Below are 43,746 nucleotides of genomic sequence, written 5' to 3'. Positions count from 1 at the left end.
TGGTCAAATTAGCCACTATAAGATTATTATTGAGGAAAATTTAAACAGGCTCTAATTATGGACAAAAAAACAGTGACGGCTCGAATACCAAGGTGTTGAAAGTGAACGGCATTGGAAACGGATACACGAATGTCTTCTATTTCCGAAGACAGAAAGGGGTGTGGGAACTGTATAAGTATGAAGATACCAGCATTTGATATTGAATAAAGGTGGATTTTGACTGATGAATAGAATTCCATGTTTTTTCTGAACTTTATTAACTCATAAATTGTAGCTTATGAAAATCCCCAATACATTTGGACTTGATGTTGAAGCAGCTGTATTTCTGGAGTATGATTCTGTAGAAGAATTGGAGAGGTTGATTGCCGCTGGGTATATTACTTCTCCTTATTTGCATATAGGTGGAGGTAGCAACCTGTTGTTTACTGATGATTATAAAGGTGTGATATTGCATTCACGTATCGGGGGCATAGAGGTGCTGACGGAAGATGACGAGAACGTAACGGTACGTGTGGGGGCTGGAGTTGTTTGGGATGATTTCGTTGCATATTGCGTAGAGCATAAATGGTATGGTGCCGAAAATCTGTCGCTTATTCCCGGAGAGGTAGGAGCGAGTGCCGTGCAAAATATCGGTGCTTACGGTGTGGAAGTGAAAGACCTGATCTCCTCGGTAGAAACTGTGAATAGTCAGGGTGTGAGACATGTTTATTCGGTGGATGAATGCGGATATGCGTATCGGGACAGCATTTTCAAGCGTCCGGAAATGAAGCAGGTTTTTGTAACACATGTTTGTTTTCGGTTGAGTAAGCAGAAACGTTATACGCTTGATTATGGTGCGATCCGCCAAGAACTGGAAAAATATCCGGTTGTCGAATTGGGGATCTTGCGCCAGGTTATCATCCGCATCCGCGAAAGCAAACTGCCGGACCCGAAAGTGCTGGGTAATGCTGGTAGCTTTTTTATGAATCCTGTTGTGTCGCGTGAAGTTTTTGAGGATTTGCAAGGGCAGTATCCGCAGATGCCATTTTATGAGTTGGATACTGATAAGATAAAGATTCCGGCCGGATGGTTGATAGAACAGTGTGGATGGAAAGGTAAATCGATGGGGGCAGCTGCCGTGCATGACAAGCAAGCATTGGTACTGGTAAATCGGGGAGGAGCGACAGGAGCTGATATTGTGGCTCTTTCAGATGCGATAAGGGCATCGGTTCTTGAGAAATTTGGGATTGAGATACATCCTGAAGTGAACTTTATATAGAAAGTGTTTGGATGTTCCGGAAGGCATCAGGGGGATGAACTGGAGAGGAACTTCAAACAAACTCTTGTTCGGAAGATAAAAAATAGAGGGAATGAAACTAAGGATATTGGGAAGCGGAACATCGACAGGAGTACCTGAAATCGGTTGCAAGTGTGAGGTCTGTACTTCGGCTGATCCACGTGATAATCGGTTGCGCGCATCGTCTTTATTGTACACGGATGATGCGGTGATATTGATCGATTGCGGGCCGGATTTCCGGGAACAGATGTTGCGTGCATCTTCTTTTGAGCGCATAGATGGGGTATTGGTCACTCATGAACATTATGATCATGTTGGCGGACTGGATGATTTACGGCCTTTTTGCCGGTTCGGTGAGATTCCTATTTATTCTGACGAATATACTGCAAATCATCTTCGGGCGAGAATGCCTTATTGTTTTCTGGAGCATAAGTATCCGGGCATCCCTAAGATATTCCTGCAGGAGGTGGAACCAAGAAAGCCATTCTTCATCAATAATACAGAGATTGTTCCCATTCAGGTGATTCATGGGCGCTTACCCATCTTGGGCTATCGTGTCGGCAAACGTTTTGCATACATCACAGATATGCTGACTATGCCGGAAGAATCTTATGAACAATTGCACGACTTGGATGTTCTTGTAGTAAATGCTTTGCGTGTAGAACCCCATTTCACGCATCAAAGTATTTCAGAAGCATTGGAAACGGCGAAGCGGATAGGAGCTCGGAATACGTATTTCATTCACATGAGTCATCATGCAGGCCTGCATGCAGAACTTGAAAAACAACTTCCGCCTTCTGTGTATTTGGCTTACGATGGACTGGAAATAGAGTTTTGAAACGCAGCATATCAAATACTTTAAAAAAAGAATCTGCTAAGAGCCTGTTTAAATTTTCTTCAAAAAGTTTTTTATTCAGCTTCTTTAGAGTTTCTTTTCGGTCTGTTTTCCTCTTTTTATTCGTCACATAGCCCGCTATGCTCCTCATAAAAACAGAAAAACATCCTCAAAAAGAACTCTCAAAAGAAGGCTGAACAAAATTTAAACAGGCTCTAAAGTTTTTGAAATGTTTGTTTTGTGTTTTTGGAGAAAATAATTATTTTTGCCAAAACTGATACCCGAAAAACCATGAAGCTACGTCTTGTCATAAGAACTGCCGTTATTGTGTCCATCGCTCTACTGTGTGTGGGGGGTGGGGTGTACTCATTCTTTAGGCTGAATTCTGTGGAAAGCCGGAAAGACTTCGATCTCTATACATTGGTTCCTCAGAGTGCGATAGCTGTGTTGGAAACAGACCGGATGGCAGAGTTGGTGGATGACATCAACGAAATGAGTTGCAGTAAAGACAATCATTTCCTTTATGTGTCCGAACTGTTCGTTTATCTGAAGAATTACCTGCATACTTTGCTTGAAGAGACTCCGCATGGATTTAGCAAGCAGATGAATAAGATGCTTGTCAGCTTCCACGAGCCGGACAATCCGATGAATCAAGTGCTGTATTGCAGTTTGGGTGCAGGTGATTATGAACTGGTTGAGTCGTTTGTCCGGAAATACTGTTCCAGTTCTTTTCCTTCAAAGTTCTTCGATTACAAAGGAGAGGAAATCAGAATTTACCCTATGCCCGACGGGCGCTTCCTGGCGGCTTATCTGACCTCGGATTTCTTGGCAGTCAGTTTCCAAAAGAGGCTGATAGAACAAGTGATAGATGCGCGGATCTCGAAAAACTCATTGCTCGAAGTTCCTTCATTCAAGTTGATGTATGCCGGGAAGAATGCCAATGTGCAAGCTACGATATATGCCCGTTTCAAGTCGGTGGAGATGGGGAAAGATACGGATGGTATTCGTTCGCGGACTTATTTGGGAAGCTGGGTAGAGTTTGACCTGAAGTTGGATGAAGATGCCATTTATTGTTCAGGTATCAGTCACGGATCGGATACGATCCATACTTTCATAAATGCATTGCGTCACCAGCAACCGATAGAGGGATTTCCGGGAGAACGTTTGCCTGTCTCTACATTCTTCTATAACTGTTGTGCTGTTTCGGATATAGAGGTGATGTGTTCTTTCATGGCGGAGCAAGAATATGCAAAAGCGACATATTCTGATTATATAAAGGAGAGGGATGGAGAGTGGCTCGACTTTCTGAAGACATTCGCCGATGGACAAGTGACATCCTGTCTTTTCCGATCAAAAGATACTACGTTGAACTCATATCCATGTGCCGTAATGAGTATGCCGGTCAAGAACCAGCTGCAAGCAGAACGCCGCTTGCAATCGTTGCTTCATACCACTCCGAAAGAGGTGGACGCACCGCCTTTGCCACGAGATTTCCCTCAATACCATCTCTATCCCAAATCAAGGGGATATCGTTTTTTCATATTGCCTCGAAACACGCTGCTGACCCAACTGACTGGGATCACAGAATCCTCTCTTTATACTTATGTGTGCTTTTACCGGGGTCACCTGCTGATGGCTCCGGATGCTGTCAGTCTTATCGCCTATATCGATGCGCTGGAAAATGGTGAGGTGTTGAGCGATGTTCCGATGTATGAGGAAAGCATGGTCAGTCTTTCATCGGTTTATAATTTTGTGATGATGGCGGATATGGAAGAGATGTTGCATCAACCGGAAGCGTATGTGCGGCTGATGCCCAATTTCTTCTTTCGTCAAGCTAATTTCTTTCGGAATTTTATGCTCGCTTTCCAGTTTACTTGCGTAGAAGATACAGTCTATCCGAATTTTGTCTTTCTATATAAAGGAAGTAAAGACAAAGGTGTGGTGGAGGGGCAATGAATATGTCCGGTCCGAAGGACCTGGTGCTGAAAATAAAAGTAGGAGGAAAAAGAAAAACATTCCCTTTTCCTCCTACTTTTATTTTCGACTGTCGCCTTGCTCTTGATGAAGGCAATGTCTCAATTTAGAACGGCAGGTCGTCTTTGGCGTCACCTGAAAGGAAATCAGGGGTGGCGGCAGGTGCCGGCGGGGGAACAGGTGCTCCAGGTGCGCTGGCAGGTGCATTTGCATTGACACGTTCCACTTTCCATGCACGGATACTATTGAACCAGCGATCTTGCCACTGGCGGGCATCCACATCAAATGATACGGTCAGTTCTTCACCCATTTGGATATTGAATTGTTCTATCTTATCTGCTCCGAAAACGTCAAAGCACATTTTACGTGGGTATTGACCGTGGTCTTCGATTACGTATTCCTGCGCCTTCCACTCATTGCCTGATTTTGATACTCCGCCTCTTGGCTGGAGTATAGCGATAATTTTTCCTGTAAATTCCATTATGTTCTTTATTTAATGATGCGGCGAAGTTACAATTTTTTAGGGAAAACAGGACTACTTCCGGATGTTTTTCTTAATTTTCTTTGTTGTGGGAAAATCTTTTTTCGTAACTTTGTCCGATGCTACAAAGCTATAGTATAAATAAGATATAATATAAAACTTAAATACAAGAATATATGAAATTTATCGTTTCGAGTACTGCACTTTCCAGCCATTTACAGGCTATTAGCCGTGTGATTAATTCGAAGAATACATTGCCTATATTGGATTGTTTCCTTTTTGAGTTGAAAGACGGAACTTTGTCTGTCACAGCTTCGGACAGCGAGACAACTATGGTCACTTCTGTCGAAGTGAATGAGAGTGATGCTGACGGACGCTTTGCCGTAGTTGCCAAAACTATTTTGGATGCTTTGAAAGAGGTTCCTGAACAACCTTTGTCGTTTGAAGTGAATATTGACTCATTGGAAATTACAGTACAGTATCAGAACGGTAAGTACAGTCTGATGGGACAGAACGCAGATGAATTTCCCCAGTCGGCTATGCTGGGTGAAAGCGCTGTACGTGTAGAAATGGAAGCTTCCGTGTTGCTGGGAGGGATTAACCGTGCTGTATTTGCTACGGCAGATGACGAACTTCGCCCTGTGATGAATGGTATCTATTTCGATATTACAACAGAAGACATTACAATGGTTGCGTCAGATGGCCATAAGCTGGTACGCTGCAAGACATTGGCTGCTAAAGGTAACGAACGTGCGGCCTTCATCCTGCCTAAAAAACCGGCGTCATTGATCAAGAACTTACTGCCCAAGGAACAAGGAGAGGTAGTCATCGAGTTTGATGAACGCAATGCTGTGTTTACCTTGGAAAAATATCGGATGGTATGCCGTCTGATAGAAGGACGTTATCCCAATTATAATTCGGTGATACCACAGAACAATCCTTATAAGATGACGATCGACCGTATGCAGCTGATTGGTGCGTTGCGTCGTGTGTCTATATTCTCTTCGCAAGCAAGCAGTTTGATCAAGTTGCGTATGCAGGCCAATCAGCTTGTGGTTTCCGCTCAAGATATTGACTTTTCTACTTCGGCTGAAGAAATCTTGGTATGCCAGTACGATGGCAATCCGATGAGCATTGGATTCAGGTCGACTTTCCTTATTGACATCCTGAACAATATTTTGGCAGATGAAGTAGTTATAGAATTGGCTGATCCGTCACGCGCAGGGGTTATTATTCCTGTCGAGCAAGAAGAGAATGAGAACTTGCTGATGTTGCTTATGCCGATGATGCTGAATGACTAATATTTATATTACATTTTACGAGCTACAAGCCGCGAGTAGTTGCGAGTGCATGATGCCGCCCGATACTTGTAGCTTGTAGCTCGTAGCTTATAGCTCGTAACTTGCAGCTCGTAACTTGTAAACTACCTACGTAAATAGAAAAAATAATGAAACTGAATCTCAAAAATCCGATTGTTTTTTTTGATTTGGAAACAACCGGAACCAGTGTCAATGCAGACCGTATTGTAGAAATCTGTTATCTCAAAGTATATCCTAATGGTAATGAAGAGTCGAAAACACTCCGTATCAATCCGGAAATGCATATTCCGGAGGGAGCATCTGCCATTCATGGCATTTATGATGCAGATGTGGCGGATTGTCCGACCTTTAAGGAGGTGGCACGAAATATTGCCAATGATATAGAAGGATGCGATTTGGCAGGATTCAACTCCAACCGTTTCGACATTCCTGTATTGGCGGAAGAATTTCTTCGTGCGGGCGTTGACATCGATTTGAGCCGTCGTAAGTTTGTGGATGTACAGGTCATTTTCCATAAAATGGAGCAACGCACTCTTTCGGCTGCCTACAAGTTTTATTGTGGAAAGAACTTGGAAGATGCGCATACAGCAGCTGCTGATACAAAGGCAACCTATGAAGTACTGATGGCCCAGCTTGACCGTTATCCGGAACTTCAGAACAGTATAGATTTCCTCTCCGACTATTCCAGTTTCAACAAGAATGTGGATTTTGCCGGACGCATGGTCTATGATGATAATGGGGTAGAGGTGTTCAATTTTGGAAAATACAAGGGAATGTCGGTATCCGATGTGTTGAAACGTGATCCCGGTTATTATAGTTGGATACTGAACAGTGATTTTACGCTGAACACCAAAGCTATGCTAACTAAAATACGTTTACGCGAACTGACCAACAGATAACTTATGGCGAATACACTGAGAGGTAAAAAAATCGTTTTAGGCATTACCGGAAGTATTGCCGCTTATAAAGCGTGTTACATCATACGCGGATTGATAAAACAAGGTGCGGAGGTTCAGGTGGTCATTACGCCTGCGGGAAAAGAGTTCATTACTCCCATTACACTTTCTGCATTGACGGGAAAACCGGTTATCAGTGATTTTTTTGCCCAGCGCGACGGCACGTGGAACAGTCATGTGGATCTCGGCCTGTGGGCAGACGCTATGCTTATTGCTCCTGCTACAGCTTCCACCATTGGCAAAATGGCAAACGGAGTGGCAGACAATATGCTGATAACAACTTATTTGTCGGCAAAAGCTCCCGTATTTGTGGCGCCTGCAATGGACTTGGATATGTATGCACATCCTTCCACTCAAAAGAATCTGGATACACTTCGTGCCTACGGAAATCACATCATAGAACCGGGCACGGGAGAGCTGGCCAGTCATTTGGTGGGCAAAGGACGTATGGAAGAACCGGAAGTCATCATACAGCGCTTGGCTGATTACTTTGCTGAAACAGAGGGAGACTTGCGGGACAAAACCATCCTGATTACCACCGGACCGACTTATGAGAAAATCGATCCGGTACGTTTTATCGGCAATTATTCTTCCGGAAAGATGGGATTTGCGATTGCCGATGAGTGCGCGGCCCGCGGGGCAAAGGTAATCATGATCACGGGACCTGTACAACAGAAGATGCGTTACCCTGCTTTCCAGTATTATTCTGTGGAGACAGCGCGGCAGATGTATGATGTAGCTTGTAGCCTGTTTGCGCAGGCAGATGCTGCCATTCTTTCGGCTGCGGTTGCCGATTTTACACCGGAACAAGTGGCAGATGCTAAGATAAAACGGGAGAAGGAAGGCAAGATGGTGTTGCGTTTGGAACCGACGGACGATATAGCCGCCAGCTTGGGAAAGATGAAGAGAGGCGAACAAGTGCTGGTTGGTTTTGCTTTGGAAACGAATGACGAGCAGCACAATGCAGAAGACAAGTTGAGACGGAAGAATCTGGATTTTATCGTGCTGAACTCTTTGAATGACAAAGGAGCCGGCTTCCGATACGATACGAACAAGATCAGTATTATCGATCAGAAGAACAAGATTGACTTCCCGTTGAAATCAAAAGCGGAAGTAGCAGTGGATATTGTAGACCATTTGGCTGAAACATTGAAAAGCAAGTAAAGTAAATAGGGCTGGCTGTGAAGAATAAGGCACTTTATATATTTCTGTTTGTGTCTGCGGTGGCCGTAAAGACGGTGGCTCAGGAGTTGAACTGTAAATTGACTGTGAATTATTCTCAGATACAGGGTACGAACACACAGGTTTTCACTACGTTGGAAAATGCATTGATGGAATTCATCAATACGCACCGGTGGACACAGGCACAGTATGAAGTGAACGAGCGTATCCGTTGCTCTATGACTTTGACGGTGAAGGAGTACAATGAGACAGACGGGCGTTGGAAGTGTGAACTTATCGTACAGTCCGTCCGTCCCGTCTGGCAGTCCGGCTATCAGACGGTTGTTTTCAGTTTCAAGGATGCGGATGTATCTTTCAATTATCGGGAGTTCGATCCTTTGGAGTTGAGAGACAATGTGGTTGACAATAACCTGACGGCAGTTATGGCTTATTATGCTTATCTGATCATCGGGTTGGATATGGATACGATGGCGTTGCAAGGTGGCACTGAATTGTTTCGGGCGGCCGAGAACATTGTGACTGCCGCACAAAACATAGGTGAGACCGGTTGGAAGGCATTCGAGAGCAGCCGTAACCGCTATACATTGGTTTCCGACTACTTAGAAGACGGAATGTCGCCTTTGCGTCGGTTGATGTATGAGTATCACCGGACTGGGATGGATGAACTCTCGGTCAATGCAGTCCGCGCCCGTGCTGCGATGACGGCTGCATTGGACGGGCTGAAACAGGCACAGCAGAACAAGCCGATGTCGGCATTGCCGGGTTTGTTTACAGAGATAAAGAAAGATGAATTGGTGAATCTTTATTCCCAGGCTGCGACAAAGGAAAAAGAGATGGTCTTCGAGTTACTTTCTTCCGTCAACCCTTCGTTGAGTGCCGAGTGGGAGAAGATAAAACAATAATATGGTAGAATCTTAAATTGCAAAGTAGTTATGTTACGTTCGCTTTACATACAGAATTATGCTTTAATAGAGAAACTTGATATCAGTTTCGATACCGGTTTTTCTGTCATTACGGGAGAAACGGGTGCCGGAAAGTCTATCATATTGGGTGCCATCGGTCTGATGCTCGGACAGCGTGCTGATGTGAGGGCTATCCGGAAGGGGGCTTCGAAGTGTGTGATAGAGGCCCATTTTGACATATCGGCTTATGGCATGCAAGGCTTCTTTGAAGAAAATGAACTGGAGTATGAAGACGAATGTATCTTGCGCCGCGAGGTCTATGCTTCGGGCAAGAGCCGTGCGTTCATCAACGATACTCCGGCTTCTCTTGCACAGATGAAAGAGCTTGGCGAACAGCTTATTGATGTGCATTCTCAGCACCAGAACCTGCTGCTGAACAAGGAGGGATTCCAGCTTAATGTACTCGATTTGCTATCGCACAATGAAGAACAGCTTTCCGCTTATCAGGCCCTGTATAAAGAGTGGAGAAAGGCACAGCAGGATCTGGAGGAACTGATAAACCGTGCAGAACAGAATAAGGCTGATGAAGACTATATCCGTTTTCAGTTGGAGCAGTTGGAAGAGGCGAACCTGTCGGCCGGCGAACAGGAAGAACTGGAGCACGAAGCAGATACATTGAGCCATGCCGAAGAGATAAAGGCAGGGCTGTTTTATGTCGAGCAGTTGTTGACCTCCGATGAAAGGGGGCTGCTCGCTTCCTTAAAAGAGGGGCTGAACACGATGCGCGGGTTGCAGAAAGTTTATTCTTCTGCCACGGAACTTGCCGAGCGTTTGGACAGCGCATATATCGAACTGAAAGATGTCTCTCAGGAGATCTCTTCGCAAGGAGAGGAGGTCGAGTTTAATCCCGGCCGGCTGGAGGAGGTGAACGACCGCTTGAATCTGATTTATACTTTGCAGCAAAAGCACAGAGTCTCTACGTTAGAGGAGTTGTTGGCACTCGCAGAAGAGTATTCGGAAAGGCTGGTTGCCATAGTCTCTTATGATGAACGCATCGCCGAGCAGACAGCGCTTTGCGATACCTTATATAATAAGGTGAAAAAGCAGGCTGCCGTCCTGACCCAAGCCCGTACCCAAGCAGCGCTTGAGGTGGAGAGACAGATGGCATCCCGTTTGATTCCGTTGGGTATGCCCAATGTCCGTTTTCAAGTGGAGATGGGGATGCGGAAAGAGCCGGGCGCGCATGGCGAAGACACGGTCAATTTCCTTTTCTCTGCCAACAAGAACGGCACATTGCAGAACATTTCGTCAGTAGCTTCCGGAGGTGAGATTGCCCGTGTCATGCTGTCTGTCAAGGCAATGATTGCAGGGGCGGTGAAGCTGCCCACTATTGTGTTCGACGAGATTGACACCGGTGTATCCGGTGAGATTGCCGACCGTATGGCAGATATCATGCAGGAGATGGGAGAACAAAACCGTCAGGTCATCAGCATCACCCATTTACCGCAGATTGCCGCCCGTGGACGCGCTCACTACAAGGTATACAAGCAAGACAATGAGACTGAAACCAACAGCCATATCCGTCGCTTGGCAGATGTGGAGAGAACAGAAGAAATAGCCCACATGCTGAGTGGTGCCACTTTGACGGAAGCCGCCTTGAACAATGCAAGGGTGCTGCTCGGTCTTAACAAATAGTATTTATTCGATAACACTTATAATTTCTAAAAAAGATGATTGATAAGAGTGAAATGATTTTCGGTGTCCGTGCTGTAATAGAAGCGATACAGTCAGGAAAAGATATAGATAAGGTTCTGGTGAAAAGGGATATTCAGAGCGATTTGTCCAAGGAACTTTTCGCAGCATTGAAGGGGACTATGATTCCGGTTCAGCGGGTTCCGGTGGAGCGTATCAACCGCATAACCCGGAAGAACCATCAGGGGGTGGTTGCCTTTATCTCTTCCGTCACCTATCAGAAGGTGGAAGACTTGGTTCCTTTTCTGTTCGAAGAAGGAAAGAATCCGTTCTTTGTCATGCTCGACGGAGTGACGGATGTCCGTAATTTCGGAGCCATTGCCCGTACTTGCGAGTGCGCGGGAGTAGATGCCGTTATTATCCCTGCCAAAGGAAGCGTGACGGTGAATGCAGATGCCATGAAAACCTCGGCAGGAGCACTGAACATACTTCCGGTGTGCCGTGAGCAAAGTTTGAAGAATACGTTGCAGTACCTGAAAGAGAGTGGCTTCCGGATTGTGGCTGCTACGGAGAAAGGAGACTATGACTATACGAAAGCAGATTACGTGGGACCGACGTGCATCATAATGGGAGCTGAGGATAAGGGCGTATCTTACGACAATCTGGCTCTTTGCGATGAATGGGTGAAAATCCCTATGCTGGGTACTATTGAGTCGCTCAATGTTTCTGTTGCGGCCGGTATCCTGATTTATGAGGCTGTGAAACAAAGAATCAAATAGGAGATATGAAAAAGAAATTATTGTCGACGCTCTTCCTCTGTTTGCTGGCTCAGTGGAGTGTAGCTCAGGCACCCAAATGGGTGGAAAAAGCCAAACGTGCCGTCTTCTCGGTGGTGACGTATGATGAGAATGATAAGATATTGAATACGGGAAACGGTTTTTTTGTGACGGAAGACGGAGTGGCATTGTCCGACTATGGGCTGTTTAAGGGTGCACAACGTGCGGTAGCTATCAGTTCAGGAGGGACTCAGATGCCGGTAGAGATGATTCTTGGCGCTAACGATATGTATGATATTGTCAAATTCCGTGTGACCATTTCCGGTAAGAAAGTCCCCGCGTTGGGCGTATCTGCCGTAGCGCCGGCTGTGGGCGGGACTGTTTACTTGTTACCCTATTCCACGCAGAAGGACCGTTCTTATACTGCCGGACAGGTAAAAGAGGCTTCCAAGATAGAAGGGAACTCCCATTACTATACGCTTGATATGCATCTGAAAGACAAGATGGTGAGTTGTCCTGTCGTGACAGCCGACGGGCAAGTGTTCGGTCTGGCACAGAAATCGATAGGAAAAGACACGGCCACCATCTGCTATGCAATCGGCGTCGATTATGCGATGGAGCAGAACATCAGCCCGCTGTCTTTCAGCGATCCTGCTTTATCCGCGATTGGCATCAAGAAAGGTTTGCCTGACACAGAGGAAGAGGCTTTGGTCTTCCTTTATATGGCTTCTTCGCAACTGACTCCGGAGAAGTATGCCAGCGTGTTGGATGATTTTATAACCCAATATCCTCAGAGTGCGGATGGATATTTCCGCCGTGCGAGCAACCAGATGTTCTTGTCGAAAGAAGCTGCTTCTATGGATAAAACCGCTGCTGACATGGATAAGGCACTCGAGGTGGCACAAAAGAAAGACGATGCCTATTTCAATAGAGCGAAACTGATTTATAGCTATATGCTGACCGAGCCGGAACAAAACTATAAGGATTGGACCTACGACAAGGCTCTGGAAGAAGTCCGTAAGGCAATGGCAATTGAAGAGTTGCCGGTGTATGTCCAACTGGAGGGTGACATACAGTTTGCCAAGAAGGACTATGCAGCGGCTTTGGCAAGCTATGAGAAAGTGAATGCGACTAACCTTGTTTCGCCTGCCACCTATTTTAATGCAGCTAAGACGAAGCAACTGATGGAAGCGCCTGCGGAAGAAGTGCTGGTACTGATGGATAGTTGCGTAGCCCGTTGCGTACAGCCTTTCACGGCAGAAAGTGCCCCTTACTTGCTGGAACGTGCGCAGATGCGTATGAATGCGGGGCAGGCACGTGGTGCGGTGCTCGATTATGACGAGTATTACAAAGCCGTGCGTGGCAATGTAAATGATGTGTTCTACTACTATCGCGAACAAGCGGCCCTTCAGGCAAAACAATTCCAGCGTGCATTGGATGACTTGGCGAAAGCAATCGAACTCAACCCGAAAGAACTGACATATAGCTCGGAACTGGCAGTGGTCAATATCCGCGTGGGCAGATACGACGAAGCGGTCAAAGTGCTGAAAGCTGCCTTGGAGATAGATCCCGGATATGCGGAGGCTTATCGATTGATGGGCATTGCCCAGTTGCAATTGAAGCAGAATAAAGAAGCCTGTGCCAACTTTGCAAAAGCGAAGGAGTTGGGCGACCCGAATGTGGACGTCCTGATCGAAAGGCACTGCAAATAAGCGGATATCCGGCAACACAGACCCGCTCCGAAGTATCGGGTAGGGTAGTCGGAAGCCGGTAATGAAGCCGTTTATTTTCGTCTCACGGGACGGATGATTTCGTCTCGTGAGCTGAAAAAAATCGTCTCATGAACTGAAAAAATCCGTCTCGTGAGCTGGGAAAATCCGTTTCGTGAGCTGAAAAGATTCGTTTCGTGGGATGAATTTATGGGTCTCGTGGAAAGAATTTATTCATCGCGGTAAGGCGATTTTAAATATACTTCTTCGGAACGGAAGATAAAAAAGGCTCGACTCAAAGAGCCGAGCCTTTTTAGGGCATTTCCCAAGTAAGGGAAATTTTTAGTTAAGTCCAGGTTTAAAAAAAACAGGTATAAGTGAAATTGCTTAAAAAGCATCATCTATAAAGTAAATGCACGCATGCTGAGAATACTGCATGCGATACCGATTTTTTTTGAATTTAATTATAATTCATTGAACATTAAAACTATATCAGAATGAAAAAAGTAATTTGCAGTCAGAAGGCACCGGGTGCCATTGGCCCTTACAGTCAAGCCATCGAAGCGAACGGAATGATCTTTGCATCAGGTCAGCTGCCTATCGACGCGGCCACAGGAGAAATGGCGGAAGGCATTGAAGCGCAAGCCCGCCAATCGTTGGAGAACATCAAACATATCCTCGAAGAAGCAGGGTTGACGATGGCAAATATCGTCAAGACCACTGTCTTCCTGGCGGATATGTCGCTGTTTGCCGATATGAACAAAGTATATGCTACTTATTTTGAAGGCGATTTCCCCGCCCGTTCGGCTGTAGCCGTCAAGGCGTTGCCAAAGAACGCCTTAGTGGAGATTGAGTGTATCGCGGTTCGCTAACAAGTCGGCTACTATAAAGTTACTGCCTCCCACGAAGATAAAGTCTTCCGGGAGGCTTTTTTCTTGAGCGGCGCGCACGGCGCTCGGGACGTCGGGATAGCAGTTCCCGTGTAGTCCGGTTTCCGTGGCAAGCAAGGCAAGCTCTTCTTCGGGCATCGCTCTTTTCACACTTGCTTTCGTAAAATAGTATTCCGCGTCTTGAGGCAGCAGTGCCAGTACGCTGCGAATGTCTTTGTCGTTGACCATACCTATGACTATATGTAGCTTCCGGTACGGTTGCTGTTTCAATTGTTCCACAACATACGTGATGCCTCCCACGTTATGCCCGGTGTCGCATATCAGGGTAGGGGCGTCTTGCAGTTTCTGCCAGCGGCCTTTCAGTCCGGTCAGTTCGCAGACGTGTGCGAAGCCGCTTCGTACAGCCTGTTCGTCCAGTCTGTATCCGGCTTCCTGCAATTGCCGGATGGCAGATAGCAGGGTACGTGTGTTCTTTGTCTGGTACGCCCCTTTCAGTTCACATTCCAGTCCGGGATAATAATCCTCTTGGTCTTCTTCTGCAAAGAAGAGGGGAGCACCGGCTTCGTTGGCTTTCCGGATGAATACCGGTTTGGTCTCAGGTGTCGTCTCTCCGATGATTGCAGGAATCCCGCTTTTTATGATACCTGCCTTTTCCGCAGCTATCTTCTCCAACGTGTCTCCTAAGAACTGCGTATGGTCGAAACTGATATTCGTGATGATGCACAAATCCGGTCGGATAATGTTGGTGCAGTCCAGCCTTCCGCCCAGTCCCACCTCGACAATCGCCACGTCCACTCTCTCGTCAGCAAAATAGCGGAATGCCATAGCAGTGGTCAGTTCGAAGAAAGAAGGATGTAACGGCTCGAAGAAACTCCGTTCGTTTTCTACGAAACGGACGACATAACTCTCTGGGATGACTTGCCCGTTCACGCGGATCCGTTCGCGGAAGTCTACGAGATGCGGAGAAGTATATAGTCCCACCTTGTATCCGGCTTCCTGCAAGATTGCCGCAAGGGTATGGGAGCACGATCCCTTCCCGTTTGTCCCTCCTACGTGGATGCAGCGGAAGCTACGGTGCGGATGTCCGAAGTGTTCGTCCAGAATATGCGTATTCTCCAATCCCTCTTTATATGCCGAACCTCCCACGTGCTGGAACATGGGAATGCAGTTATATAAGTATGATAATGTGTCCTGATAGTCCATGTTTTAACATATTTAACGGGCAATAGCCCTGTTATTTCTTTTTAATTCTTATCTTAGAGGCAGCTTACATGACAGCTCGTGCCGATTTTTGTTTGATGTCTTTTGAACATTTCCGGTCCGCCTCCTGTTTTCAGAGTTGCATGGTAGTTCATGCAATGCACAAAAGCAGATGGAATCTTTAAAGGAAAGCTCATGAAGAACTTGGGCAAAAATCTAAAGAAGCTACTTAAAAGGTTGCAAATATATCAACAATTTAAATCTAATTGAGTATGGGAGCAAAGAAAAATTTTGTGATTGATACGAATGTTATCCTTCACGACTATAATTGTCTTAAGAACTTTCAGGAGAATGACGTCTATCTTCCTATCGTAGTCCTTGAAGAACTGGACAAGTTCAAGAAAGGAAACGAGCAGATCAATTTCAATGCCCGTGAGTTTCTCCGCGAACTTGACCTGATCACCGACGAAAACCTCTTCAGCAAGGGTGCCTCTTTGGGTGAAGGCATGGGACGCCTGTTTGTGGTGACAGGCAAGGTAAGCGCTCCGGATGTGTACAACTCTTTCCCGGAACATATCCCGGACCACTTGATCCTCGCCGTTGCCGACTGGCTGACGCATGAGAAAAAATCAATGAAAACCATTTTGGTGACGAAAGATGTCAATCTTCGGATGAAAGCACGTTCCATCGGTCTGCTTTGCGAAGATTACATCAACGACAAAGTGGCCAATGCCGATATCTTTGAAAAGTCGAACGAGACATTCGAAGGGGTTGAGCCTTCGCTGATAGACAATATTTATTCTTCCAGAGAGGGAATCGATATTGATGAACTTGACTTCAAGGACATCCTTCACCCGAATGAATGCTTTGTCCTGAAGAGTGACCGCAACAGCGTGCTGGCGCGTTACAATCCTTTCACCCGTACGGTTTGCCGGGTGAACAAGACGAAAAACTACGGCATCGAACCGAGGAATGCCGAACAGAGTTTTGCCTTCGAAGTTCTGAACGACCCCAATATAAAACTGGTGGCACTGACGGGCAAGGCAGGCACGGGAAAGACCTTGCTGGCTTTGGCGGCTGCGCTTAGGCAGATGAATGATTATAAACAGATCCTGTTGGCTCGTCCCATTGTTGCTTTGTCCAATAAGGACATCGGTTTCTTGCCGGGCGATGCAAAAGAGAAAGTGGCTCCCTACATGCAGCCATTATTCGACAATCTGAACGTAATCAAACATCAGTTTGCCGCAAGTTCCACAGAAGTGAAACGGCTGGACGATATGCAGAAGAGCGACCAACTGGTGATCGAAGCCTTAGCTTTCATTCGCGGACGTAGTCTGAGCGAGACCTACTGTATCATTGATGAGGCACAAAACCTGACGCCTCATGAAATCAAGACAATCATCACCCGGGCAGGAGAAGGAACCAAAATGGTGTTCACCGGAGATATCCAGCAGATCGACCAACCCTATCTGGACAGCCAGTCCAATGGTTTGGTTTACATGATCGACCGAATGAAAGATCAGAAACTTTTTGCACACATCAACTTGCTGAAAGGCGAACGCAGCCAATTGAGCGAACTGGCAAGTAACTTGATGTAATAGAGCCTGATAGACAGTAGTTTTGGTGGTAAAGTTACAGCTGTAGCTTTACCACTTTTTAATTTTATCACACATTTCTACCTTTTTCTTGTTTCAATTGATAAAAATAATGTATCTTTGCCTCACCTAAGAACAAAACTGTCAAACGAAATGGAACATAAAATTTTTCATCGGTACCTTTCATCAAAGGTATTGCCGATTTGGACTATTCTGTTGATTGATGTACTGATCATTGTATTTTCCAGCCTTCTGGCTTACGTGCTTCGGTATGACTTTCGGAGTATCTTTTTGGAATCTTCCACCATTGACAAGACGATTGTGTGGACACTTATTGTCAATCTGGTCTTTTTCCGTGTTTTCCGCACCTATTCCAGTGTGTTGCGCTTCTCTTCATTCATAGATATCATGCGTATCTTTGTTTCGTTGACTGTGTCCTATGCACTGTTGATGGTCTCAAGTGTGTTTTTATCTGGGTATGTGCATACTAATCTGGCACCTGTGAGTGTGTTGTTTATGGCTTACATCATTAGTTTTGCCATGATGGCATGTTCACGTGTTGCGGTAAAGACGTTCTATGAGTTGCTGAACTTCGACGGGAGCCGCAGTGCCAATGTCTTTATTTACGGTGCTAAGGAGGCAGGTGTAAATATAGCCAAGGCGTTGCGTGTGAATCTGCGCAATCACTATCGCCTGCGTGGATTCATTGCAGACGAACCGGAATTGATTAATAAGGTAATGATGGGCGTGAAGGTATTTCCTAACGATGAATCATTGATTGAGGTACTGAACGAACGCGACGTGCACACCATTATCATCTCTCCGGCAAAGATGGAGGAACTCAAGAAGTCGGATATGGCAGACCGTCTTTTGGCTAACAACATCAAGATGATGACCGCTCCTCCTTTGAGCGAATGGAACGGACAGACGTTGAACCGCACTCAACTGAAAGAAATCCAGATTGAAGACTTGCTGCAACGTAATCCTATCGAGATCGATATCCATAAAGTCGCTTCACACCTGGAAGGGAAACGGGTGATGATTACCGGTGCTGCCGGTTCGATAGGTAGCGAGATCATGCGTCAGGTGGCTTCCTTCAATCCGTATAAGCTGATACTGATAGACCAGGCAGAGACTCCTTTGCACGATATCCGTCTGGAGTTGCAGGACCGTTGGCGCGATATCGATTCGGAAACAATCATCGCTGACATCTCTAATGCTACGCGCATGGAGAATATTTTCAGAGAATATAAGCCGCAGTACATTTTCCATGCCGCCGCCTACAAGCATGTGCCGATGATGGAAGACAACGTTTCGGAATCCATTCAGATAAATGTGTTCGGAACGCGGACGTTGGCAGATTTGGCTGTGAAATACGGTGCCGAGAAGTTTGTGATGATTTCTACGGATAAAGCTGTGAATCCGACAAACGTGATGGGATGCTCCAAACGTATCTGCGAGATCTATGTACAGTCTTTGGCTAAGAAATTGCAGAAGGATGGCGGACACGTGACGCAGTTCATCACGACGCGTTTTGGAAATGTGTTGGGATCTAACGGTTCGGTGATTCCTCGTTTCCGCGACCAGATACAGCGGGGAGGTCCTGTGACGGTGACCCATCCGGAGATCATCCGTTATTTCATGACCATTCCTGAGGCATGCCGCCTGGTGCTTGAGGCAGGAAGTATGGGCAACGGCGGTGAGATTTATATCTTCGACATGGGCAAGCCCGTGAAGATTGTAGACCTTGCCAAACGAATGATCAGCCTTTCCGGACGCACGGATGTGAAGATCGAGTTTACGGGGCTGCGCCACGGCGAGAAGTTGTATGAGGAATTGCTCAATGTGAAAGAGCTGACCAAGCCCACCTATCATGAGAAGATCATGATTGCCAATGTGCGTGAGTATGATTACGACGAAGTGAAGGAGCGCATCCAAAGTCTGATAGACGTAAGCTATACGTATGACCAGATGAAGATCGTAGCCGCCATGAAGGATATTGTCCCCGAATTTATCAGCAAGAATTCATGCTTTGAAGCATTGGACAAGAAGGCAGAATAATGGCAGAATAATGCCGGAATAATACTTGAAACAGAATCCCCCGCAACATCAGATGTTTGGACTTCTATGTTGCGGGGGATTTCTTTATTTGTAGAAAAACGGAATGGCGTGTTTCCTCCTTATTTCCTGTTGGAGAAGTACTTCATGAATTGTGTACGTTCGAAGGTATTTGTATCCACGTTGCTTCCGTTGAGCATGCCTTTGAATTGGGCGATTGTCTTCATCCCTTTGCTGTCCATCCACTTATTGATGAAGTTTGTATATTCTTCTACAATGGCAGGGCTATTCTGATAGAACGCGCTGCAAATCTCTACGGCTGAAGCTCCGGCAAGGATTGCCTTCACAATACTTTCGGGAGAATGAACGCCACCGGAAGCCGCAAAGTCCAGTTGCTTTATCGCTGCCGAGGCAATACCCGTCCAGCGTAAGGTCTTCGGCAGGTCCGCCTCTGTACTGAATACGTTGCCTGGTGTCTGCTTCATCTTCTCGATGTCAATGTCGGGCTGATAGAAACGGTTGAACAACACAACGGCGGCGGCACCATTGGCATACAGCTGGTTGATCAAAGCTATCGGATTGGTCAGGTTGTCGCCCAACTTCATGATGACAGGGATGTCTACCGTTTTCCTGATGTGACTGAGAATGTCGATATGACGTTGTTCGAATGAACCGTAGTTATATTGAAGGTCAGTTTGCAGAGCCAAGATATTGATTTCGATGGCATCCGCTCCGGCATCCTTTATTTGTCTGGCAAATTCTACCCATTCAGCGTCTTGATAGCAGTTGATACTGGCAATTACAGGAATCGGACATACTTTCTTGGTCTGCTTTATCAGGTCGATATATTCGGACAACTTGTGTTGTCGAACATATTCTACTAGATAATCGCTGCCTTCGGGATACATATTGGGATTTCCCAACCAGTCGGCCTCCAGCATGATTTGCTCTTCGAAAAGAGACTTGAGCACAATGGCGCCGACACCAGCTTCGTATAATTTCTGATTCTTTTCAGCACTGTCAGTTAAGCCGGAACTGCTGACGATAATCGGGTTTCTTAACTCTAATCCGGCAAAAGTCGTTTTTAATGTTGCCATGATAATGATCTTTCATTGAATAATAATTAATAAATTCTATCTCCAAAAATCTTGCTTCCTACGCGTATCAGGGTGCTTCCGGCAGTAATGGCTTGGTGATAGTCATGAGACATTCCCATGGACAACTCCCGGAAACTCTCCGCTTCGGCAAACCATGTGCCTTTCACTTCTTTGAAGAAACTACTTAATGAACAGAATTCCTTTTCAATTTGTTCACGGTCGTCTGTGTTTGTCGCCATTCCCATCAAGCCGCATAACTGTATGTTACTGAGTTTTCGCCACTCTCCGGAGGCTAACATTTCGCGACATTCGTCGAAACTGAAACCGAATTTGCTCTCTTCTTCAGCGATGTGCAGTTGTAGCAGGCAGTTGACCACCTTCCCGATTTTGGCAGCTTGCTTGTTTACTTCGACCAAGAGTTTGTAGGAGTCAATCCCATGAATGAGAGCCACGTAGGGGATAATGAATTTAATCTTATTAGTCTGCAGATGTCCGATAAAGTGCCATTCGATGTCCTTGGGAAGGCTTTCGTATTTGGCAGTCATTTCCTGTACCCTGCTTTCTCCGAACACCCGTTGTCCGGCGCGGTAGGCTTCTTCTATGGCCTCGTTGGGGTGGAACTTGGAAATGGCTACCAATCGTACTCCCGCGGGCAGTTCGCCGAGCACTTGTTGAAGATTCTCTGCAATATTCATGACCGGATCAATTAAGTACGATTAAACTTCGGGTTTGTCATCGGGTTCCGCACTGTATGGATATACGTCCATCAGGGCTGTCTCTGCAACGGAGGCTATTTGATAGTCGGCCATTGTGCCTTTCATGCCTTCGTCCAGTTTTTTAACTGCATCGCGCAGGTCGGCAGCCTGTACCAGAACTTGGGTTGACGATTTCTTCTCAGCCCCGCTCTTTTCGTCCAGGGTGATAAAAATAAGTTTGCATTTGAACCAACGGTCGGCAGCTTCTTCGTCGCTGGGGAATAGTTCGCTATAATTGGCACGTTTAATGTCAGATACGGTAAATTCTCCGGAGATGAACGGAGTCATTTCTTCGATGATACGTGCTTCTGCTTCTGTAAAACTAAGTGCATCAACCAAATAAGGTTCAGTAACTTTCTTGTTCATGCCGTTTTCCATTACTTTTTCGTAACGGATCTTGCACTCGAACCATGTGTGCATTGCCATAATCTTTTGCTTTTTTATTAATGAATATAATTATAATTGTTGTAAATTGACTACAAAGATAATGCAAACGAGGAGTAGAACGAAATGAATTTATTCATTTTTTTATGTTGAAGTGTGCCTCTTTTGTTCTTCTTATTGGTTATTAACCGAATAAGGAAATGGATAGAGTCGTGCAGGAAAGAGGAATTTCTCGTTAAGAAAAGTAGGATAAGTCTTGGAGAAAAGTTCATCTCACGGCGCGAGATGTATATCTCAGCACGTGGGATTTGTATCTCAGTACGCGAGATATACATCTCGGCACGTGAGATGAACTTTTCAGCTGGAGTGAATGCCTTTCTGTTAGGGAGAGAAACTCTTTTTCAGCTGAGGGTGTCGTGTTTTGTCGTTGAATATTTGCTGAGGCATAGCGCATTATGGCTGTTCGGCTGTCTACATGGAAAAAGGTGCGATACGGTTATTCTCATTGCTAAATTGCTGTTCTTTGGTGCCGTTAAACTTATTAAAAAATCAAATTATGGTAGTAGCTTATTTAAGAGTAAGTACAGAAAAGCAATTTCTGGCAAATCAACGTGAGGAAATTCTGCGTTTTGCAGAGAAAAATGAGTTGATGATCGACAAATGGTACACTGAAACGGTGAGTGGGAAGGTGAGTAGCAAAGAGCGGAAACTGGCTGGTGTGTTGAAACGGATGCGGAAGGGCGACACGCTGATTGTGACGGAAATATCCAGACTGAGCCGTACGATGTTAGAAATCATGACAATTCTGAATTCGTGCATCAAGAAGAACATCATCCTCTATAGTACTAAGGAGGGGTATATCTTTCAGAATGACATTAATAGCAAGGTGTTGGGATTTGCATTCGGATTGATGGCGGAGATAGAGCGCAATCTCATTTCCATGCGGACCAAAGAGGCATTGGCAAGAAGAAAGAAAGAAGGGGTCGTGTTGGGACGCCGGAAAGGAAACTGTCCGGCAATGCGGAGGCTCCGTGAACACAAAAGGCGGTTGCAGCGGGAGGCGCAGCGTGGTGTCTCCTGTTCGGAACTGGCCCGTCAGATGGGTGTTTCGCGTACGACGATGTTCCGATTTCTGAGGTCAATCGGATAATTGACGGTAAAAAGAGTTCCCAAGTGAACCTTTCTGTTATCGTTTTTGTTGTACGAGTATATAAGAGCCTGTTTAAATTTTCTTCAAAAAAATTTTTTATTCAGCTTCTTTAGAGTTTCTTTTCGGTCTGTTTTCCTCTTTTTATTCGTCACATAGCCCGCTATGCTCCTCATAAAAACAGAAAAACATCCTCAAAAAGAACTCTCAAAAGAAGGCTGAACAAAATTTAAACAGACTCTAAAATGTTGAAACTTTATGCAAAAGTTTAACGATTGAACAATATATACAATAAGAAAAAAACTATGGCTACAACAAAATTTAAAGGACATCCGGTTAAGATTACCGGTGAATTTATAAAGGCAGGGACGATCGCTCCTGATTTTGAGTTAATAAAGACGGACCTTTCTTCCTTCTTTCTGAAGGATATGAAGGGAAAGAATGTGATATTGAATATCTTTCCCAGTCTGGACACCAGCGTTTGTGCAACTTCTGTGCGCAAATTCAATAAACTGGCAGCAAGTCTGCCGGATACCGTGGTACTGGCAATTTCAAAAGACTTGCCCTTTGCACATGCACGTTTCTGTACGACGGAAGGCATTGAAAATGTAATTCCGCTGTCCGATTTCCGTTTCTCGGATTTTGACGAAAGTTACGGAGTACGCATGGCGGACGGACCGTTGCGGGGCTTATTGGCACGTGCGATAGTGGTTGTCGGCAAAGATGGGAAAGTGGTGTACACCGAACTGGTGCCTGAAATCACTCAAGAACCCGATTATGATAAAGCGATACAAGTTGTGAAACAATAAGAGCCTGTTTAAGTTTTGTTCAGTCTTCTTTTGAGAGTTCTTTTCGAGGCTGTTTTCTGTTTTTATGAGAATCATAGTGGGCTATGTAACGAATAAAAAGAGGAAAAACAGACCGGAAAGAGCTCTCGAAAGAAGCTGAATAAAAGACTCTTTGAAGAATATTTAAACGGGCTCTAATAATCTCAGATTCTTAGATAGTTGGAAATGTTGGTGTGCAAGGGTCGTGAGACTATTGTACACTATTTGTTTTTTTATGTGATGGAGAGGCTTATCTGATATTCTCTGTTTTTTGTTGGTTTATAGTGGGGAACTGACTTTTTTTGTTTTACTTTGTGCTGTGAAAATCAAATATGATAACAGATAAAGAAAAAATGAAACGGACTTTGAAAGACTATGCTTTACTCACATTGAAAGGTGTGGGGATGGGAGCAGCAGATGTGGTTCCCGGTGTATCGGGAGGAACAATTGCTTTTATTGTAGGTATTTATGACGAATTGATAGATTCGATAAAGAGCATTAACGGGAATAGCCTGAAACTGTTCTTCACAGGTAAATGGGGAGAGTTTTGGAAAGCAGTAAATGGTAGTTTTCTGATTTCTATTCTGTTGGGAATAGCTATCAGCGTCTTTTCGTTGGCCAAGATTATCACATGGTTGCTTACAGACTATCCGGTGATGGTTTGGGCGTTTTTCTTCGGATTGGTGCTGGCTTCTACATGGTTTGTGGGAAAAGGCATCAAAGAATGGAACTGGAAAACGGTTTTAGCCTTTGTGATAGGGGCCGCTGTTGCTTATTATATAACGGTAGCTACGCCTGCCGAAACTCCGTCTAACCTGTTGTTCATCTTTCTTTGTGGAGCGGTTGCTATTTGTGCGATGATTTTGCCTGGAATATCAGGGAGCTTCATTCTCGTGCTTTTGGGTAAGTATTTCTTTATCATGGAGGCTGTCAAAACGCTCGATGTGAAGATTTTGCTGATGTTCTTTGCCGGTGCATGTCTTGGCATCACGTCTTTTGCGCGTATTCTTTCGTATGCATTAAAGCATTTCCGCAATATGACGTTGGCGGTATTGACAGGTTTTATGCTGGGTTCTCTGAATAAGGTGTGGCCTTGGAAAGAGACTCTTGAGACTTTCACGGACAGGCATGGAGTAGTGAAACCGTTGGTTGAGGTGAACGTCTTACCCAATCAGTATATTATGGAGGCGGTACTGCTGATGATAATCGGTTTCTTCATGGTCTATTTCCTCGAGAGACTCTCTACGCGTGATGCAAAGTAGAATCAGTCGGTACGGACGGCTGATATTGACTTATATAATATTGCCTTATATGATATTGCCTCGCCAAACGGAATCATCCACTTGGCGAGGCAATAATATTAGAGCCTATTTAAATTTTCTTCAAAAAGAACTCTCAAAAGGAGGTTGAACAAAATTTAAACAGGCTCTTAATCAGTTTTCCGGATATTGTCCGGAGCATTCCCTTGACTTTTTGTCTATCTCTTCAAAGACTTTATGAGCCTTTGCGTATAGTTCACCATCTCTTGATGGTCTTTTCTTTCCATGATTGCCAGTATTTCCTCCATTTCTTTTGCACCGAACGAGCAAGCGCACTTCTGATTGTATTTAATGAAGTTCTCTTTGTCGAACATGGTTATATAAAGGACACATAGTTTTTCGTTGATACTCGGGAAAGTCGGATCCATTTCAATGACACGTTCAAAAGCTGTTTTTGCATGATTCAAGTAGCCTAATTCCAGACTATGCATACCTATCTCATTCCAAGTATCGGCATATGGGGAATATTGTATTGCTTTAGCCCATAGTGCCATTCCTTTTTTTTCTTTTTCTTCTTCGATAAGAATACGCCCTTCGATGACATAGGCATCTGGATCTTCAGGCGCCAAGTGTTGTGCTTTTTGGCAATACTGATGCGCTTTGTCTTTCTGTCCCAATTTGAAGAGACAGAGGCCTGCATTGGCATATAAGTTGGGCAGGACAGGGGAGGAGGTATATTTTTCTTCATTTATCTGGATGGCTTTCTCCATATTTTCAAGTCCTTCTTCCCATTTACCTTTCGAGATGCTACATAGTCCAACAAAACTATAGATGAAGTTCGAACTGAGGGCTTTGAGCCGCTGTGCCTCCAGATAGTTCTCTAATGCCGCCTCTTCATTGCCCAATTGGAAGAAGCTGTGGCCTCTTATTATATAGGCCTCTGCTAACTTGTCGTCACCTATCAGGGCATAGTCGCAGGCGTCAATGGTCTGGTTGTATTCGCCTATTTCGAAGTAACACCTTGCCAGTGCTATCCAGTATGTGGCGGAGTACGGATCTTTGTCTATCAGTTTGTTGAATGTCAGAATAGCTTCTTCTATCATGTCTTTGGCGCGATAGTAGTCTGCCATAACGGCAAGGTAGGCTGCATTGTCGTTATGCTCATCCTCCGCACGGTCGAGCCACTCTTTTGCCTTGTCCGGATAACCCATTTCGAGGAAAGTGTATGCTACATCGATCACGTTTGCTATATCATCTTTATCTTCGATCGTATCCAGCAACTCTTCTGCATCGTTCAGTTTGCCTTCGCTTAGTAACAAGGCGGCACGCAGTACTTTGGCTTCCGGCAAATAACTTTCAGGAAAATTCCTTGCAACCTCACGTGCCTTTTCCATTTGTCCACTATCTATAAGCAAGTAGGCATACTCGATCATCAGCTCCGTGTTGGACGGATGTAACCGTAAGCCATACTCTGCTATTTCGATAGCTTTATCAAATCTTCTTCTCGTTCCGTACCAGTCGGCAAGATCGGCAAAGTCGTCTGCATCCAGATAAAACGTTTTATTCTCTTCCATTGCCGCTTCATATTGTTCGGCACATGCCTGCAGCGCTTTGTCCCTGCTTGACAGTAGGTTCTTGTTACTCATTGAATGGTTTTCTCCTATAATATAAATTTCTATTTGTTGATTTTGCCCCACGTATCTTTCAGTCCCACGGTCCGGTTGAATACCATCTTCTCAGGCGTAGAGTCAGGGTCTACATTAAAGTAGCCGATGCGTTGGAACTGTAAGTAAGTCAGCGGTTTCATGCCGGCAGCATATTTCTCGATGTAGCAGTGCGGCAGAATGTGCAATGAGTCGGGATTGATGATCTCTTTCATTGCTTCCAATGCATCGCAGTTCTTTGCTTCGCGGATAGCTGCCATTTCATCGCGTGGATTTTCCACTTTCCACAGGCGGTCGTAGAGGCGTACTTCGGCTTCGAGACAGTGATTGCAGCTAACCCAATGCAACGTACCTTTTACTTTACGGTTGGCTTCGGGCATGCCGCTCTTCGTATTTGCATCGTATTCGCAATAGACTTCCGTCACTTCTCCGGCTTCATTCTTCTTGCATCCGGTACACTTCACGATATAGGCATTCTTCAGGCGTACTTCCTGTCCTGGGGTCATGCGGAAGTATTTCTTCGGTGCGTCTTCCATGAAGTCCTCGCGTTCCATCCACAGTTCGCGGCTGAACTCTATGGTGTGGCTACCTTCTTCCGGTCTTTCCGGATTATTGATTGCTTCCAGTTCTTCTACCTGACCTTCAGGATAATTGGTGATTACCAACTTCACCGGATTGATGACGGCTGATATGCGCGTGGCACGTGCGTTGAGGTCTTCGCGTACGGCACTTTCCAGCAAAGCAAATTCATTCAGTGCATCGTAAGTGGTGTATCCGATTTTGTCGATGAACTTATGGATGGATTCGGGGGAATATCCGCGTCGGCGGAAGCCGCAAATGGTCGGCATACGGGGGTCGTCCCATCCGTTCACCAAGCCTTCTTTCACCAAAACCAACAGGTTACGTTTGCTCATCAGCGTGTAGCTGAGGTTCAGTTTGTTGAATTCGTACTGGTGCGGGCGGTTGTCGTTCAGGTCTTTTCCTTCCTTCACCCAGTCTACAAACAGGTCGTAGAGCGGACGGTGGGGAACAAACTCCAGTGTGCAGAGCGAATGGGTTACACCTTCAAAGTAGTCGCTTTGTCCGTGTGCGAAGTCGTACATCGGATAAGCCTTCCATGTGGTGCCCGTACGATGGTGCGGGTGATTCACTACACGGTAGATGATGGGGTCGCGGAAGTGCATGTTTGGGTTTGCCATGTCGATCTTCGCACGCAATACCATAGCACCTTCGGCAATCTCGCCAGTGTTCATCTTCTTGAACAGGTCAAGATTTTCTGCTATCGGACGGTTGCGGTAAGGGCTTTCCACACCGGGCTGGGTAGGAGTACCTTTTTGCTGTGCTATCTGTTCGGAAGTCTGTTCGTCGATATATGCTTTACCTTCTTCGATAAGATGGATGGCAAAATCCCATAATTGCTGGAAGTAATCGGATGCATAATATTCATTACCCCATTGGTAGCCTAACCATTGGATATCCTCCTTGATGGCTTCCACATATTCCACATCTTCTTTGGTGGGGTTGGTGTCGTCGAAACGGAGATTGCAAATGCCGTTGTGAGCAGCTGCAATGCCGAAATCGAGGCAAATGGCCTTGGCATGTCCGATGTGGAGGTATCCGTTGGGTTCTGGCGGGAAACGCGTTTGTACTTTGCCGCCGTTCTTACCCTCTTTTAAATCTTTCTCGACAATTTGTTCAATGAAGTTAAGGCTCTTTTTTTCACCTACTTCTTCGTTTCTGATATCTGCCATAATGGTATGTATATATTCTAAAAGTATCGAGTCGCAAAAGTAAGACATTTTTTTTGTTTATCCTTATATCATCGGAATATATCCATTCTTTTTTTATAAATTCCCATACGAGGGGGGCCGGATACATATATACATTATATATATTATAAGGAAAGGAGATGGAGATTGCATAGTGGTGGTGGCCGGGCTTCTTTTTCTCAGGTTTTATGGCTTTTCCCGATGAATAGCAAGGAAAGTTTCGTTTTTTAAGTTCTCAAATCGGTGATATTTAAACAATTTTTTAGGCTTTATTAGAAAAATACTATATATTTGTCCACTGAAAACGATTGCGGATATAATCAGGGTATATATGGGTAATAAAACCAAAGAAAAAACAAAAAGATGTTATAAGACATGTTTTTTAATTTGGTAGGTAACCTTAAAAGCCCCTATATTTGCACCGTTATCCTGAAAACAATCTTTTTACCTTAAAAAAAACTAATACCTATTGAAAGCTGAAAAATGGGGCGTTGTGAAATGCTCCATTTTTTGTATTCTCTCCTCTCCTCTAAAGAAAAACATATTCTTTATCTTGTCGGTATGAGATTCTCATGATTTTCATTTATATTTGTATTCGTAAAAGATAAGAAATTCGTAAATCATTAAAATCGTAAATAGAATTATGTTTTCTGGAATTGTAGAAGAGTGCGCCACGCTCGTGGCATTGGTGAAAGAGCAGGAGAATGTGCATTTTACGTTCAGATGCTCATTTGTAAATGAATTGAAGATAGACCAGAGCATCGCTCACAATGGTGTATGTCTCACCGTGGTCAGTATGACGGAGGATACCTATACGGTTACGGCCATGAAGGAGACGCTGGATCGCTCTAACCTCGGACTTTTGCAGGTAGGCGACGAAGTGAATGTGGAACGCAGTATGATGATGAACGGTCGTCTCGACGGGCATATCGTGCAGGGACATGTGGACCAGACGGCTACTTGCGTAGGTGTGGAGGATGCCGAAGGAAGCTATTATTTCACTTTCCAGTATGCTTTTGACAAGGAGATGGCAAAGCGCGGGTATATCACTGTGGACAAAGGCTCGGTGACGGTAAACGGTGTGAGCCTGACGGTGTGCAACCCGACAGACGACACTTTCCAGGTGGCTATTATTCCTTATACTTTTGAGCATACTAATTTCCATAATATAAAGGTGGGTAGCCGAGTGAATATCGAATTTGATATTATTGGCAAGTATATCAGCCGAATGATACAATTCAAATAATCAGAACAGAAAATTACAATCAAAATGGATTTTTTACAATTAGTTGCATCCCGTCAGAGTGACCGTGCATACGATCTCACGCGTGCAGTAGAAGCAGAGAAGTTGGAGCGCATATTGGAAGCTGCCCGATTAGCACCATCGGCTTGTAATGCACAACCGTGGAAGTTTGTCGTGGTCAATGATCCGGAACTTGCCGTCAAAGTGGGCAAGGCTACTGCGGGACTGGGTATGAATAAGTTCGCCAAAGACGCTCCTGCTCTTATTCTGATTGTGGAGGAATCGATGAACATCACTTCCTTTCTGGGGGCGAAAATCAAGGATAAGTATTTTCCTCTGATAGACATCGGCATCGCTGCCTCACACATCACGTTGGCGGCCGAAAGCGAAGGATTGGGTTCTTGCATCCTTGGCTGGTTTGATGAGAAGGAGATCAAGAAACTGACTGGCATTCCGTCTTCAAAACGTCTGCTTCTGGTGATTACCATCGGTTATCCGGTGAAGGAGAAGAGGAAGAAGGCAAGGAAGCCGAAGGAGAAAGTGATTTCCTATAATAAGTATTAAGAGCCTGTTTAAATATTCTTCAAAAAGAACTCTCAAAAGAAGGCTGAACAAAATTTAAACAGGCTCTAAGGATTGCACAGATTATCGCTGATTGCTGCACAAGATTATCACTGATTATTGCATGAATTATTGCAGATTATTCGATCTGATTATCAAATATAAATAGAAAATCGTAAGAGCCTCACACCGATAGGATAAAGAAAATGTTCTTTCTTTCTAGAGGAAAGCTCTTGAGAATAATCTGCAATAATCTGTGTAATTTGAGTAATCTGTGATAGTCTGTGTAATTTGTGTAATTTGTGGTGAGAGCCAATGAGTTTCTTCCTTATCTAAAGATCTTTCAGTAATACGTGGCTCGCACTTCTGTAATACTCTTCTCTTGCGCGGGTCAATACATTCCACTGCTCGCTAAATTCCTTGTCTTTGTCTATTTTAAAATCTTCCGACCCGTGTGTGTCGAGCCGGTCCAGCAGAAGAGCGACATTCATCTGGTTGATGTCCATAGAAGGCTGATAGCTGATCTCTTCACTTTTTTCGTCCACTACTTCGTGAAGGAGATTGATTTCCTGTAGTTCGTACAACGTCTGGCGAGTCAGCCGGATCGGAATCTGATATGTCTCCGAGATCTCTTCGGCGGAATAGGGCTTGGCGTTTTCTTCAAATCTTTTGGCAATGAGCGACATGATAAGGATGGAGACAAAATCGCGATAGCGTCGGCTGATATTCCTTGTGTCTTTGTCGAAACTGAAATTTCGGATGTTTTGTCCAGCATAGGTCAGCTCTGCACCAAACAGACAGATGGTCCACGATATTTGCAGCCACAACAAAAAGAGTGGGAGGGCGGCAAAACTACCGTAAATGGCATTGTAACGCGATACCCACAACTGTCCGCCGATGTACAGGTACTGGAATGCCTGATGCGCCGTTCCGGCAAGGATGCCCGAAATGCAGGCGTGCTTGAACTTCACTTTGGTGTTCGGCATATAGATGTATAGTCCCGTAAACATGAACCAGGTCAGCACAAAGGGAATCAGGCGGATGAGGAACTTGAGTATAGGGGCAAGCAGTACAAAGTCTTCTATATACTTCAGCGTGGTGCTCATAAAGATGGAAAGACTGCCCGAGAGCACAATCAGAATAGGCATCAGCAGAAACATGGAAAAGTAATCCGTGATTTTGCGATACATGCTACGTGCCTTCTTCACCTGCCAGATGCGGTTGAACGTGATTTCGATGTTGCTGATCAGGTTGATAACCGTCCACAGCAACATGACCAGGCCTATCCCGATGAATACGCCGCTTTTGGTTTCTGAAAGATAAGAGTCCACAAATTGGAGGATGACTTCCGTGGTCTGGCTGTAGCCTCCGAATCCCATTCTGAACTGGTTTTCCATCAGATTGGAGAAGCCGAATCCGCGTGCTATAGCAAACAGGATGGCGAGGATGGGCACTATGGCAAGCAGCGTGCTATAGGTCAATGCGGAAGCTTTGTTTGCCAATCTGTCTTTGGTGAAACGGTTAATGCACAGGTAGATAGTCTTGATTATGTTATAAATGGAAAAAGTGGTCTGAGTGACTTCATTCTCTGTGATACGCCAGATGTCGTATGTCAGAAATTTCCAGAAAGCGGTGATGCGTTGGTTCATAATCGGTGAAAATGGAAATTGAAAAAAGAAAAACAGTCAGTCTGTAAGCCGGGTTCTGTACTCACCAGAAAGAAGAAACCGTCATCCGGAAACTTCCATTCAGGTAAGTGTCTGTCATTTATCTGAGCTGCATGTCACCATACAACTTTAGCGGTCTACCCTCCGACATGGAGCGAGCAACTCTCATAACGTCGGTTTACATGACCTTACAACTCCCAAGACGTACAGCCCTTGTGTCACCACAAGACTGGTAGGCTCTTACCCCACCTTCTCACCCTTGCCAATACCTCAAAAAGAGCTACGGCGGTTATTTTCTTCTACGTTACTCTACCCTCGCGGACAGCTTTCTGTTAGGAAGTGGGATGCTCTGTGTTGCCCGGACTTTCCTCATACGCTAATGCGCAAGCGACAGACCGACCAACTGTTTTCTGCGGCAAAGATAGTGTAAACCGGGGGGAGAACGAAATGATTTGTCCGTTTTTTCTGCAGATTTGAAGGAAATATGCGCTATTGTGGTGGCGAATAATCCCTGTCTGCTCCACTTTGCATGTGCTTCTCATTTTATTCTACTCTGATATTTATCTGATAATATCGGTATGTATCAGTGAGATATCGAATAAGAATCGAAGCAATGTCGTAAATGATACGGCAGAGCCGTAAAACAGAACCTATTTCCAAATATTATCAGAAAACTATGTTCAGAATAAGAGCCTGTTTAAATTCTGTTCAGCCTTCTTTTTAGAGTTCTTTTTGAGGATGTTTTCCTGTTTTTATGAGGATCATAGCGGGCTATGTGACGAATAAAAAGAGGAAAACAGACCGGAAAGAAGCTCAAAAGAAGCTGAATAAAAGACTTTTTGAAGAAAATTTAAACAGGCTCTAAAAACTATTCCTAACTTTGGTGGCATTAAAATGAATTTTAAAATCATACGAACTTATTATGAAAAGATTTCTTCTTGCTCTGCTTTTACCCTTTTGGGCTTCCTTGGGTTCCGAGGCTTCCGAAGTGGGAGATAGGGTGATGCCTGCCGATGTGCTCCAGTTGTCCGACCGCCTGAAACGCTTGTATGCTCCGGACAGGCGGGTGGCACTTTTCGATGTGGATTACTCTTTTTTGGGTAAGAATGTGATGCTGCGTGGCGTCACCACCTCTCCCGAAGCCAAGGCAGCATTGCTCAGCGGGTTGGCTCAGGCTGACTATAAAGTGATGGACTGCCTGCAAGTATTACCGGACACGGCATCGTTGGAAGGAAAGATCTATGGTATCCTGAATCTATCAGTGGCAAGCCTACGTACCGATCCGGACTTTTCATCAGAGATGATGACCCAAGGTCTGCTGGGGATGCCCGTCCGCGTGTTGCAGCACGATGGTTGGTATCGGATACAGACGCCGGACGACTACATCGCATGGGTGCATCGCGTAGGCGTCCACCTGGTGACGGAAGACGGACTCCGTGACTGGAACGCAGCTGAAAAGATTGTGGTGACTTCCCATTACGGCTTTGTCTATTCCGAGCCGAACCTGACTTCTCAAACCGTCTCCGATGTCGTGGCGGGCAACCGTCTGAAGTGGGAGGGGAGCCGTGGTGCATTTTATAAGGTGGTCTATCCCGACGGGCGCACCGGATATATCTCCAAGTCCATCTCCATGCCGGAGAAGAAATGGCGTGCCGCTCTGAAGCAGGATGCTGCCAGCATCATCCGTACGGCACACACCTTGATGGGAGTTCCCTATCTGTGGGCAGGCACTTCATCGAAGGGAGTGGATTGCAGTGGTTTTATGCGTACTGTTCTTTTCATGCATGATATCATCATTCCTCGCGACGCCTCGCAACAGGCAAATGTGGGTGAACACATTGATATCGCTCCCGACTTCGGTAACCTGCAACCCGGCGACTTGCTCTTCTTCGGTAGTAAGGCCACGGCAGACCGGAAAGCCCGTGTGGTGCACGTTGGCATGTATATAGGTAATAAACGCTTCATTCATTCGCAAGGTGATGTGCATGTCAGCAGTCTGGATGTGTCCGATCCGCTCTTCGATGAGTACAACCTCAATCGTTTGCTGTTTGCTTCGCGCGTGTTACCTTATATAAATAAGGAGGCGTCTCTCAATACTACAGATACCAACCCTTATTATATGGCTGATTGAGCATGCTTTAGGGAGAACTATAAGAGCCTGTTTGATTTTTCTTCAAAAAGTTTGGTTCTTCGTCACTTTTGGGGCAGTAAAATATACTAAACACCTTTATCTATAGACTATACCAGCTTATTTAAGGGAATAAAATTAAAGCTATCAAAAGACACATGTTCAATAGGACAAGCATTACCTTGTTAGGCAATAAATTTACTAGCTTTAACACATGAACTGCCCCAAAAGTGACGAAGAACCAAAAGTTTTTTATTCAGTTTCTTTTCTTAAAAGAAGGCTGAACTAAATTAAACAGGCTCTAAAACCTTATTTTAAACTGAATAAACACCTATACAAAGCAAAAGAGGGGGCTTGAAGACTGCTGCTTTTGCTGCATTAGCTCCAAGCATGTGCGAAGGCTGGAAGGGGGGATGGAGGTGATGAAAGGCAAGATTATCCTGTCTGATTTGCCGGATATCGGGCGGCTGTAGTTGCAGTGACATTCTATCTGCCTTATTTTCACGTCAGTAATAGTACACAAATGTAAAAATGTCAGGTTCTGTCGTTAACCGCTGTTAAGCCCTAAAAGTCCATTGTTAAAAGAGAACAAAAAAGAGTGACAAGCGGAATAACCGAACGATTTTTGTCGTTATTTTAACGCCGAAATGTTAAATGAAACTCGAATATTAACACTTAAAACCATAGAAAATGATTATGAAACAAACAACAAAAAACATTCTTGGGGTTGCAGCTATCGTACTTCTGAGTTCAGGAGTAGCAGGTTTAACCACGTATAAGATGCTGCACAAGGAAACGCTTGTAGCCAGTGGCAATGCGTTTGATGACATGTTTCAGCAAAACCCGAACGTACGTTTGGCCGCTTATAATGCTGTTGACGCTCAGCCCGTGGACTTGACGCAGGCAGCAGAAAGTTCAATCCATGCTGTGGTGCATATCCGCTCCACTCAGACCTCTAAGGTGCAGGAAGTGGAAGTGAGAGATCCGTTCTCCGATTTCTTTAGTGAGTTTTTCGGTGGTCGCGGCGGTACACAAAGACGCCAGGTGCAGACACCGGAACGCACAGGCTTCGGTTCGGGCGTCATCATTTCCAAAGACGGATATATCGTGACGAACAATCACGTGATTGCCGGTGCGGACGAAATCAGTGTGACCTTGAATGACAACCGCCAGTTCAAGGGACGCATCATCGGTACGGACGAAAATACCGACTTGGCACTGATCAAGATCGAAGGCGACGACTTCCCGACTATTCCAGTGGGCGATTCCGACGCGCTGAAAGTAGGCGAGTGGGTACTTGCCGTAGGTAACCCGTTCAACCTGACTTCTACTGTGACGGCAGGTATCGTCAGCGCCAAAGCACGTTCGCTGGGCATGGCTAAAGAGAGCATCGAATCCTACATCCAGACGGATGCAGCGATCAATCAGGGTAATAGCGGAGGCGCGCTGGTCAATGCACGCGGCGAACTGATAGGCATCAATGCAGCCCTGTTCTCTCCGACAGGTTCGAACACAGGTTATGGTTTTGCCATCCCCACCAGCATTATGAAGAAAGTGGTTGCCGACTTGAAGCAATTCGGTACCGTACAACGCGTGTTGCTGGGTGTTCAGGTCACTACTCTTACTGAAGAGCCGGGCGATACTCAAATGAAGGATGAAGAAGGCAGAAAGGTGAGTGACATCAAGAAAGAAGCCAGAGAGAAGTACAACGTTGTCGACGGACTTTGGATACGCAAGATCGTAGAAGGCGGTTCCGCAGCAGGCTCCGACCTGAAAGAAAACGATGTCATTATCGGCATGGACGGTAAAGCCATACACAAGTTTGCCGATCTGCAAGAGGCTTTGGCAAAACATCGTCCGGGCGACAAGGTGAAAGTGAAAGTAATGCGTGACAAGAAAGAGAAATACGTAGAAGTTACGTTGAAGAACGAACAAGGCACTACGAAAGTCGTGAAGAATGCCGATATGGATATCTTGGGCGCCGCTTTCCGTCCCATCCCCGACGATCTGAAGAAGCAGCTCAATCTGGGTTACGGTCTCGAAGTGACAGGTGTCAGCAACGGTAAGATGGCAGAAGGTGGAATCCGCAAAGGTTTCATCATCCTGAAAGTGAACAATGTGCCGATGAAGACGCTGGAGGACATGGAAAAGGTAATGAAAGAAGCCTCCAAGACACAAGAACAAGTACTGTTCATCACCGGTATGTTCCCTTCAGGCAAACGTGCCAGCTATGCGGTGAGCATTGCTCAAGAATAAATAGGTCAATGTATAAAAGGTAATGATAGGTATAAGGTAAGAAGATTGTAATATAAGCTAACAAAAAAGAAAAGAAGCACCGGCAGATAACTTGTCGGTGCTTTTTTTGTTTATTATGATGCTATTCAGGCCTGATGGACAAGACGGGAAAACGATGGCAAATTGGTATCCATTTTCTTTCTGTCTGGCATTTTTTCGGGAGATTTCTGAAAAAACAGTCCGAAAAAGGCCGGATAAACAACTTTTTGAAGAAAAATTAAACAGGTTCTTAGTTTATAACTAAATAAAATGTCGTAACTTTGCAACCCCAAATCTGTTTTAGAAGAATGAGACAACTAAAGATTACAAAAAGTATCACTAACAGAGAGAGCGCTTCTCTTGATAAGTATCTGCAGGAAATCGGTCGCGAAGACCTTATCACTGTCGAAGAGGAAGTGGAGCTCGCTCAACGCATCCGTAAAGGTGACCGTATCGCATTGGAAAAATTGACACGTGCCAATCTGCGTTTCGTTGTATCTGTGGCCAAGCAGTACCAGAACCAAGGTTTGAGTTTGCCCGACTTGATTAATGAGGGTAATTTAGGACTGATCAAGGCTGCCGAAAAGTTCGATGAGACACGTGGTTTCAAGTTCATCAGTTATGCGGTGTGGTGGATACGTCAGTCCATTTTGCAGGCTTTGGCAGAACAGTCGCGTATCGTGCGTCTTCCGTTGAACCAGGTAGGCTCGCTGAACAAGATCAGCAAGGCATTCTCTAAGTTCGAGCAGGAAAACGAACGTCGTCCGTCGCCCGAAGAGTTGGCAGATGAACTGGAGATTCCTGTGGACAAGATCTCTGATACGTTGAAGGTGTCCGGACGCCACATTTCGGTGGATGCGCCTTTTGTAGAAGGAGAGGACAACAGCCTGTTGGATGTGTTGGTAAACGATGATTCTCCTATGGCGGATCGCTCTTTGGTGAACGAGTCTCTTGCGAGGGAAATTGATAGAGCACTTTCTACGTTAACCGATAGGGAAAAAGAGATCATACAGATGTTTTTCGGTATCGGACAGCAGGAAATGACACTGGAAGAAATCGGCGACAAATTCGGTTTGACCCGTGAACGTGTACGCCAGATCAAGGAAAAAGCAATTAGAAGATTAAGACAAAGTAATCGTAGCAAATTGCTCAAGTCTTATTTGGGATAATAAGAAATATCAATTTCCGACAACTGAAAGGAATTAAAGCCGGTAGGTCACGACAGTGACCTCCGGTTTTTTTTTGCGTAAGTCCTGAGGGAGAAATCATAAATAATTCGGAATACAGAGAGGGAATCTCACTGCTTTTATCTACATTTGCCGTGATTTAAATTTTATTGTTATGAAATACGTTCGTATATTGTTTGCCGTAGCCTTGGTTTTCATGGTGTGTTCGGCATTTTCGTTGAAGAAGGTCAAGGAAGAAAAGACTGTGTATGCATTCGGCATTGCCGCTTCTTTCACGGATACGGTGGTGTACTACACCGCTATTCAGCCATTGGATAGTGTGAAATTGGACAAGAACGGCTTCTTGCCCAAACGTGAGCTATATACCTATCAGTTGAAAAACTATTTGGAATATGAGTTGGGTAGTCCCGACTATACTTGCATGATCTATTTTTCCAATAACAAGGGTAAACTGGAGAAAGAGGCCACCAAGGTGCAAGGCAAATATAAGAAGAACAAGACAATCGTACTGACTCCAATTGATGCGGAAGCATTCCGTTTTAAGAAACCGGAGGAGTAACAGTCTGCTCTCTTCTATGTTATCAGAACTAAAGATTTCTTTTTCCTTGAATTAAGAACTTCATTCCGTCTGAATGATTTCATTCCGTCTGAATGATTTCATTTCATCTGAACTAATGACTTCTTTCGTATGAACGCCCCATTAGATTATCGTTTACTATCATGAAAAAGCAATTCTATCTTTCCCTGTGGATGTGCATCTTTGCGTTATTGGCCGCCTGTGTTGATGACAAGTTGGAAACTGAAACTCCTCAGAATGGCGGTCGGACTGTCTTGGTGTACGTTGCTGCCGACAATAGCCTCTCTTCGTTTGCTTCGGCGGACTTGGCTGAGATGAAGACAGGGATGGCGAAAGTGAAGGACGATGCCGGTGTTCATTTGCTGGTCTATATAGACAATGGCCAGTCCGCCCGTTTGCTGGAACTGAAGAATGTTGGAGGAACTGTGACGGAAACTGAAGTCAGAAACTACGGGCAACGTAATTCGGTAGGCGTTTCCGAGACCAAGGAAGTGTTTGCAGAAGTCTTTCAGAATCCCCAATACAGGGCAGATAGCTATGGATTGGTCTATTGGTCACACGGAGAAGGCTGGTTGCCTTATCCGTTACGTGTCGGTACCCGCTGGATAGGGCAAGATAAAGGGGATGGAACAGACCATCGGATGAACATATCAGAATTTGCCGAGATACTGTCAACGGCTCCCCATTTTGATTTTATTCTATTTGACGCCTGCTTCATGCAGTCTATAGAAGCGGCATACGAGTTGCGCAGTTACACAGACTATCTCATCGGGTCGCCGACGGAGATTCCCGGTCCCGGTGCTCCTTATGATGAGGTTGTTCCTGCCATGTTTACTGCGGATGATGCAGCTGTAAGCATGGCTACCGCCTATTATTCACCTTATGCTGCCCGATATAATCCGAATGTAGATGTTTCCAATTGGAACTGGACAGGCGGCGTTTCCGTATCCGTGTTGCGGACCGACCGTTTGGAACAGTTGGCGCAGGCTACTAAGCGTGCCATGACCGAATCGGTTGACAATGCCTGGCTTCGGAGCGGCGTTGTATTTGATTACGATAAACGCAGAAGCAGCAGTAGCAGTCGTGTGGGTTATTATGACTTTGCCGGTATGATGGAGCAGGTGGCTACCGATGCGGCATACGATGAATGGAAAAAGGCTTTTGACGATGCCGTAGTCTATTGGACTACTACGGCGGAGAATTATTCCTCTTATGTCGGAAGGTTCTCTATGGAAGGTGCGACAGGAGTGTCGTGCTACATCCCTTCTGCACAGAATACTCCGACCGATAATGCCTATCGCTCTACCAGCTGGTATGAAAGCGTCGGTTTCCGTTGGTAATCCATATTAGTTTTCTGTAGAACACAGTGCGATACATGTTTCCGGGCATTTTGTAATTGTTTGTTGCGCAATATACGTTTCCTGAACCTCAGGTTTAGCGTGCCAAAGCTGAGGTTCAGAAACATAAACGTGAGCTTTAGGTACTATCTTTTTCCATACTTCTGAATGAACAGATTCCGGTTCGTTTCTCCCCATGTAATCATGGCATCGAGTATGGGCAGTAGTGAACATCCCAGTTCCGTGATGGTGTATTCTGAACGGGGTGGTAGTTCGGGATAGATGGTCTTGACAATAAGTCCGTCGTCCACCAACTCTTTCAATTGCAGGTCGAGCACGCGCGGCGTGGCTTCGGGCAACGCCTTGTGTAGTTCGCTCGGGCGCATTGTTGCATCACGCAGTTCATCGAGTATACAGGATTTCCACTTGGAATCTATCAAACTCATTGTCAGACGCAGCGGACAACTTAAATCTACGGGTATCTTTCTTTCGTACATCTTTCTTTTGTTTTTACCTTCCGCAAAGGTATACATAAATCCCCACAGCAGGGATATACCGAATAATTTTTCAGTATCTGAATAATTTTTCGGTACTTGCGGAGGTCTGCATTACCCTGTAACTTTGCAAGCGATTAATATAACCATAAACAGATATGAGAGATTCAATAAAGGAATATGAGGCAGTGCAAGAGGCTGCTATGAAGTTTGTAAAGAGCGTGGCGAAAGCCTATAATCAGAATTCTAACACAATAAAATAAGTGAGTAGATGAATATAGTAGTTATTACGGGAAGTCCCCGAAAGAATGGTAACAGTTTCGCCATGACCGCAGCGTTTGTAAGGCGTGCCGAAGAACTTGGCCATACTATACGGCGATTTGATGCCGCTTTCCTGAAAATTGGCGGTTGTCGTGCTTGCGAGACATGTTATAAGACCGGTAAAGCATGTTCGTTCGACGATGATTTTAATGCAATTGCTTCTGCGATTCTGGAGGCAGATGTGGTGGTTTATACGATGTCGGTGTACTGGTATTCTATTCCGGCGCAGGTCAAGGGAGTTATAGACCGCATTTTCTCTTTGGTTGTCGGAGGCAAGGATATAGCAGGTAAAAAATGCGCTTTGATTACCTGCTGCGAAGAAGACGACATGAGTGTAATGGACGGCGTACGGATTCCCATTGAGCGTTCCGCTGCATTGCTGAAATGGGAAATGGTTGGCGAGGTGCTTGTTCCCGGTGTTTTCAAGGTAGGAGAGATAGACAAAACGAACGGATGCCGACAGGCTGAAATACTTGCTGAAAAACTTTGAGTATGGGATGGATGGATTTTCCGGAGATTTTCCGTAAGTCTGTATAAGAAATATATTTCCCTGAAACTAAGAAAGTTAGAAAAATCACCTCGTTTTGAGGTAATGAGTTGGCAACCGTTCTAATTGCTGTGTTCTGCATCGCTTTGCTTGTTCGGGTAACTCATTTACGAATCAAAGGTATGAAATAACCATGAGAAAACATTCGGTTTACATCTAAAATTTATCATTTAAATTAGACTTATTCTCTATTTTGTATTTAGAATACAAATGATATTATAAGAAATGATTAGTCATAAGTCATTTAAGCAACTCCATTTGCGAGATACAAAAATACAATGGTGAAAACACTATTATGATTCTTTTTCACCATTGTATTACTGTGTTGACAATTGGACTAAATTAATTATCACGCAAATCCTTCATGTCTTTATGTAAGTCAACACCAGCATCTAAAATATGGAAGAATAGCCACTCAATCTGCTCTTTTGTCAAATAAATATTGCCCTGTGAGTCTTTGTCGTAGATTTGCTGTGCGACAATTTGTGAGCGTACTCTGCATCTTTCTATAATTTCCATCCATCCTGCATCCTCTATTACGGTGTAACCTCCATCAATTGTCGGATAATTGAGATTACCATATTGGTACATCTTTTTAGAGTCCCATAGACATTGTTTGTAAAAACCGCTAACTAATTCAGGACAAGTTTGTGAAGCAGTACGATAAGCGAGAAATTTATCAGAAGAAAATTGCAAGTCTGGGATAACGAAAAAAACTCGCTGTCCATAAACAAACTTTGCATTTCTGTTGGAAAGAAGTAAAACAACTCCGCGCGATTGGAATAGACATCTGCTGTTTTTATTTTATCTGGATTAAGTTCAATATATCTACTCATATACAAAAACAATAATCTAAGCAATTTGCAGAAGATAAGAGGTTCATCAATCCCTTTTTCATTTCCAGATATATGAGCAAGTTTACTGAGACGGATTATTTCCCATATTGATTCAATATACCCAATTATTGCTCTTTCGTTATGCCAGTATATGTTAGGCATTACAACTGCTCTTGTGAGTGAATTAAATAGATATCCTATTCCCCTTTGTTCTCCACTAGCAATTAGTGCTTTACCAATAGTGGATTGAATCAATGGATGGGCAGCATGTTTGTATTTCTCTAAAAAGGCCTTGTCATATGTATAAACTTCATATAGCCAACTTTCTCTATATGATTTGTACCGTTGGCTTTGTTCGTCTGTATATTTTCTTTGACCAGTTCTTCTGCTTTCCCATTCCTCAATAAAATCTTCCAAATCATATTCTTCTAATTTCAGGTATGGGTTAAACTGTCCTAAAGTAATATACAACCTTTCTTTATTGCCAATTTGGTAAAATTCGGTCTTGTTTTTCGCCTTAAATAAGGCAATTTTCTCTTGCAGGATTTTGAACCATAGTTCATTGTCAAAATTTGGAATTTGTTTGCCTTCGCAATACGTCTGAAATTCAGCGACATATTGGCTTATGTCGCTGAATTTCTTTCCATTTAGCTGACGAATAAATTCAAGGGTTAATGGATGACCAGCCAGAAATGAGCTCAAATCTTCGTTCATAACTTACGGCAACGGGTTATATCTGTCTTGTAGAAAACGAGTAGTGTATAATTGACCTAGTCCAACAGTTAATGTGTTATAGTCATTTAGAGGCATCGGTTGGATAATTGCACCAGAGACTTCTGTAATAGCTTTTAACGGCGAAATCCCTGTCACACAGAAAGCTGCCCATGCCAATGTTGCCTTATCACTTATCAGATAATGAAGATAAGAGAACTCCAGTTCTTCTTTTGCAGGCTTGCTTCCCATCTGAACTCTTTGGATTAAGCCGATAAAATCTCTATAATGAATTGCGCCAACAATCTCGTCTGGATTGTTTTTAATCCACGACTCTAAATAAGGCTGAACTTTTGTTACTGCCGTTTTTGAGTAAAGTTTTTCTAAGGTCATAGCTGCCTCTTGGAATGAATTGTATGATTTTTGATCGATAATATTCATCAAATCATTCCACATCTTGTTCATGGTGTAGCGTCTATAAAAGATATTCAGTACAACTTTTTGGGGATATTCGGTACTTGTGTATCTGTTCCTCCATGTACAAAGATTATTTATTCCCTCTGTGAGGGCCGGTGTCATATCTATCATGATAAAAAATTTAGAATCCCAACATTTTTCCAAAAGAGTCCATCATTTCATCAACATCAAACGCACTGTTCATCTGTTGGCTACTTGTCTTGCCAACCTGCATGTTTTGAGGATATCTCGACGAAAACTCAGAATAAGTGATTTCGCGCACTCCATCAGGGAGAATTGGAACTATTATTTTATCTCCACACTGTACTAAAAATATGGTTCCCTCGAAACTTTGTGCTTCACCAATTATAACACCGACCACGCCTTTATTCGGGTAAAAAGTGTATTCATTCCAAGCGTTTTTATTTGCTTGAATTCCAGAGATAACTAAATCTGAATTACTGCGCACTTTTGCACTGTTTATTATTTTTACAAATGTTTCCATAATCTCAAATATTATGTAAATTAGTAAATTTCAACTCTTTGTTAACCTTGAGAAAATACAGTCTTTCTCTTTCATTAATGTGTCCATCTGCTCGTGCCATATCCTGAAGAAGATATGCTAATAAATTTCTTTTATCTTGCGACATTTCTTTTAAAATAGATATAGCTGTTTCATCTGACATTTCCAATGCTTGATTAAACTCATTTTGTCCCACATGTATCATTGAACAAATTTTGTTTAATAAGTCCATTTCCTGAGAAACAACAGCTCCACCAGCAGTCATCATACATTTAGTAGCATATAAAATTGCTATTTTTTCTTTGTACAATAAGTCCATAGTCAAATGCATATGCCTTCAGTTCCTCTCGGCTTTTACTTATTAAACCACGAAGCGTGGAACTGCATGCCGCACTCTTTACTTGAAGGTTGTAGGAAACCTCGGATACAGATGCAACAATAGCAGCCCACGCTATAGCGTGAGAACCACTATGCTATTCTTGTATCCAATTTGAAAATTTCCTACGTTTTCAAGTTCAAGATAAGCATAACGCCTCTTCTTTTTCTCGTATGTCTTGGAGAGAGTTACCTCAATCCGCTTACAAAAGTAGAAGATTTTTCTGATGAATTCCTATCTCCTAATGTTTTTATTTGCTTTTGGAGTGAAATTTAGAGGACATTCTATATTTTCAGTCCTTTATCCTGCTTTGTATTTTTAATCTCCAAACCATTTCTCCATTCATTCGCTTTCTGTCTGAACCATAGCACAAGCGGAATGTCATTTACGCATATATGGAAATGTCCTTTTTTGTTCTTGTCCTCCTCAAATGAAAAAGCCGCATTTTCGTCACGGAACTTTCGGTTGAACTCGGGAGAATAGAAATCCCCTTTCAGCCTAACCTTTTTCAACATGCACAACTCCTGAATTACTCTTTCAGAGAATTTCAAGGTGTTTTGGCAGAAGTCAATTAACGGTAACAGCTTTTCCATATAAGGGAAGTATCGTTGTATCTTATCCACATATTCATTGAACTTGGTACGTTCTTCTTTATGTTGTTCCCGTTCCATTGTTCTGATATGTTGTATCAATTCTTTGTTCTGATTGTAATAAGCAAATTTTAAATCGTCATTTTTCGGTAAAGTTAAATCGACATATGA

At 44.4% G+C, this 43,746-nt stretch carries 39 protein-coding genes, 1 other RNA gene and 1 pseudogene; 25 read left to right on the top strand and 16 right to left on the bottom strand.

Translation table 11 applies throughout. The annotated features are described in order from the left end of the window. Positions 1 to 53: 53 nt before the first annotated feature. The 4 genes and pseudogenes from QZ323_RS09370 to QZ323_RS09355 all read left to right on the top strand — a co-directional run. Positions 54 to 197, top strand: a pseudogene (locus tag QZ323_RS09370) (DUF4348 domain-containing protein); the annotation flags it as partial. An 80-nt stretch (positions 198 to 277) separates the two neighbouring features. Continuing rightward, entirely contained in the window at positions 278 to 1,258 is a 981-nt protein-coding gene (gene murB / locus QZ323_RS09365) for a UDP-N-acetylmuramate dehydrogenase (RefSeq protein ID WP_294634366.1), read from the top strand. A gap of 91 nt (positions 1,259 to 1,349) precedes the next feature. Further along, positions 1,350 to 2,114, top strand: a complete 765-nt coding sequence (locus tag QZ323_RS09360) for an MBL fold metallo-hydrolase (protein ID WP_294634365.1) — start codon at positions 1,350 to 1,352, stop codon at positions 2,112 to 2,114. A gap of 288 nt (positions 2,115 to 2,402) precedes the next feature. Continuing rightward, positions 2,403 to 4,067: a DUF3352 domain-containing protein gene (locus QZ323_RS09355; RefSeq protein WP_294634364.1), complete on the top strand. Its 1,665-nt coding sequence runs from the start codon at positions 2,403 to 2,405 to the stop codon at positions 4,065 to 4,067. Between the two features lie 124 nt (positions 4,068 to 4,191). Here the strand turns inward: QZ323_RS09355 and QZ323_RS09350 are convergent, their stop codons facing one another. Beyond that, positions 4,192 to 4,566: a DUF3127 domain-containing protein gene (locus QZ323_RS09350; RefSeq protein WP_294634363.1), complete on the bottom strand. Its 375-nt coding sequence runs from the start codon at positions 4,564 to 4,566 to the stop codon at positions 4,192 to 4,194. A 176-nt stretch (positions 4,567 to 4,742) separates the two neighbouring features. On the opposite strand from QZ323_RS09350, the gene dnaN reads away from it, so the two are divergent. The 8 genes from dnaN to QZ323_RS09310 all read left to right on the top strand — a co-directional run bounded on the left by dnaN (position 4,743) and on the right by QZ323_RS09310 (position 13,974). After that, entirely contained in the window at positions 4,743 to 5,867 is a 1,125-nt protein-coding gene (dnaN, locus tag QZ323_RS09345) for a DNA polymerase III subunit beta (protein ID WP_294634362.1), read from the top strand. 146 nt (positions 5,868 to 6,013) lie between these two features. Continuing rightward, entirely contained in the window at positions 6,014 to 6,784 is a 771-nt protein-coding gene (locus QZ323_RS09340; RefSeq protein WP_294634361.1) for a 3'-5' exonuclease, read from the top strand. Positions 6,785 to 6,787: 3 nt separating this feature from the next. Further along, positions 6,788 to 8,005: a bifunctional phosphopantothenoylcysteine decarboxylase/phosphopantothenate--cysteine ligase CoaBC gene (gene coaBC / locus QZ323_RS09335; protein ID WP_294634360.1), complete on the top strand. Its 1,218-nt coding sequence runs from the start codon at positions 6,788 to 6,790 to the stop codon at positions 8,003 to 8,005. 38 nt (positions 8,006 to 8,043) lie between these two features. Next, positions 8,044 to 8,925 carry a DUF4835 family protein gene (locus QZ323_RS09330; protein ID WP_294634368.1) on the top strand — a complete coding sequence of 294 codons (882 nt, stop codon included), beginning with the start codon at positions 8,044 to 8,046 and terminating at the stop codon, positions 8,923 to 8,925. A gap of 30 nt (positions 8,926 to 8,955) precedes the next feature. After that, positions 8,956 to 10,620 carry a DNA repair protein RecN gene (gene recN / locus QZ323_RS09325; RefSeq protein ID WP_294634359.1) on the top strand — a complete coding sequence of 555 codons (1,665 nt, stop codon included), beginning with the start codon at positions 8,956 to 8,958 and terminating at the stop codon, positions 10,618 to 10,620. A gap of 35 nt (positions 10,621 to 10,655) precedes the next feature. Further along, complete coding sequence (gene rlmB, locus QZ323_RS09320; protein ID WP_294634358.1) at positions 10,656 to 11,396, top strand: 23S rRNA (guanosine(2251)-2'-O)-methyltransferase RlmB; 741 nt, start codon at positions 10,656 to 10,658, stop codon at positions 11,394 to 11,396. 5 nt (positions 11,397 to 11,401) lie between these two features. Beyond that, positions 11,402 to 13,105 carry a serine protease gene (locus QZ323_RS09315; RefSeq protein ID WP_294634357.1) on the top strand — a complete coding sequence of 568 codons (1,704 nt, stop codon included), beginning with the start codon at positions 11,402 to 11,404 and terminating at the stop codon, positions 13,103 to 13,105. A 494-nt stretch (positions 13,106 to 13,599) separates the two neighbouring features. Then, entirely contained in the window at positions 13,600 to 13,974 is a 375-nt protein-coding gene (locus QZ323_RS09310; protein WP_294634356.1) for a RidA family protein, read from the top strand. Here the strand turns inward: QZ323_RS09310 and QZ323_RS09305 are convergent. Then, the gene (locus tag QZ323_RS09305) at positions 13,942 to 15,195 is read right to left on the bottom strand and encodes a folylpolyglutamate synthase/dihydrofolate synthase family protein (protein WP_294634354.1); all 1,254 of its coding nucleotides are present in this window, start codon (positions 15,193 to 15,195) and stop codon (positions 13,942 to 13,944) included. The two genes, QZ323_RS09310 and QZ323_RS09305, sit on opposite strands and share 33 nt — an antisense overlap. A gap of 269 nt (positions 15,196 to 15,464) precedes the next feature. On the opposite strand from QZ323_RS09305, the gene QZ323_RS09300 reads away from it, so the two are divergent. Together QZ323_RS09300 and QZ323_RS09295 are read left to right on the top strand one after the other, a co-directional pair. Next, complete coding sequence (locus QZ323_RS09300; protein WP_294634352.1) at positions 15,465 to 16,790, top strand: PhoH family protein; 1,326 nt, start codon at positions 15,465 to 15,467, stop codon at positions 16,788 to 16,790. Between the two features lie 150 nt (positions 16,791 to 16,940). Continuing rightward, positions 16,941 to 18,848, top strand: coding sequence for a nucleoside-diphosphate sugar epimerase/dehydratase (locus tag QZ323_RS09295; RefSeq protein WP_294634350.1), 1,908 nt, complete (start codon positions 16,941 to 16,943; stop codon positions 18,846 to 18,848). Positions 18,849 to 18,967: 119 nt separating this feature from the next. Here the strand turns inward: QZ323_RS09295 and QZ323_RS09290 are convergent, their stop codons facing one another. The 3 genes from QZ323_RS09290 to QZ323_RS09280 are packed head-to-tail and all read right to left on the bottom strand — an operon-like array spanning position 18,968 to position 21,123. Continuing rightward, positions 18,968 to 19,942: a dihydroorotate dehydrogenase-like protein gene (locus tag QZ323_RS09290; protein WP_294634348.1), complete on the bottom strand. Its 975-nt coding sequence runs from the start codon at positions 19,940 to 19,942 to the stop codon at positions 18,968 to 18,970. A gap of 26 nt (positions 19,943 to 19,968) precedes the next feature. Beyond that, the gene (locus QZ323_RS09285; RefSeq protein ID WP_294634346.1) at positions 19,969 to 20,637 is read right to left on the bottom strand and encodes a YggS family pyridoxal phosphate-dependent enzyme; all 669 of its coding nucleotides are present in this window, start codon (positions 20,635 to 20,637) and stop codon (positions 19,969 to 19,971) included. A 21-nt stretch (positions 20,638 to 20,658) separates the two neighbouring features. Continuing rightward, positions 20,659 to 21,123 (bottom strand): DUF4494 domain-containing protein, encoded by a 465-nt coding sequence (locus QZ323_RS09280; protein ID WP_294634344.1) that lies wholly within the window; start codon positions 21,121 to 21,123, stop codon positions 20,659 to 20,661. A 511-nt stretch (positions 21,124 to 21,634) separates the two neighbouring features. On the opposite strand from QZ323_RS09280, the gene QZ323_RS09275 reads away from it, so the two are divergent. The 3 genes from QZ323_RS09275 (at position 21,635) to QZ323_RS09265 (ending at position 24,317) form a co-directional block, all read left to right on the top strand. After that, entirely contained in the window at positions 21,635 to 22,231 is a 597-nt protein-coding gene (locus QZ323_RS09275) for a master DNA invertase Mpi family serine-type recombinase (RefSeq protein ID WP_294634367.1), read from the top strand. 302 nt (positions 22,232 to 22,533) lie between these two features. Next, positions 22,534 to 23,037 carry a thiol peroxidase gene (gene tpx, locus QZ323_RS09270; RefSeq protein ID WP_294634343.1) on the top strand — a complete coding sequence of 168 codons (504 nt, stop codon included), beginning with the start codon at positions 22,534 to 22,536 and terminating at the stop codon, positions 23,035 to 23,037. Positions 23,038 to 23,408: 371 nt separating this feature from the next. Continuing rightward, positions 23,409 to 24,317 (top strand): DUF368 domain-containing protein, encoded by a 909-nt coding sequence (locus QZ323_RS09265; protein WP_294634341.1) that lies wholly within the window; start codon positions 23,409 to 23,411, stop codon positions 24,315 to 24,317. A 215-nt stretch (positions 24,318 to 24,532) separates the two neighbouring features. On the opposite strand, the gene QZ323_RS09260 is transcribed toward QZ323_RS09265, so the two are convergent. Beyond that, positions 24,533 to 25,960 (bottom strand): tetratricopeptide repeat protein, encoded by a 1,428-nt coding sequence (locus QZ323_RS09260; protein WP_294634339.1) that lies wholly within the window; start codon positions 25,958 to 25,960, stop codon positions 24,533 to 24,535. 29 nt (positions 25,961 to 25,989) lie between these two features. Then, positions 25,990 to 27,729 (bottom strand): glutamine--tRNA ligase/YqeY domain fusion protein, encoded by a 1,740-nt coding sequence (locus QZ323_RS09255; protein WP_294634338.1) that lies wholly within the window; start codon positions 27,727 to 27,729, stop codon positions 25,990 to 25,992. 661 nt (positions 27,730 to 28,390) lie between these two features. Here QZ323_RS09255 and QZ323_RS09250 point away from each other — a divergent pair. Both QZ323_RS09250 and QZ323_RS09245 read left to right on the top strand, forming a co-directional pair. Next, entirely contained in the window at positions 28,391 to 28,993 is a 603-nt protein-coding gene (locus QZ323_RS09250) for a riboflavin synthase (RefSeq protein WP_294634336.1), read from the top strand. A gap of 24 nt (positions 28,994 to 29,017) precedes the next feature. After that, the gene (locus QZ323_RS09245) at positions 29,018 to 29,554 is read left to right on the top strand and encodes a nitroreductase family protein (RefSeq protein WP_294634335.1); all 537 of its coding nucleotides are present in this window, start codon (positions 29,018 to 29,020) and stop codon (positions 29,552 to 29,554) included. Positions 29,555 to 29,883: 329 nt separating this feature from the next. Here the strand turns inward: QZ323_RS09245 and QZ323_RS09240 are convergent, their stop codons facing one another. Together QZ323_RS09240 and rnpB are read right to left on the bottom strand one after the other, a co-directional pair. Next, on the bottom strand, positions 29,884 to 31,200 hold the full coding sequence (locus QZ323_RS09240; RefSeq protein WP_294634333.1) for a YihY/virulence factor BrkB family protein: 1,317 nt from the start codon (positions 31,198 to 31,200) through the stop codon (positions 29,884 to 29,886). A 28-nt stretch (positions 31,201 to 31,228) separates the two neighbouring features. After that, positions 31,229 to 31,625, bottom strand: an RNA gene (gene rnpB / locus QZ323_RS09235) — RNase P RNA component class A. A gap of 515 nt (positions 31,626 to 32,140) precedes the next feature. Here rnpB and QZ323_RS09230 point away from each other — a divergent pair. The 5 genes from QZ323_RS09230 (at position 32,141) to QZ323_RS09210 (ending at position 38,724) form a co-directional block, all read left to right on the top strand. Beyond that, positions 32,141 to 33,349 (top strand): NlpC/P60 family protein, encoded by a 1,209-nt coding sequence (locus QZ323_RS09230; protein ID WP_294634331.1) that lies wholly within the window; start codon positions 32,141 to 32,143, stop codon positions 33,347 to 33,349. A gap of 693 nt (positions 33,350 to 34,042) precedes the next feature. Beyond that, positions 34,043 to 35,602: a trypsin-like peptidase domain-containing protein gene (locus QZ323_RS09225; RefSeq protein WP_294634330.1), complete on the top strand. Its 1,560-nt coding sequence runs from the start codon at positions 34,043 to 34,045 to the stop codon at positions 35,600 to 35,602. A gap of 326 nt (positions 35,603 to 35,928) precedes the next feature. After that, entirely contained in the window at positions 35,929 to 36,789 is an 861-nt protein-coding gene (locus QZ323_RS09220) for an RNA polymerase sigma factor RpoD/SigA (protein WP_007209697.1), read from the top strand. A gap of 172 nt (positions 36,790 to 36,961) precedes the next feature. Continuing rightward, a complete protein-coding gene (locus tag QZ323_RS09215; RefSeq protein ID WP_294634328.1) occupies positions 36,962 to 37,366 on the top strand; it encodes a hypothetical protein in 405 nt (134 codons plus the stop codon). A 161-nt stretch (positions 37,367 to 37,527) separates the two neighbouring features. Next, positions 37,528 to 38,724 carry a clostripain-related cysteine peptidase gene (locus QZ323_RS09210; protein WP_294634326.1) on the top strand — a complete coding sequence of 399 codons (1,197 nt, stop codon included), beginning with the start codon at positions 37,528 to 37,530 and terminating at the stop codon, positions 38,722 to 38,724. A 143-nt stretch (positions 38,725 to 38,867) separates the two neighbouring features. Here the strand turns inward: QZ323_RS09210 and QZ323_RS09205 are convergent, their stop codons facing one another. After that, on the bottom strand, positions 38,868 to 39,218 hold the full coding sequence (locus QZ323_RS09205; protein ID WP_294634324.1) for a helix-turn-helix domain-containing protein: 351 nt from the start codon (positions 39,216 to 39,218) through the stop codon (positions 38,868 to 38,870). A gap of 268 nt (positions 39,219 to 39,486) precedes the next feature. Here QZ323_RS09205 and QZ323_RS09200 point away from each other — a divergent pair, with 268 nt between their 5' ends. Further along, positions 39,487 to 40,026, top strand: a complete 540-nt coding sequence (locus QZ323_RS09200; RefSeq protein ID WP_294634323.1) for a flavodoxin family protein — start codon at positions 39,487 to 39,489, stop codon at positions 40,024 to 40,026. Between the two features lie 399 nt (positions 40,027 to 40,425). On the opposite strand, the gene QZ323_RS09195 is transcribed toward QZ323_RS09200, so the two are convergent. The 6 genes from QZ323_RS09195 to QZ323_RS09170 all read right to left on the bottom strand — a co-directional run bounded on the left by QZ323_RS09195 (position 40,426) and on the right by QZ323_RS09170 (position 43,656). Continuing rightward, a complete protein-coding gene (locus QZ323_RS09195) occupies positions 40,426 to 40,674 on the bottom strand; it encodes a hypothetical protein (protein ID WP_294634322.1) in 249 nt (82 codons plus the stop codon). Positions 40,675 to 40,715: 41 nt separating this feature from the next. Then, a complete protein-coding gene (locus QZ323_RS09190; RefSeq protein ID WP_294634321.1) occupies positions 40,716 to 41,633 on the bottom strand; it encodes a hypothetical protein in 918 nt (305 codons plus the stop codon). Positions 41,634 to 41,636: 3 nt separating this feature from the next. Next, positions 41,637 to 42,218, bottom strand: coding sequence for a hypothetical protein (locus QZ323_RS09185; protein WP_294634319.1), 582 nt, complete (start codon positions 42,216 to 42,218; stop codon positions 41,637 to 41,639). Positions 42,219 to 42,228: 10 nt separating this feature from the next. Beyond that, on the bottom strand, positions 42,229 to 42,591 hold the full coding sequence (locus QZ323_RS09180) for a hypothetical protein (RefSeq protein WP_294634318.1): 363 nt from the start codon (positions 42,589 to 42,591) through the stop codon (positions 42,229 to 42,231). A 4-nt stretch (positions 42,592 to 42,595) separates the two neighbouring features. Further along, entirely contained in the window at positions 42,596 to 42,877 is a 282-nt protein-coding gene (locus QZ323_RS09175; protein ID WP_294634317.1) for a hypothetical protein, read from the bottom strand. 392 nt (positions 42,878 to 43,269) lie between these two features. Further along, positions 43,270 to 43,656, bottom strand: a complete 387-nt coding sequence (locus tag QZ323_RS09170) for a hypothetical protein (protein ID WP_290099491.1) — start codon at positions 43,654 to 43,656, stop codon at positions 43,270 to 43,272. Between the last annotated feature and the right edge of the window lie 90 nt (positions 43,657 to 43,746).

The sequence above is a fragment of the uncultured Bacteroides sp. genome (genome assembly GCF_910585845.1).
In the GTDB taxonomy this organism is placed as follows: Bacteria; Bacteroidota; Bacteroidia; order Bacteroidales; family Bacteroidaceae; genus Bacteroides.
The sequence above is the reverse complement of the archived record's forward strand: the minus strand, read 5'-3'. Positions and strand labels throughout refer to the sequence as shown.

What these genes read in the sequence shown, in the direction of transcription:
- QZ323_RS09355 (WP_294634364.1), top strand. Translation starts at nt 2,403, where the DNA reads ATGAAGCTACGTCTTGTCATAAGAACTGCCGTTATTGTGTCCATCGCT.
- QZ323_RS09190 (WP_294634321.1), bottom strand. Translation starts at nt 41,633, where the DNA reads ATGAACGAAGATTTGAGCTCATTTCTGGCTGGTCATCCATTAACCCTT.
- QZ323_RS09175 (WP_294634317.1), bottom strand. Translation starts at nt 42,877, where the DNA reads ATGATGACTGCTGGTGGAGCTGTTGTTTCTCAGGAAATGGACTTATTA.
- murB (WP_294634366.1), top strand. Translation starts at nt 278, where the DNA reads ATGAAAATCCCCAATACATTTGGACTTGATGTTGAAGCAGCTGTATTT.
- coaBC (WP_294634360.1), top strand. Translation starts at nt 6,788, where the DNA reads ATGGCGAATACACTGAGAGGTAAAAAAATCGTTTTAGGCATTACCGGA.
- QZ323_RS09255 (WP_294634338.1), bottom strand. Translation starts at nt 27,729, where the DNA reads ATGGCAGATATCAGAAACGAAGAAGTAGGTGAAAAAAAGAGCCTTAAC.
- QZ323_RS09225 (WP_294634330.1), top strand. Translation starts at nt 34,043, where the DNA reads ATGAAACAAACAACAAAAAACATTCTTGGGGTTGCAGCTATCGTACTT.
- QZ323_RS09315 (WP_294634357.1), top strand. Translation starts at nt 11,402, where the DNA reads ATGAAAAAGAAATTATTGTCGACGCTCTTCCTCTGTTTGCTGGCTCAG.
- QZ323_RS09170 (WP_290099491.1), bottom strand. Translation starts at nt 43,656, where the DNA reads ATGGAACGGGAACAACATAAAGAAGAACGTACCAAGTTCAATGAATAT.
- QZ323_RS09200 (WP_294634323.1), top strand. Translation starts at nt 39,487, where the DNA reads ATGAATATAGTAGTTATTACGGGAAGTCCCCGAAAGAATGGTAACAGT.
- QZ323_RS09265 (WP_294634341.1), top strand. Translation starts at nt 23,409, where the DNA reads ATGAAACGGACTTTGAAAGACTATGCTTTACTCACATTGAAAGGTGTG.
- QZ323_RS09290 (WP_294634348.1), bottom strand. Translation starts at nt 19,942, where the DNA reads ATGGCAACATTAAAAACGACTTTTGCCGGATTAGAGTTAAGAAACCCG.
- QZ323_RS09310 (WP_294634356.1), top strand. Translation starts at nt 13,600, where the DNA reads ATGAAAAAAGTAATTTGCAGTCAGAAGGCACCGGGTGCCATTGGCCCT.
- recN (WP_294634359.1), top strand. Translation starts at nt 8,956, where the DNA reads ATGTTACGTTCGCTTTACATACAGAATTATGCTTTAATAGAGAAACTT.
- dnaN (WP_294634362.1), top strand. Translation starts at nt 4,743, where the DNA reads ATGAAATTTATCGTTTCGAGTACTGCACTTTCCAGCCATTTACAGGCT.
- QZ323_RS09195 (WP_294634322.1), bottom strand. Translation starts at nt 40,674, where the DNA reads ATGTACCAATATGGTAATCTCAATTATCCGACAATTGATGGAGGTTAC.
- QZ323_RS09250 (WP_294634336.1), top strand. Translation starts at nt 28,391, where the DNA reads ATGTTTTCTGGAATTGTAGAAGAGTGCGCCACGCTCGTGGCATTGGTG.
- QZ323_RS09185 (WP_294634319.1), bottom strand. Translation starts at nt 42,218, where the DNA reads ATGATAGATATGACACCGGCCCTCACAGAGGGAATAAATAATCTTTGT.
- QZ323_RS09240 (WP_294634333.1), bottom strand. Translation starts at nt 31,200, where the DNA reads ATGAACCAACGCATCACCGCTTTCTGGAAATTTCTGACATACGACATC.
- tpx (WP_294634343.1), top strand. Translation starts at nt 22,534, where the DNA reads ATGGCTACAACAAAATTTAAAGGACATCCGGTTAAGATTACCGGTGAA.
- QZ323_RS09230 (WP_294634331.1), top strand. Translation starts at nt 32,141, where the DNA reads ATGAAAAGATTTCTTCTTGCTCTGCTTTTACCCTTTTGGGCTTCCTTG.
- QZ323_RS09210 (WP_294634326.1), top strand. Translation starts at nt 37,528, where the DNA reads ATGAAAAAGCAATTCTATCTTTCCCTGTGGATGTGCATCTTTGCGTTA.
- QZ323_RS09215 (WP_294634328.1), top strand. Translation starts at nt 36,962, where the DNA reads ATGAAATACGTTCGTATATTGTTTGCCGTAGCCTTGGTTTTCATGGTG.
- QZ323_RS09360 (WP_294634365.1), top strand. Translation starts at nt 1,350, where the DNA reads ATGAAACTAAGGATATTGGGAAGCGGAACATCGACAGGAGTACCTGAA.
- QZ323_RS09260 (WP_294634339.1), bottom strand. Translation starts at nt 25,960, where the DNA reads ATGAGTAACAAGAACCTACTGTCAAGCAGGGACAAAGCGCTGCAGGCA.
- QZ323_RS09305 (WP_294634354.1), bottom strand. Translation starts at nt 15,195, where the DNA reads ATGGACTATCAGGACACATTATCATACTTATATAACTGCATTCCCATG.
- QZ323_RS09280 (WP_294634344.1), bottom strand. Translation starts at nt 21,123, where the DNA reads ATGGCAATGCACACATGGTTCGAGTGCAAGATCCGTTACGAAAAAGTA.
- rlmB (WP_294634358.1), top strand. Translation starts at nt 10,656, where the DNA reads ATGATTGATAAGAGTGAAATGATTTTCGGTGTCCGTGCTGTAATAGAA.
- QZ323_RS09180 (WP_294634318.1), bottom strand. Translation starts at nt 42,591, where the DNA reads ATGGAAACATTTGTAAAAATAATAAACAGTGCAAAAGTGCGCAGTAAT.
- QZ323_RS09350 (WP_294634363.1), bottom strand. Translation starts at nt 4,566, where the DNA reads ATGGAATTTACAGGAAAAATTATCGCTATACTCCAGCCAAGAGGCGGA.
- QZ323_RS09220 (WP_007209697.1), top strand. Translation starts at nt 35,929, where the DNA reads ATGAGACAACTAAAGATTACAAAAAGTATCACTAACAGAGAGAGCGCT.
- QZ323_RS09295 (WP_294634350.1), top strand. Translation starts at nt 16,941, where the DNA reads ATGGAACATAAAATTTTTCATCGGTACCTTTCATCAAAGGTATTGCCG.
- QZ323_RS09340 (WP_294634361.1), top strand. Translation starts at nt 6,014, where the DNA reads ATGAAACTGAATCTCAAAAATCCGATTGTTTTTTTTGATTTGGAAACA.
- QZ323_RS09205 (WP_294634324.1), bottom strand. Translation starts at nt 39,218, where the DNA reads ATGTACGAAAGAAAGATACCCGTAGATTTAAGTTGTCCGCTGCGTCTG.
- QZ323_RS09245 (WP_294634335.1), top strand. Translation starts at nt 29,018, where the DNA reads ATGGATTTTTTACAATTAGTTGCATCCCGTCAGAGTGACCGTGCATAC.
- QZ323_RS09285 (WP_294634346.1), bottom strand. Translation starts at nt 20,637, where the DNA reads ATGAATATTGCAGAGAATCTTCAACAAGTGCTCGGCGAACTGCCCGCG.
- QZ323_RS09300 (WP_294634352.1), top strand. Translation starts at nt 15,465, where the DNA reads ATGGGAGCAAAGAAAAATTTTGTGATTGATACGAATGTTATCCTTCAC.